Raw genomic sequence first — 56,848 nt, 5'->3', positions numbered from 1 at the left:
GGACCCGAGTTAGCTGACCGTTGCGTGCCGGGCACCAGAATTCAATTCTGGTGCCCGGCAGCTATTACTGTCGGCTCAAAACGGTAAGGTTTTGTAAAACGATCTCGCTGAAGAATCCTGGTCGGCCGTGACCGGTGTGATGATTCGGCCGTTTGGGGTGGTGTGACTACCCGGCCGTGGGCCGTGGACGATGACCCGCTCTACGTCGCCCACGGCACTCCGCGGAGCGTGGGACATGGCGGACCTTGCGTCCTACGCCCGCGCACTGAGTCCTCGCGAGGCCGCCCGCCTGCTCATCTACCGCCCCCGTTGCAGCACGGAAACGGTGTTCACCGGCATCCAGCGCTTCACCGAGCGGGCCACCGCCATCTTCGGCGGACATCTGCACGCGCACTACCCCGAGCCCGCGACTGCTTCGCGCGGTGTCCTGGGGCGGCACGGGCAAGCGCGTCGCTGCGGCGGTCAGCGATTCCTGTGGTGATGCGCCTACCGCCGAGCAAGCCGTTGCCGCCGCCTGGCCGCACCGGAGGACGGCCGGTGGTGGCTGATTCTCCGGTCGGCTCCCCGACCGTGGTCGTCAGGACCCGGCCGGTGGCGCGAACCCGACCTGAGACACCCGCCCCAGGGCCCCGTTGCGGCAGGACGTACCCTCGCCGATGCGGACAGAGGGCAAGGTGTCGGCCAGGGGAAGGGCGTGGGGGATGTCTTCAGAGCTGCGAGTGACCGCTGCGCCTGCGGGCCGAACCAGGCGTGTGGCAGCCGGTGCCGGGACATGTGTAGTGGGATATCTGGCGTGCTTTGTGGCGGGGTGGGTGTTCATCGCGCTGACGATCCCCCGCGAGGAGCTTCAGTTCTCCCCGCCCGAGCAGTCGTCGTTCTGGGAGACGGCGGGGGAGTGCTTGAGCTTCGGCGGGTTGGCCTTCCTCTTCACGGGCATCCCGTCCTTGGCCGTCGTGCTGCTGGCCGGCATCCTGCGGAGGAAGACGGAGAGCGCCACTTTCCGTGGCGCGATCGCCTTCACGCTGATCTTCCTGATGCTCCCGCTCACCTTGGTGTCCACCGCCTACATGCTGTTCGTCCAGCTGGCGGTCCAGGTGCTCTTCGCCGTTTTCGTCATGCCGGTGCCCCTGGTGAGGGGGAGTCCCGTTGGCCGGTGAGCCGACCGCCCATTCCGTCGCTTGCGTCCGATGCGCTGATGACCCGGTCGCCCGGTCCGTCATCGCCGGCGCCCACACCGAGTCGGCTGCTGTCGCCTCCGCTTCGCCTGCGGTTAGCTGCTGCGCACCGGAGGTAATCGCGCTGACGGTCAGGTGGCCAGCCGCATGCCGAGGGACGCGGCGAGCCACCCGGCCGCTTGTCGGTCCGAGACGGTCGCGTAACCGTCGTGGAGGAGGTGCAGGAGCCGTACCGCCTTCAGGGCTTCGGGCCGGGTGATCAGTGGCTTGCGCGGGTCCTCGGGCACATCGCCGTACACCGGCGCGAAGAGATCGTCCACGACGGTGGAACCGTCCGCGGCGGCGCCAGGCTACGCCCCGGCAGACGAGGCCACCGCTCCTCCTCCCGCTCGGATGGATTCGTCGATCAGGCAGCCGTGAGGCAGGCGCGGGGCCTGCTGGAGGGCGGCGGGACGTTCGTCGGTTCGGTGCTGCCGCGCGTGCCGGGACCTGGACCGTGGCGGCGGCGGACATGCTGACTGCGTCGGGCCCCGGAGCGCGTCCGGTGTGTGCGGGGGCGGGTGCGGCCAGCGGCCCGTCCCGGAGTATTCTGAACGCGTTCAAAGCCGTGGTCGGGGCGGGTAGTTCGACGGGCGGGGCATGGTGCGTAAGACGACCGCAAGACTCAGGTGGGCCCGGCTGGCAGGGCTGTGTGCGGCCGTCGTGGTGACGGCCGACGGCTGCGGGCTGATTCCGCTGCCCAGCGTGGACGACGCATCCCCTGAGGAGCTTTTCGGTACCTGGGCGGGTGGCGGCGGCTCGGTGGTGGCCCTCGAAGCCGACGGCGACGCCGAGGCGCGGCAGTTGCGCGGTGAAGAATGGTCCTACGACGAGGGATGGGCCATGACGGGCACGGGGACCTGGCGCCTCATCGAGGGCGGCGACGGGCAGACCCTCGCGGGGGCACCCGCGGTGGAGGTCTCCGTCTCGAAAGTGACCCGCATGAAGGACTGGCCGGCCGCCGATGCGCTCGGACATGCCCGGTCACCGCTGCGCGGGTACACGTGGCGGTTCGGCATGGACCGTACCGACGAGGGCCTCAAGCCGTACTACCTGGCGGGCGATCCCGACACCGCCTTCCTCTACTACCTGCACCGGATGCAGCCCGGCTAGGCCGATCACACCCTGGTCGACGGCTTCAGCCACCGGTGCCCGTGAAACCACCACACCAGGACCTTGATACCGGCCCTGGCGCGGTACACGGTGCGCGGTGGCATCAGGCAGAACGAGAGAAGGAAGCAATGGCAGTGGTACGCGTCGCAGTCGTGATACTGGTCGTCTGGGGCGGGCTGTTCGCGCTGGCGCCCGCGAAGGCGATGGTGGTGGCACGCGTCGCCGCCGTGGCGCTGGCCGTCTGGGGGATGCTGGTCGTGCTGGTGCTCGCGCCGTCGCTGCTGCCGAAGGCGTGGCAGTACTACCTCTATTCACCGGCCAGCACGGGCCTATGGGTGCTCGCGATGTTCGTCTCGCCCTTCGTAGCCTGCTTCATCAAATGGCAGTGGATCAAAGAGGGCAGCGGACGGGAGTGACCGTGGTGTCCCGCACCGCAACCGCAGGCCACCAGCACTGGAGAACGGCAGCCTCGCTGAAGGACACGAGTGGCGAGCCCCTGCACCAGGGGCGGTTGGACGGGGGCCGTGAAGGAGGCGAGCGGCTCCATCAGGTGTGGGCGCGGGACAGCCAGTGGCCGCCCGCCACCTGGACGCCGCGCCCGTCGCCGAGAGCCACACGCCGTCCGACAGGTACGCAGGACCTGGGGATTCGGTCAGTCGTGGTGGTGCCGCTGACACAGCTGGCGGCGAGTGTCGGCGCGGCTGCGCCGGGTTCTTCCGGTCTCGGCGAGCAAGGTGAGGACGGCAGGTGAGGAACTTGCGTTCCGCGCTGATGTCGGCCATCGCGCGGGCCCAGGCGGTGAACCCCTCGTCGGTCAGAAGTCGTGCCGCATGCCGGTCGAGGTGGCGGACGATGGCCGACTGCGCCATCGTCGTGTCCGGGTCGCGCAGGATTCTGGTCACGAGACCGGCTTCGTCTTCGGCTCGGACGACGGCCAACTCGTGCAGATAGCGGGCGAATCGCTGGTGCCCGTCCTCGGCGAAACAATCGTCTGCGCCGTTGAGGTCCTTCACACGGCGGCTTCCTCAGGGCGCTCGACCAGGCGACCGCGTTCGGCCGTGGCGGGCACTCCGGGGGTTTCTCTGTGTGAAGACCGCCGTGTGCACGGCGGAAACCCCACTTGCCGAACACCAACCGGACCGACGCTTCCGGTGTAGTAGCGGGGCGGCACAGCCAGATGCCGAAGCCTTCGGGGCCGCCGCGGCGCTGTCTCAGAGGTCATCGGGAGCCATGGGAGGCGAATCGAGGAGTTCACCGAACAGGCGCTGGTCGAAGACCCAGGGCCAGGCGTCCGAGTCGTCCTCGATCATGTTGCCGTTGAGATAGACGGTCGGGGTTCCCGGTCCCAGGGGTGCGGGTCCGTCGTCGGCGTCGTACGCCTTCTGGGAGGCGGTGACGAACGACTGGTACTTCATGGTCCTCACGGCCGAGTCGAATGCCGCTCCGCGCAGGCCCGGCACATCGTCCGCCAGCTTCAGCAACGCGGTGGTGGTGAAGCCGCCCGCTGCCTCGATCCGCGTCTGGCGGGCGAACAGCAGGGCGTGGTACTCCGCGAAGTGCCCGGCCTCCAGCGCCGCCCGCAGCGCGTTGACCGCCCGCTTGGATCCGTCGCCGCCCAGGCGCTGGTCCTTGAAGGACGCGAACGTGTAGCGCACGGCGGTCGCACGGTTCAAGGTCCGCGTCCGCAGCGCGGTCGCCCCGGTGGCCTCGAACTCCTCGACGACCGGGCACCGAGGGTCCTCCAGGACCCGCACCGTTGTCTCCGCGGCAGGATCACCGGCCACGATCGTCGTGCCGTCCCCCTCCAGCCGCGCGGGAACCTCGGCCAGACCTGTATAGGCGGCTGACCCCCGTGCCCCGGCGGCGGATTCCTCTTCCGCAGGGGGCTGCTCCGGGGCCGAGCAGCCCGAGACCACCAGTGCGGCAAGCAGTGCGGCAACGGCGGAGTGTCTTCGTGCGTGTGTCATTCTGCGGGTCCCTCCCCAGGGGCCTGTACGGCGAACCCGTCGACCGTAGACGTGTGGTGAGGCCGCGCGCACTGGGTTTTGCGGCGGCCGGGCCAGCCGGTCCGCGCCAGGGAAGGTGGTGCCGGACAGCACAGCGGTGGGTGACTCACCCGCCTGGGCGGCGGGTTACGGCCCGGCTTGGTGCGCACGCTGGAGCTGCCGGGGCTTGCGCGGGGATCCGGGACTGAATCTGCTGCCTGTAAGAATGTCCGGAGGAACCTGGCGGTGCTGAGGTAAACCGTCTCCTCCTGCACCAGCCGCACCGCCGCCCCATGCCGCCGCCTCATTCCGGCATGCGCGTGGCCGTGCCCCGTTCCGTTGGCCGGTTGCGCTGACGCGCTGAGACGTCCCAGTCTGCCTCGCCGTGTTCGACGGCGGCCCCGGGAGGTGTCTCCTTCTACTGCTCGCAGGTATGACGGAACGGCACGTCCGGTACGAAGCGTGACCAGACCTGCGGGATGAGTTCGCCGGAGAGGGCGCACGCGAGGCCGACGGGGTCGGTAACGGCGTCACGCAGGCCGCTGATGTCGAGGACGGTCGTCGTCGTCCAGTCGTAGCCCGCGATGAGGGCGGCTCCGTCCGGGGAGAAGACGACCCGGGTGGGGTAGGTGTCGCCGTCGCGCTGGAGGAAGACCCGTCGCGGACGTTTGATGTCGGTGACGTCCCAGATCACTAGCGTCCGGTCGTAGCTGCCCGAGGCCAGGAGCCGTCCGTCGGGACTGAAGGCGACCGACCGGATCTCGCTCGACTGACCGGTGAGCCGCTGGGCGACGGTCGGCCGTCCGGGGGCGGTGACGTCCCACAGGACGACGTCTCCGGTGCTCTCGCCGCTCGCGACGAGCCCGCCGCCGGGGCCGTATGCCACGGTGGTGAACCGCGGCGGGCCGACGGTCGACGGCGGCGCCGAGGGCTCCGCGTCCAGAGCGGCGCGCCGGATCGGCCTGGCTGGATCGCTGACGTCGTAGAGCGCCGCGGCCTCGAAAAGGCCGCCCACCGCGAGGAGCCGTCCATCGGGGCTGAACTCCGCCGACCGGAAGCGGCGGTCGCCGCGAGCGTCGTCGATGGAACCCAGGAGCGCGGGACGCCGGCGGTCGGACGTGTCCCACAGGTCCACGCGCCCGCCGAGGCCCTCGTTGGTCGAGACGACGACGGCGAGCAGTTTCCCGTCGGGCCGGAACGTGAGGTGCTGGGTGGAGCCCCGGGCGGCCTTCGGGTCTGCGGCGGCGCCGACGCGGCGCGGCCGTACGGGCTCGCCGACGTCCCACAGGGTCAGCGGCGCGTTCCCGGGGACCGTGGCGACCGTACGTCCGTCCCGGCTGAACGCGATGGCGGACGTGCCGCCCGGATCGAGTGTGGCCAGCCTCCTGGGGCCTGCCGGGTCGCTCAGGTCGTAGAGCGCGCTCGGTCTGCCCGCGGCCGCCAGGACGCCGCCGCCGCGCGGGAGGGCGACCGTGCCGGTGTTCAAGGTGGACACGACCGTGGCCTCGGCGGCCGTGCGCACCCGCCATACCGTGGTCACTCCGGAGGTCGCCGCGGTGGCGACGTGGGCGCCGTCCGGGCTGAACGCGACGGCGCGCAGCGGCACGCCTGCGGTCAGGGTGGCCCGCTTGCGCGGGCGGCCGGGGTCGCTCATGTCCCACAGCACGGCCGAGCCGTCGTCACCCGCGGTCGCCAGCAGGGTGCCGTCGGGCGAGAAGTCCATGCCGTCGACGGTGGTGTTGTGTCCCGCCCACCGCGCGGCGACCTTGGGCCGGCGAGGATCGCGCAGGTCCCAGGCGATGAGGTCACCGCCGTACTGTGCCGCCACCACGAGCCGCCCCTTGGGGTGGATCGCCAGACCGTCCAGGTACAGCGGCTTGCGGATCGCGGCCAGGCGCACGGGGTGCCGTGGACGTGTCGGGTCCCAGAGGGTCACGCCGTCCCGGGCGCTCGCGAGGATCCTGCCGTCGGCGCTGTAGGCGAGTTGGTACACGATGTCGAGGTGGCCGGAGGAGACGGACAGGCGCACCGGGCGTGCCGGGTCGCGGACGTCCCACAGGGCCACCGCCTTGCCCTCGCCCACGGCGAGCGTCCTGCCGTCCGGACTGAAGGCGAGGTCCTGGGCGTAGGTCCCGAAGCGGTGCAATAGGCGCGGACGTGCCGGGTCGCGGACGTCCCAGAGACAGGTCGCCTTCAGGTGGGTGAGCTGAGCGACGGTACGTCCGTCCGGGCTGAAGGCGACCGCGTCGACGTACTTCCCGTCCGCGCAACCGGCTGCCGCGGCCAGTCGGCGGGCGGCGCGCGGCCGCGCCACGTCCCACAGGCTGAGCGAGCCGTCCGAGGCACCGGTGGCCAGCAACCGTCCGTTGGGGGCGTACGCGACCGCCGACACCTGCGCGGGGTTCCCGGGCAGGGCGGCCTCGTAGTGGGTGGTGGTGAGGGTGGAGACGAGTCCGGCCCGTGCGGCGGAGTCCGGTCGCAGCCGGAGCCCGGCGATGCCCAGGCGCAGGGCCAGCAGGGGGTTCTCGGCCTGTTGCGCCTGGGCCACGAGGTTGCTGCCGGCCGCCGCCACGGCGTTCTGTTCGGCCCTGCGGTCGCTCTGCCGGACCAGGTGGGCGGCGATGGCCGCGAGGACCACGACCCCGGCGAGGACCGCGGCGGCCGACGCACGCAACGTGGCGGCGCGACGGCGCCGGGACTGGACGATGAACTCCCGCTCGTGGGGGCGTACGGTCTCGCGGTACTGCCGCAGCCACCGCGAGGCGCGCCGCAGCTCGGTGCCCCCCAGCAGGGCGTGTCGGCGGTCGCGCCCGGACTCGGCGGCCCGCCACCGGTAGAGGGCGACGCGCACGGCCTCCTGTCGCACCCGGAAGTCGCGTGTGGCCGCGACCCACTCGCGCAGCCGGGGCCACATCTCGATGAGGACCTGGTGGGCGAGTTCCGCGGTTCCGGGGCCCGAGGGTGTGCCGCCGTTCGAGGTGACGACCAGGCGTGCGGTGGCCAAGTCCTGTGCCGCTTGCCACTGTTCGTCGCTCAGGTCCTCGCGCAGCGCCACCCGGCGGACGTCCTGGGGCGGCCGCCCGCGGGCGTCGCCGTCTGCGGTGTCGTCGGGCCTGACCAACTGGACCAGTACGTCGCCCGGGGCGTACGCCTCCGATTCCAGCCGTCGTACGACGTCGTCGGCCCGTCGCTTCAGGGCTCCCGTGACACCGCCGATCTCCTGGTAGGCCGCGCTGGTGAGCCGCCCCGACCGCTGGTGCTCGTACAGCGCCGAGAGCGTCTCCTGTACGAGAGGCAGCGCCGAGGCGCCGACGCGGGCGTCGTCGACGATCTGTCCGACGAGCTCCGGGTCGATGAGGCAGCGCACCGTCCGCAGCGGTGCGGTGATCATCTCCCGTAGCTCGGTGGGGGTGGGCGGGTTGACCGCCCAGCCGTACGCGTCCCAGGCCGCGCAGATGGTCGGCGTCGCCTCGTGGGCGGCGAGCCGGAAGGTGTCGCGTACGGTGACCAGGACGCGGACCGGCGAAGGGGCGCCGTCGGGTGTGCGGGTCAGCCGGGCGACGTGGGCGTCGAGAGCGCCCGCGGCGGCGGGGTCGGCCGCGAGCACCTCGTCGAGCTGGTCCAGGACCACTGCCAGCCGGTCGGCTCCGAGGGGCCGGAGCAGGGCCGGCAGGGTACCGGTGTCGGGCCCGGCGAGCGCACGGGCGAGTTCCTCGCGCACCTGGGCAGGGGCTGGTTCTCCTGCGATGCGCAGCGCGTCGGCGATCTCGGCGGCGAGCGCGATCCGAGGGTGGAGGCGGACCGCGGCGGTTGCGGCACCGCGCGCGGAGAGCCGGGGCAGCACACCGGCGCGGACGAGGGAGGTCTTGCCGACGCCCGACGGACCGTGCACCACCGTCACCGGGTGCTCGTCGGCGAGTTCCGCCAGCTCCCCGGCCAGGGTGTCACGGCCCGCGAAGACGCGTGCGTCTTCCTGTTCGAACGCTCGCAGGCCACGGTACGGGGACGGTGGCAGGGCCATGTCCCGCAGGGGTGGATGCGCGGCCAGGAGGCTCCGTACCGGAACGGCGTAGGCCCGTCCGGAGCTGTGCCGGGCCACCACCATCCCGACGACGCCGCTGAGGTGGTCCGCCCACACCGGGGCTCCGCTGAATCCCGGCGCGATCTCGTCGGTGACGGCTTCCAGCCAGCTCGCGCCCACCAGTCCGCGCAGCAGTCCGTGGGCCGATGCGCCGTCCTCGAAGTCCGCCGGGTAGCCGAAGGTGCGGAACGTCCGTCCCTGGAGGTCGTCCAGGGGGTGCAGCACGAGTCTGCCGAGCGTCGGCGGTTCGTCGTCGAGGAGCTCAAGGACGCAGATGTCCCCGTGGAGACCGTCGACGGGCTGTACCGCCACGGCGCGCGCCGACAGTCTCTGAAGGTCGCGCCCCGCGTCGTGCTGCGGGAAGTCGACCTCGACCTCCCAGCCCGGCCGGGGCACGAGGGGCCGGCGCGGCCCGCGCCAGGAGCGGCCGCCGCGCGCGTGGGCCAGCACGTGCGCGCAGGTCAGTAGTGTGCGCGGGCCCACCAGAAAGGCGGAACCCACGGGCTCCGAGCCGGAGCCCCAGACGCGCGCGACGGCCTCGGAGAAGTCAGGCGCCGGCATCGCCGCCCGCCTGCTGGTTCTCCCACTCCATCTCGATGACGAAGTGGGCCTCGCCGCCGGTGCGGGTCAGGATGACGTTGGCGTCCGCGGTCAGTTTGACTCCGAACTCCACTCGGATGCGGTCCGGTGTGCGCGGCAGGCCGGACAGCCGGTCGAAGACGTGTCCGGCGATCTCCTGCACGCGTCCGAGGCTGCGCTGCAGACTCTCGCCCGCGGTGTCGACCTGGTCCTGGCCGCGGCCCACGCGATCGGTGCGGCGGTCCACTTCCAGCAGGATCGGCTCTCCGCCATCGACGGGCATCCGCACGATCTCGGGCATGGCGCTTCCTCACGGCTCGGACGGACCGACAGTCAGAAGCTACCACCCGGAGTCGGGTTTTCACATTGAGTCACCGGATCAACGTCCTTGCCCCTACGCTGAGTTGCTCTGTGCGCACCTTCTTCCCGGAGGTCTCGATGCCCGCACCGCACAGCCCGATGCGCCTCGGCCTCACCCTCGTCGCCCTCCTCACCCTCCTCGCGCTGCCCCTGACCCCGCTCTCTCTCCGGGGCACGCCCGCCCGTGCGGGGGAGGGCGAGATCTGCCGCCTTGCCGTCACGGTCACCACCGGCCACGACGGGATACGGGACGATTCGAGCGAGTTCATCCAACTCGCCGGGCAGCAGCTGCTCTTCGAGGACCACGACGGCGACGGCGCCACGGACGCGGAGCCGCTGCTGCCCTTCCATCGGGGCGGCACCGGCGACGAGCGGTACGCCTCCTACACCTGGAACGTCGTGGCCCGCCCCTGCGTCCCCCAGGAGCGCGCGGTGGACGGCTTCACCTTCATCCACGACAACCAGGCCGACGACTGGAGGGCCGACAACTGGAACCTCGCGGGACTGCGCATCGAGGAACGCGACACCCGCGCCGTCCTCTACGACCACTCCGTGCCCGATCCCGACGGCAACGGAGGCATGCACCGCTTCTTGAAGAACGCGCAGCAGACCTGGAACACCCTCGACGGCGACGTGGACGACGACGGCATCCCCGACCGGGTGGAGCGCTCCGGTATCCCGCACGCCGACGGCGTCGACCGCTGGCTGCCGGCCAACGGCGCCGACCCCTGCCGCAAGACCGTCGCCGTCGAGGTGGACTGGCTGCGCGACGCCGCCTTCTCGCACGAACCCGACGCCGCGGCGGTGGCGGAGGCCCGCGCCATGTTCGCCGGGGCGCCGGTTCCGTCGGTGCCCGTGTGCCCGTACACGACCGCACGCGCGCCCTCGGGCGTCCAGCTGCTCGTCCACGTGGACGAGGGCATCCCCACCGGCACCCGCACGGAACCGCTCAACATCCGCGGGGCCGACGGCACGACGCCCTTCGACCGGTACCGCGCGGACCACTTCGCACCCGAGCGGAGCGGTGTCTTCCACTACAACCTCTGGGGCGACCGGCAGAACAAGGGCTTCAGCGGAGGGGTGTGCTGCGTCGGGCCGCGCCACGAGGACTTCATCGTCTCGCTCGGATCCGAGACCCGCCGGGTCCGCCTGCAGAGCTCCTCGTTCGTCCACGAACTGGGGCACGCTCTGGGCCTGCACCACGGAGGAACCGACCGCGTCAACTACAAGCCCCACTACCTGTCGGTGATGAACTACCGCTACACGGACGTGGGCATCCCCGACTTCGGTGAGTGGCGGGCCCGCGCGGAACAGTTCGGTCCGGCCACCACACCCTGGAAGCTGTCGCAGGCGCTGGACGAGGTGAGCAGGCTCGACTATTCGAAGCTCCGGCTTCCCGCCCTGGTCCGCGACGCCCTCAGCGAGGGCGACGGGGCGGGTTCCCCGACGGACGACATGGTGTCCTGGTGGGACAACAAGGGTGTCCTGCGCGTCGGTGACGCCTCGGGGCCGCTCGACTGGAACGTCAACCGGGCCATCGACAGTGACCGGGTCGGCGTCGACGTCAACGGCGAAGAGCACCTGTGCGTCGTGGGCCGCGACTCGCGCCCCGACGTGACGGATTCCCGGCGTCTGCTGGAGACGCCCGTCGCCACCGACGACGTCCGGCACGGAGAAGCGATCTACGCCGGTCTGGACGCCGAGTGCGACTCCCGTGCGGTGGCGACCGACACGGCGAGCGTTCCGCACGGCACGGACTTCGGGGCGCTCGGCCACTACGCGGACGGTCTGGCGGGGGCCGACGACTGGAGCGCGGTGAAGATCCACATCTCGGGCACGGACGGAGGACCGGGCCCCGCCGTCCCGGGCGAAGAGATCTCCGAACCCTCGCCCGCGGAAGCGGAGGCGGCCAGAGCGGAGCTCCTGGACGCCATGGTCGCGGCCGTCGGCCCGGCCCCGGCCGCGCCGCGCTGGGGGTACGCCTACATGAACCGCGCGACCGAGGCGGAGGCGCCGATCGGCGCGACCAGCGTGCTGGACAACGCCTTCCAGTGGAGCACCGCGGCCGACGCGGGCCGGGCGGGCGCGGTCACCCACCTGGCCACCGGTGAGTACGAGGTGCGCCTGCCCGGCATCGGCGGCACAGGCGGCGTCGCACACGCCACCCCGTACCGCACCGACAACTCCGGCCGCAGCTGTGCGGTGCGCGGCTACCGGCCGGACGGCGCCGACGAGTTGATCAGGGTCGGCTGCGTCAACCGCACCGGCGCTCCCGCCGACTGGTGGTTCACCGTCTTCTACGCCGCGCCCGCCACCGGCGCCGAACCGTACGCGACGCTGCGCTACGACGCGCCGGGCGGCGGCGCGAGCGTACCGGCCGTCGCCAACGACGGCACCTACAACTCGGAGGGCCGCGTCAACCGGGTCGTGCGCGACGGCGTCGGCCGCTACCGCGCCGTGCTCACCGGGACGTCCTTCGCCGCGAACGACGGACACCTGCAGATCAACCAGTTCGGCACGGGTGCTCCGGCACGCTGCAGCCCGTACGCGCGCACCGCGGTCGGTGACACCTTGGAGGTGAGCATCGTCTGCTTCGCGGTGTCCGCCTCGGCGACGGCGCAGCCGGTGGACGCGCCGTGGATCCTGTCGTACGCGGCGCGCGCGGGGCTGCACGGAGCGGGTGCCGTTCCAGCGGCGTACGCACAGGTCACCGGCGATCCGTCGAACCCCGTGGTGGACGGGCCGCATTCCTGGGCGTCCACCGGCCAGACACCGGCGCTCGTCCGCCTCGGCATCGGTAACTACCGGCTGACCTGGGACACCGTCGGCAAGTACGGTGGCAGCGTCCAGCTCGCCGCCACCGGCGCCGAAGGGGCCACCTGCCACCTGGGCAACATCGGCGACTACGCCGCGCCGCCCCGGGTCAGTGTGGATGTCTGGTGCTACGGCCCGACGGGCCTGCGCGCCGACGCGCCGTTCGCCGCGGCGTACGTGCGTCGGCCCTGACTTGACCCCGCCGCGGAAAGCGGCGCCGCGCACCTGGCCGGTAGCGGCCTCGGGGTCACATACTCGTGTGGTGGAGCTAGAGGTACGGCACCTCCGGTGCCTGGAGGCAGTGGTGGCGACCGGGAGCCTGAACAAGGCCGCAGGGCTACTGGAGTTGTCGCAGCCGGCGTTGAGCGCGCAGGTGCGCCGGATCGAGGCCGTGGTCGGAGGCGAGGTCTTCGAGCGGTGTCCTTCCGGTGCGCGCCTCACCCCGCTCGGTGAGGTGCTGCTCCCCTACGCGCGCGAGGTTCTGCGCGGAATGGACACGCTGGCCAGGGCGGTCGAGGGCCACCACACGGCCGTCATCGGCAGGCCGTTGCGGCTGGGGGTGCGGACGACGCCGGTAGCGCTTCTGCTGCACGAGGTCGCCTCGAACCTCGTCGAAGGCGATGTCGCCGAGCTCGTGGTCCTGGACCGATCGGTCGATGCGCTCGCCGCACTGACACGGGGAGACGTCGATCTGGTGCTGCACGCGGACTTCCCCGGTCGGCAGATCACCCCGGGCGCCGGGGTACGGATGTCTCCCGTCGGAACGGAGCCCGTCTTCGCCTGCCTGCCCGATGACCACCCGCTCGCCGCACGCACCACGATCGACTTGGCTGACCTGAGTGGGGAAACCTGGCTGCTGGCCGTCAACGGGGACGACGAGTTCGACCGGCATCTGATCGAGCAATGCCGTCTCGCCGGCCACACCACGTTGGCCGTCCGCGCGGTCGAGCCGCTGTTGCTCACGCAGTTGATGCGGCGTGGCGGTCGTGTGGTCACCGCCATGAACGCCCTGGGCAGTGGCCTGGCAATTCCCGGAGTGGTACACGACCTGCGGGGCAGCCCTGTCCGGACGCGGCACGTACTGCTGTGGTGCGAAAACGGCGGCCTGGTCGACAAGGAACTCATCGAGCGGCTGCGCACCGCACTGGTGGACGCATATCGGGCGGCCCTGCCGCACATCGGGCGGATACCGCGGTGGTGGGACCGCAACCACGGCTGGCTGGGCTCGGCACCGGGGCGAGCAGCACGCTGATCGGGACGGTCCGGACCGTGGACGGGCGGTCGGACAAGGCTCCGGGCCCGCTGCCTCCGCCCGATCACACACGCGGCCGGTGAACTGCTGCCGGAGTCGGCGGAGTGGTCCGCCACTGGGGGTGTGCCGCCAGCCAGGCCCGATAGGTGGGGGCCTCCTCGACGATCTCGCGCTGGGCGCGTACCAACCGCTCCCACAGACCGTGTATCCACGCCTCGGGCAGAGGCCCGTCCGACCGCCAGTACAGCATCGTGGTCATGGCAAGGGGTTCACCGAGCAACGGCCGCACCACGACGCCCGGAACCTCACGGATCCCCGGCATCACGGGCAGCACGGCGCGCTGCTCCCGGACGAGCGAGAGAGCCGAAGCCCCGTCGGCGACGTTGAGTGCGAGAGGGCGCCCGGCGGCCCGGCCCGCGGCGATGAGGTGCGCGCCCAGGTCGTCAGGACCGGGTGGTACGCACCACGGCTCTTCAGCGAGATCGGCCAGCAGTACCTCTTGGCGCGAGGCCAGCGGATGGCCCCATGACAGTGCGGCGAACAGCGGTTCGACGGCGACGACCACCCCGCGCAGGACTCCCCGCAACCCCGCGCCCGCCCCCTCGTCGGGCGCGGCCGGACCGGGACCGGCGTCGGGCGGATGGAAATGGGTGAGGAGCGCGGCCTCCGCCCTCCCTTCGGCCAGAGCCCGCAGATGACCGGAAGTTCCCGCAGCGATCGCGATCTGCACGTCGGCCCCGCCGACCTGCGGCACCGCCACGGATAGTTGCGCCACCAACAGACCGGGCGCACACCCGATCCGTACCACCGAGGGCCACGCGTCCTTCCGGAACCTGTCCCCGGCCGCGGCCATCCGGTACACGGTGTCCAGTACGGCACGCCCGTGCTCGATGACCACACTGCCCAGCGCCGTCGGCTCCGCGCCCCGCGCACCGCGCTGGAACAGCAGACCACCCACGCAGCGCTCGGCCTGAGCGAGCGACTGGGTGACCGAAGGCTGAGTCATGCCGAGTTCCCGCGCCGCCCCCGACAGGCTCCCTCGGTCGGCGATCGCCCTGATCACGCGGAGATGCCTCAACTCCAGTCCCATAGGCGGAGCTTAGAACGGGCTGGGATTACCCGGGAAGACGCGAACCATCCATGGTGGATTCACCCGACGGCCCCGGTGCTCGACCCCGAGGCCGCCCCCACCCACCTTCTTCGGAGGATTCCCCGTGTCTCCCACATCCGTCATGCGGGGCGTGCTCAGCACGCTGCTGCTCGCCACCGCGGCGATCGGCCTCCCGGCAACTGCCCAGGCCGCTCCCGTCCCTGTTCCCGCGCCCGTCCCCGCGCCCGTACAGAACACACCGCAGCCCATCGTCGGCGGTGGCCAGGCCAGTGAGAACTACTCCTTCATGGCCTCACTCCAGCAACAGGGCCGCCACAGCTGCGGTGCCACGTTGATCGCCTCACAGTGGGCCGTCACCGCCGCCCACTGCGTGAGCGATCGGAGCGGCGGAGTGATACCGGCCCAGCGGTTCCAGCTGCGCATCGGCTCCGCCGACCACACCCAGGGCACGGCCTCGGCCGTCCAGCGGGTCGTGCGGCACCCCCGCTACAGCGGCAACGTCAACGGCGGCAACGACATCGCCCTGCTGCAACTGCGCGCCCCGGTGGACAACCAGCCGGCCTCCATCGCTACCAGCTCGCCCTCCGAGGGCACCACGACCCGATTGCTGGGCTGGGGACAGACCTGTCCCCAGGGCGGCTGTTCGCAGCAGCCGCCCCGCTACCTCAAGCAGCTCGACACCCGGATCAACTCCGACAGGGCGTGTTCGAGCGGCTTCAACCCGGCCAGCGAACTCTGTGTCCACGGCACCACACAGGCCACTGCCTGCTACGGGGACTCCGGCGGCCCGGCCCTGATCGGCACGTCAGGGCGATGGCAGCTGGTCGGCGCCACGAGCCGCGCCGGGCACAACAGCAACACCTGCGGCGAGGGCAGCACCATCTACACCGACGTCACCGCCCACCGCCAGTGGATCAGCCAGAACTCCGGCGGAGCGACGATCGGCTCCTGACCGGCCCGCGGCTGCGTCCCCCGCCGACCAGAGGCGGGCGACGCAGCCGCGAACACCTGCTGGGCGGGAAGACCAGTTCCCGCCCAGTCCCGCACCACTGAGCTTCGGCAGAGTCCGAAAGGGCGTCGACAGCGCCCCGGGCAGCCGGAGCCCCAGTGGTGTGGAGGCGGCGGGAGAAGCCACCTGAAGATGCGTTCTTCCATGGGGGCGGAGCACATCGGCCGACTCCCGCCGCCACCGCGAGGTTCGGCAAACACAACGGCCGCTGAAGACGGCCGTAAAAAGTGGATCTGATCAACTTGTCGGGATCGCCGAGAGCGACGGCGACGGGGTAACGCAGATCAGTCGGTGCGTCTGCCGACGCCGAGACTCTCGGCGCCGTTCCACAGGACGGGCACGGCGCCGACAGATGCGAACCCGATCTGGCGGCTAGCGCTGTGGACCAGGCACATCACCCGCCGTCCGGACAGTGCGGCCCGCCGAGCGTTGTCAGCGATGATGCCCAGGGTGATCTGGGCGGTTTCCGGATGGGCCGCGGCGAACCTGCCGATGTCGGTGAAGGCCAGGACCAGGCCGGTGACCTCTGGAGCGACGCAGGAGGGGGCGAAAACGCCGAAGCGGTCGTTGAAGCCGTCGAGGCTACGGCCGTAATGGTCAGGAAAGTTCAGCGCCGCAGTGTCGAGTAGTCACTGACTTCGGCGGGTCAGGGTGATGTTCGTGGAACTCCCTGCTGGGTGCGGGGTGTTGGTGGTGTCCCGTGGTGGGTGAGATATGCGGATGGGGGCGGGGTGACACCTGCCGCGCGCCGTCGTCGGGAGACAGTGCGGATGCAGGCCGCAGGACTGTTCGCTCAGAAGGTCGAGCTGCCGGAGGTCGCGCGACGGCTGTGGGTCAGCCGGAAATCGGCCTACCGGTGGCACCGGATGTGGCGGGAGGGCGGCGAGAAGGCCCTGGCCTCGCGCGGCCCGAGCGGATCGCGGTGCCGCCCCGCAACACCCGAGGACTCCCGCAACGCAACCGCCCCGCCAGCTGGCACCGCCAACGGACCTCAACAGTGTTTAGCAAGTAGCAACAGCTGGGAGGTGTTGCAGGACCAAACCCACAACATCTTTGGCACCCCGATCAACGGCGTGTCACCCATACTTGCAACGTGCAGGTCTCTCCCATGGGGAACCTGGCAGTGGGCGTCCCCTGGTCCGGACACCGCAGTGACGGGGGCGGCCGACTGCTGCAACGGCGGGCCGCCCCTGTCACCACGTCAAACCCCCACCTCTAGGAGAGCTCTCCCGACGCGTTGTGGCGCGCGGTCGCCCTCTTCGAGATGGGTTGACCTGCTGCGCCCGCTGCCGACCCGTAACGAGCACTTCGGCTACGGCTCCGCCATTGGGACCGCCGCCCCCGGCCCGGCGCGTCCCGTACTCGTCGGGCCGGGGCTCAGGCCCCCAGGAGCTCTGGAACGCGGCACAGGCCCGCTCGTCCGTTTCAGCCACCAGCGTAGAGACGTGCGCCCCTGCGCCCTGCTGCGCGCCCCCTACGGCAGAGTGGCGCAGCTGCTGAAGAACCTGGGTATGAACCGTCCCGGTTCTTCCTGAGTCCGAAACCTTTGGGCTGATAGAAGCCGCAGTGATGACTGCGTGGTAATCCTCCGCCGGGTCTGACTCTCAACGAAGCAGTGACCCACTCCAGTCATGCCCGCTCAAGGAACCGCTCGACCGGCGGGTCCTCGGCCGAAGGTTTCTCGAAGTACATGTCCCATTCGGCGACCGCACTGCCCGGCTCCATGAACGGCAGATCACCGGACCTTGTTCATTCCGGCTCGTGAAGCGTGAAGGAGTTTGTCAGCGGCCTTCAGGCGCTGGTCCCACTGCTGAATAGCTGCTGAGACCGAGGGAAGGTCAGGAGTGGGCCCCGCTGTGCAAGGACACTGTTGGCAAATGGCTGGGCTCCGGCCGTGACGTCGGTCTCTGCCACCTGGTTGTGGGTGGTGAAGACCGACGTTGCGTTTGGGGAGGGTGTCGGTGTCGCTGCGGGAGAGCGGGCTGGGTATGATCCCGGCGGAGACGGCGCGGGTGGCTCGGGCGGTGTGTCTGGATGACACGGCGGTGCGGCTGCGTGACGAGTTCGCGGACGTGTTCTCGGGCGGGTCGTTTATTGCTCTGTTTCCTCGACGGGGTCGGCCGACGGTGGCACCGGGCGTGCTGGTGCTGCAGTTCGCCGAAGGGCTGTCGGATCGGCAGGCCGCCGAAGCGGCCCGGGGTGAGGATCGACTGGAAGTACGCGTTGGTCCTGGAACTGACGGTCACCGGCTTCGACTTCTCGGTGCTCAGCGAGTTCCGTGCCCGCCTGGTGCAAGGACAGACGGAGGACGAGGTCTTCGAGCAAGTACTTCGAGCCGCCAGGCAACGTGGGCACTTGAGGACGGGGGGGCGGGCGCGGACCGACTCCTCCCGCGTGCTTGCGTCAGTGGGCGACATAGCCACCCATGGTTCAACGCTGCTGCTCTACGCCTGCCATTTCTGTAGCTTCCGTATGCAGCAAAGCCATTGGTTTGCTACCGGTCGCCGAGTCTGGCCGCTCTAGCTTCTCCAGCTACCGCCCCATACCGGACATCGTGCTCAATGTCATCAACTGCGACGGTGGGTATCCTACCAGAAATGGCGTACACCTGCTTGTTGAGTGCTCCCCTTAACAACTCTGATCGAAGAGCGTGCGGTTCAACATCCGCTGGCGCTTGTTTCATAGGTCTGCGTGTTGATCTCTTTGAATCCTTTACTGCACGGATTGAGTACACCGGCGATGTACGCCTTGGAGTACAGGGCGTACAGTCGAGGGCTGTCGATCTCCAACCTGCCGGATAGCTTGAACGGCTTGCCGTTGTCCTTTACGGTCTGCGTGACTGTCTTATCGCCAACGGTCATCTTGAAGCCTAGCGTGTACTCGCAGTAGTACTCCTTAGCGGAAACATCTACGAGGATTTTTGCTCGCTCACCCTTCTTCAGTGAGATGGTGTGTCTCGCGAAGTAGTTGGACGATGTGCTGCCGTCTGCCTCGACACCCTTGGCGGTCGGAATCTGCTCGTCCAGGTCGAATGCAAGACGGATTGTGTTGTTCTGGCCAGCGTTAGGATTGTCGAACAGCGTTCCGGATAGCGGCTCACGGCACTCTTTGGCTACGTGAAGGCCGTTAATCTCAACCGGCTCGGCAGTATTGCCCTCAAGTGTGATGAGGTCCAGGCGTTTCCCGACAGGCGCTGCGCCCTTCTTCGTGAACCATGAGGAGTATTGGCCGTAGTCGCTGATAGTGCTGACTGGTCCCAATTCGGACGAGGTGAAAGTGCGCTCGTCCTCGAACACCCAGCTGTAGTCCCCAGTGTCTTGGTGATCCACTGATACAACCTTGACGGGGGCGTTCGTGCTGGCCTTGTTCTCCTCGCTTTGACCTCCGCTGATTACCCGGTCTGCCCCAGATGATTTCTTTTCTTCTTTACTGTTCCACCACGCCAGCCCGCCGCCGATGGCGGCCAGAACCACCACGCTGGCGATTAGGGCATAGCCAGTCCTGGGATTCCGTTGCTTTACCTTCAGTGTTGATTCTTTAGGCTTCTCGACCGCCTTGGATTCCGTATTCGGCCTCGCCATCGGCTTTTGTATCTGAACTTCCGCGACAGGGATTTGCTTCGACGCCGGGTCGATGTCGTCGAGGTACTCGTAGAGCGCGTGTCGAAACTCCTGTAGGTATTCCTTCGTGTTTTTGCGGACAGCGCGCGGCTTGATATTAGGTAATATCCAACTGCCAGCGATTACTTGGCGGTCCAGCATGAGGGCAGACGCCCTGGGCATTTCGCTTGGCGGGGTCGGTCTTTGGTTCGGCCCTTTAGTCACGAAACCCATAAGAGCGCCGACAGCGAGCATCGTTCGCGGGTATACGTCGTCCCACCTACTCTGGTGCTGCTCATATGCAGAATCGAAAAACTGCGAGAGCAGTCTACGGAAAGCTTGCGCTCGCTCGAACGGAGTATCCATTGGAAGTGCCTCAGTGAAACTTGAGGGTAATTTGCTAAGGAGTGCTGGACACTCTTCCAGTGCTTTACCTGTCGCTTGCTTGTCAGTCAGGTGCTTCAGTGCGGCCAGCACCTCAGCGTCGAAGTCGTCCTCATGCATGCGGCATCCCCCTTGTACGCCCCCACACGATGAGGACCGAGACTAGCGCACTATCTGCCCTGTGTGGGCTGGAACGCCACACCAGGTCCTACCCCCTTCGACCTGCGTGCCAGCCGCGTGCCAGCCGCGTGCCAGCCGCGTGCCAGTTGCGGGCCAACCTGCAGGTCAGAGAACGCGTGCCAATTACGTGCCGTCCATTCCACTTGATGGCTCGCAGAGTTGAGACACAAGCCGCCCCGACGGAGCGGAAGTGGCCCGGCAATCCGGCCGGGTCTTGTCAACTCGACAGTGGAAAGGAGGTCTCGCCTATGGGCGAGATCATTTGGCGACGCGATGCGTCACTTGTCTCCAGGCGTATGCAATCGGCTATTGCAGAGGTGGCCGATGACATGCGCATAGAGGAGGCAGGCATGCGAGCTAAATCGGCCCTTGCCGAATATGCCATGAGTAAAGTGACCTACCTCAAGCACATCCAAGGCGAGCTCGAAAAAGCCGTCCCGGACGCCACCGAGGCACTGGCCGTGATTGCCAACGCCACAGCAATGTCGATTGCCGAAGTGCTCACCGCTTCGGCCAGGAGATGAGCGGATGACGGTCATCGTCATGTTGGCGCTCGGCATCGTGGCCGGCTGGTTTCTCCCGTCGGCTTTCGCCGTCATCTGGGCTGTACGGCTCGAACGACGTAAAGACGCTTTCGATCTGGCTCACACGCAGACCATGAGCGACATTCGTGCTCGCACTCTTCGAGTTGAGGAACAGATGCGAAGCTTTACGCACAAAGGACGCACGTGAACGGACTCGAACTGCTGGTGTGGCTCGTGATTGCGTACCTAATTGGGCGCATTCACCAGTGGCACCGCAGCCGCAAGGCCAACGAAGTTGGCCACCATCTGGGTAGGGCATTCGACGCCATGCAGAAGCGGAAGGACAACAACAAGTGATTGAGAAGGAAGGCACCCCGGACGTCTGGGGCATGCAAATTATGGAAGCGCTGCGGGAACTCACGGAGGCCAAGAGGCTTCGGCTCACAAAGAAGCTGTGCGACCTCGATGCGTTCGCCAACTCCACGGAACGCGAGGAGTACCGGCCGTCGTGAACGGTGGATCGATAAGGGAAACACGAGCGCTGCGTACGCTCGTGTTTCTCCTAATAGGACTCCGTTAGGTCTTTCGGTCGGGTCGGCTCGGGAGCATGTTGGGTGTGTGGATGCGCTCGAAGCGATGTATGCCCGGGTGAAGTTGGCTTCGTTCGTCGCGGATGTGTTCGCGTCGTAGCCGCGGTAGGACCAGCGTGCGAAAGGCGACTGCTGCCTGCGGGGGCTGATGCTGGACGGGCGTAAGAACTCCTAACGAAATGATCTTCGTGGTGGTTGGATCACTCCGGGACTGGTGATCCGGGGGTGTGGGGTGGCTCGGCCGAAGCCGTGGGAAGTCGACGACGAGTTGTGGGCCGCGGTCGAGCCGCTGCTGCCGAAGGTGGAGCGTCGCACCCGGTATCCCGGCCGCAAGCGGCATCCGGACCGGCTGGTGTTCCAGGGCATCCTGTTCGTCCTGCACACCGGGATCGGCTGGGAACACCTGCCGCAGGAACTCGGCTTCGGCTCGGGCATGACGTGCTGGCGCCGCCTGGCCGAGTGGGCCGAGGCCAGCGTGTGGGCCCCGCTCCACGAGGTCCTCCTGGCCAAGCTCCGCAGCGCGAACGCTCTGGACTTTTCCCGGACGGCCATGGACGGCTCCCACATCCGGGCGTTAAAGGGGGATCCAAGACGGGGCGAAGCCCTGTCGACCGGGGCAGGCCGGGCAGCAAGCATCACCTGATCACCGACGCCATCGGCATTCCGCTCGCTGCCACCTTGACTGGTGGCAACCGCAATGACGTCACGCAGCCGATCCCGCTCCTTCAGGCGGTGCCGCCGGTGCGGGGCAAGCGGGGCCGGCCCCGGCGGCGCCCCGACGTGGTGCTGGCCGACCGCGGTTACTACCACGACAAGTACCGCCGCCTGGTCCGGGGCCTCCGTGTGAAACCGCTCATCGCCCGCCGGGGCACCGAGCACGGCTCCGGACTCGGCACTCAGCACTGGATCGCGGAACGCGCCTTCGCCCACCTGCACTGGTTCCGCCGCCTGCGCATCCGCTGGGACGTCCGTGACGACATCCACGAAGCCTTCCTGAGCCTGGGGTGTGCGCTCATCTGCTGGCGCCGCCTTTCACGGCTGGCCCGGGACACTCCTGCCCAGTAGCCATTCCCGGACGCTCGGGGAGTTGTCCAGGAGTCTGCTGACCTCCACGCCCTCGTCCCGTGAGGTCACTCTCGGCAGAGGGGCGAAGTCATCAGGCACGACGTCCAACAGGCTCATCACACGCTCTCCCGCATGAAGCGCGATGAGCAGTTCGCACCGCAACTGGCGTGGGATGCCAGGACGATGGGGCACGCTGTTCCACAGAACCGGCCACAGGTAGTGGGTCCCATCGGGCGCCGCATTCGTCTGCACCCATGCCGGATCCAATCGCTGGTTGAGGCTGAGCTCGCATGCCCGCTCCTCCAGTTTGACCAGCGAGGCCGTATCGAGGGCCTTCAATTCCCGAGGCACCGGCTCATCCGAGTTCATCTCCCCATGCTGCCCGACAACGCCCCACCACCCGTAACCGACCCATCGAAGATCATTTCGTGAGGAGTTCCACCTATTGCTCTCGTTGGCCCTTGGGCGTTGCAGTTAGCCTGCGCCTACCTGCGACTGAGCTCGGTAGGCGGCCCTTGAGTATTTCGGTTTGCCCCTGTGCATGATGGTTGGCCTCGTACGAGCCGCTGGATCACCGCCGAGAGGCTTCCGGTTGGCCGTCGGGCCAGCCATGATCAAGTTTCAGGGATTCGACGGTTGGGGTGTGACGTGAAGGACTGGCGGACCGATCCGACGTTCGCGATGTGCCGGAAAGTGGCGGACGGGGCGGACCTGGCTTCGTTCTCGGGGGGGTCCGTTCGACGTGCGGACGGCGGTGGCTAGCATCCTGCCCGAGTCCCTACAGGGCTTGGACTTCGATGCCGCCCCATGGGGTAACTTCCCCCACGGCTACGACGTCCGGGAGGCGGTTTCCCTCCTACATGCTGGCGGCGAACCGGCCGTGGACGCGACGGGTGTGCTGTGGGGCCTGTGCGCCGACGACAGCCGGGCCGCCGCCGCACTCGCCGTGCCGTTCCTCATTCCCCTCGCCATCAACGCCCACCACCCACACCGCACCGTCGCCCTCGCTGTCCTCTCCGGCCCCGCCCGTGCCAGGCACCACAGCGTCGCCTCCCGCAAGGAATTCCTCCTCCACCGCAACGACCCCCGGCGCCACGCCCCTGATACCCATGACGACTACGGCTACGAGGTGACCGGCTACCCGGCTGGCTGGTCAGTGGCCGCCGCCCGAGCCGCGATCACCACCGCCACCTCCGCGCTCCTGCCCCTTCTTCGAGACTGCGACCCCACCGTCCGCATCGACGCCGCCTACGTCCTGGCGACCGCCGCCGACCCCACCCACACCATCCGGACTGCCTTGGCCAACGGATTCGCCAACGAAGGCGACGCCGTGATCCGCGCCGCGCTGCTCCTGGCCACAGCCGAGATCACTCGGGCCCACCCGCACCCGCCGACTGTCAGGTGGCTGCGCGAACGGTGGCACGACCAGGCGGAGGCCCCCGAAGCCCGTCTGTCAGCGGCAGTCGGCTGGCTCTGCCTCACCGACAAATCCGCACCGGAGGAGCTCCGCCGGACCGTCGACATCCTCGCCGACAACGAGCGCGCGCACGCCATGGAGGCCCTGCCGTGGATGAGCGCCGCCTCGGGCACCAACGAACCAGGACTCCTGCGCTGCAGACGCTGCATGCCCCACCCAGAAGAACCTGACCCGGAAGAGGTCTTCTGGAACTCCTTGTTCTGAGCAACCGGTCTGTGGTTGTGCATCGGAGTTGTCCCATGGGGCCAACTGAGGTGCTCGGCCATATTTCCCAACTCGGGCCCACACCGCCCCAGCTCTTGAGGTTCCTGAGCTGGGCGTTACTGACTTCGGCTTGTCAGGGTGATGTGGAGGTGTCGAGGGTGAGGCCGGTGCAGGCGATGAAGCCGTTGAGGACGTCGGGCCGGTACTGGAGGCGCTTGAGGCGGTTGAGGACGAGGGTTTCGAGTCGGTCGAGGGCGACGACGGCGAGGTTGGCCAGGCTCCGTTTGACGTGCGCCCACACGCCCTCGACGGGGTTGAGGTCGGGCGAGTATGCGGGCAGCAGGAACACTGTGAGCCATTCGCACTGGTCGATGAGTTGCCGCATCCGGCGGGAGACGTGGGTGTTGAGCCGGTCCCACACCAGGACGAGAGGTGCCTTGACGAGCTGGTGGGCGCCGTCCAGGAGCGCGATGTAGTCGCGCTCGCTCATACTGCGGCGTGTGCCTTTGCCAGCGGGGTGGGTCAGGAGGCGGTGGCACAGGCGGGTGCGGGAACCGGGCCGTACCGCGAGCAGGCTGGCCACGGACAGGCGTCCGGAACGCCGTCCGCTGACCGTGACCACCGGGGTCACCCCTCGTCTGCCACAGGTGCGGCCGCGGGGCGGCCTGCGGGTGAAGCCGGCCTCGTCGTCGAAGCAGATCCAGCCGTCGCAGGTAGCCTGGGCTCTTCTACCTCCGTCCAGGTCGCCTCCTTCCATATGGTGACGGCCCGCTCGTCGCGCTCCGCGACCCTGCGGCAGGGCATCGGCGGGGTGAAGCCGAGCCGGCGCATCAACCAGGTCGCCCCGGAGACGCTGTAGGAGACGTGGAACTTCCGGCCGATCAACGTGGCGACCCGGGCGCCCGTCCTTGCCTGTCCCAGCCGTGTGCGGCGGCCCCTGGTCCAGGTAGAAGGCGAGTTTCCGCAGGCAGTACGGCGGTAGGCGGCACCGCGATCCGCTCGCGCGCGAGGCCAGGGCCTTCTCGCCGCCCTCCCGCCACATCCGGTGCCACCGGTAGGCCGATTTCCGGCTGACCCACAGCCGTCGCGCGACCTCCGGCAGCTCGACCTTCTGAGCGAACAGTCCTGCGGCCTGCATCCGCACTGTCTCCCGACGACGGAGCGCGGCAGGTGTCACCCCGCCCCCATCCGCATATCTCACCCACCACGGGACACCACCAACACCCCGCACCCAGCAGGGAGTTCCACGAACATCACCCTGACCCGCCGAAGTCAGTAACGCCCACCATCAGACCGCCGACGCGGTCGGCGGCACGCACGGCGGCCCGCCCGCGTCGAAGGGCTTCAGCCTCACCGGTGAACAGGCCGGGGCGTGCGCCCGGTGTTGTTCGCGGCGGCACTCCGTCCCAGCCCGGCCAGGAGTGCCGTGGAGTTGTCAGAGGTCCTCGGGCGGCAGGGGAGGGGAGTCCAGGAGTTCACCGAACAGTGCCCGGTCGAAGACCCAGGTCCAGGCGTCCGAGTCGTCCTGGACCTGGTTGTCGTTGATGTAGACCGTCGGGGTCCCTGGGCCCTGGGGCGCGGGGCCTTTGTCCGCGTCGTACGCCTTTCTGCGAGACGGTCACGAACGACCGGTACTTCATCGTCTTCACGGCCGAGTCGGACGAGGTGCCGCGCAGGCCCGGTACCTCGTCCGCAAGCTTCAGCAGCGCGACGGTGGTGAAGCCGCCGGACGCCTCGACCCGGGCCTGCCGGGCGAACAACAGCGCGTGGTACTTCGGGAAATGCCCGGCAGCCAGAGCCGCCCGCAGTGCGTTGACGGCCCGTTGGGAACCGTCGCCGCCCAGACGCTCGGCCTTGAACGACGTCAACGTCTACCGCACCACGGCTTTACGCTGCCTGGTCCGCTCGTGCAGTGCGGTTGCCCCGGTGGCCTCGAACTCCTTCACGACCGGGCACCGCGGGTCCTTCAGAAGCGGCACCCTGGTGGCCGCGGCCGGATCACCGACCACGATCGGACGCTGCTGAACACCGCCCTGCCCTTCCACGTGCATCCCAGGCCGCCGGTTACATGGTGGTTGCGGTGCGGTCAGGTCAGGCGGTGTTGTTCTTCGGACGGCTACGGGCACTGATGGCATGGGCTGCCCGCCGCCGGCCGATCGCTTCGAGTTGGCGCAGGTCCACTTTGGAAGATCGCTTCCGTACTGCGCCAGATTGCCGGCATGCCCGGAGTCTCCGCGGGGACGCCGTGGTGTGGCTTCGCTGGTCAGGGTGCGAGTGCGATGGCCACGAGGGACAGGTGTTCGGGCGCCAGTGCGAAGCCGTTGGCAGGGTTACGGAAGGAGTACTCGCCGTCGTTGACGGAGAATCCGTGGCGGGCTGTCGTCCACCGCGCGGGGCCGGGGGCTCCTTGGTCTTCCAGGAGGAAGGAGGCCAGGGACTGCGGGTCTTCCACACGGGTCATGGCGCGCAGTGCGCCGACCAGGCGGTCAGCGGCGTCGTCGGGGACGTCATTGTCGCCGAACGCGGGCAGCAGGAGGAGCAGGCGGGCGTCGGGATTGGTGGTGCTGCCTCCGGGCAGCGCGTTGTCCGCGGCTGCCACCAGCTCGGGCCAGGACAGGCCCGGCCCCATGAAGTGCCCGTCATCCTGGGCGAGGAGCGTGGCCTGCTCCCAGTCAGGGTGATGGAGGAGGTAGTCGACCCCGGTGTCGTCCGTGAGGGTCCGGTAGACGATGTGGAGACGGTGATCGCCGACGAGTGGAACGGTGAACGTCGGCCACGCTGGCTGCTCCCAGATCTGCCGCTGGAAGTCGCCGGCCGCTTCGTAGTCGGCGCCGAACAGCAGTTCCTCGGCCTCTTCGCTCTGGATGCAGGAGTAGAGGTGTCCCGTCCAGAACACGGGCTCGTTCAGAAGGTCGGCCCGGTGCGTGAAGGGGCCGCCTTCGTAGCCAGGTATGCGTACGGGATGCAGGTTTGCGCTGTTCGTCACGGACGACATCATGCCTCCCAGGTTTGCCGTCGTCGTCCTCGTCGAGTTCGGGCGCGTCAGGGTCGCGCAGCGGGCGCAGGGCGCTGGCGGCCGGAGTGGTGGCGGTGAAGCTGTAGCGGCCGAGGAGGTCGGGGAGAGTGACGGATCAGCGGGATCCAACCGTTCGACACCAGGGGCGGCAAGGCTGCTCCTGACGGACGGAGTTGCTCTGCCGCGGCCGGCGCTGCGCCGGAGCCGAGGCCGGAGTCAGAACAACTCGGTGTACTGGTTGAAGCCGGTGCCGACCCGGCCCGCCGCCTTCAGGGGGCCGGAGAGCTTGCCCGTGCCCTTGTACAGCCACAGGCCGCCCTTGGCGTCGCGGGCGAGCAGGTCGCTGCGGCGATCGCCGTCGACATCGCCGGTGGCCACCAGCTTGTTGAACCGGTTCCAGCCACTGCCGATCCGCACCCGCTTGGCGAACGGCGCGTCCGCCTTGCCGGTCCCCCGGTACATCCACAGGACGCCCTGCTTGTCGCGGGCCACGAGGTCAGGAACGCTGTCGCCGTTCAGGTCGCCGAGACCGGCTATCTGCGTGAACTGGCCCCATCCTGCGCCGATCCGCACCCGGGGTGCCATCGTGCCGTCGGCCTTCATCTGGTGGCGCCACAGCACGCCCTGCTTGTCCCGCGCCAGTACGTCGGGGTGCTTGGCGCGCGTGAGGGTACCGGGCGAGAAGACCCGGTCGTACTTGGTCCAGCCCGAGGAGATCCGCTTGAGCTTGCCCCCGCGCCACAGGTTCAGCACGCCGTTGTCCATGACGTGGTACGCGCCGTCCTGCCAGCCGGTCAGGTCGGGGTCGATGGAAACGCCGTACTTGAGGTGCGGCCACCGGTAGGCTCCCGAACGCTCCCCGAAGCCGCCCCGGCCGTCCGCCATGTACACATACATCTGCTTCGACGGCAGGACGCCGCTCAGGAAGAAGAAGGGCGCGGTGGGGGTGGGACGGGCCCCGGCCGTGCGGGCGCCCTCGGCGCCGCGCTGCGTCAAGGCCCGGGGTGCGGCGGCGTCCCCTGCGCTCCTCGCGTAGGCGGCAGCCACCGGGCTTTTACCGGCCGGGGGCACGGGCGCGTCGGCGGCTGCGGTGCCGACCGAGGTGGTCAGGACAACAACCGAGGCTGTGATGGCGGCCTTGGTAAGGCGCTTTAGGGCGCGGCGGCGCGGGGACGAGTGCATGCGAGAACCTCCGGGAACCGTGACGACCGGGAGACGCGCCGCACGCGTCGACACCGCGCAACTCCCCGATCTCGGGTTCCGGCAGGGTGGCGGTTCCGACGCGGGACTGCACACCCCCGTGTTGTGCCTTTACTCTAAATGCACCGTTTGCCTCAGCCGCACCGGCCCCACTCCTCAGGGTTTTCCGGGCGCTCGACACAGCCGAGTCCGCCCGAGGCGGTCGATCTTGTGAACAGGCAGCACTACCGACAGCGCCCGTGCCCGTTGACGCGTACGTTCATAACCCGTCCGGCGCGGCGGGGGCTCTGCCCGGGGTATCAGGGAGCCCGCTGAGCTGGTACCCCACCGACCTCACCCGGGCCAGCACCGTCTTCGCCGCAGTTCTCACCCTCGCCGCGGTCCTTACCGGCGCCCTGACCCAATGCCCCACCGCCAGTGCCCCCGTGCTCCGGGCGCGTGACCGGTTCAGTCCCCGGGGCCCTGCACTCGCCGGGCGATTTCTTCGAGGGTGACGAGGTCCTTGGGGGTGAGCCGGTCGATGAAGTGGTGGCGTACCGAGGCGACGTGAGCCGGGGCGGCGTCCGCGAGCGTGTCGAAGCCGAGCTCGGTGAGGACGAGGAGACAGCCCCTTCCGTCGGCCGGGTCCGGTTCGCGCCGCAGCAGGCCGCGGTCTTCCATGCGGGTGGCGTGCCGGGAGAGGCGGCTGCGTGACCAGTTCATCTTCGCGGCCTGCTCGTGAAGGGAGCTGGTGTGCCTGGGGCGCTCCGACAGGGTGCTCAGTACCTCGTAGTCGGGCTCGGACAGTCCGACTGTGGCAAGGTCCCGCGCCGTGCCCGCCTGAACGGCGACCACCATGCGGCGGAAGGCTCGCCACGCACGCTCCTCGTCAGGGCTCAGCCAGTGGGCGGTTCGGCTCGACGGATTCGTTGACATGTAACCAATCTACCGGCTAATTTCGTTTCTATGTCAACGAAAAGCTTGCGCGTCCTCGTGCTCGTGTGCAGCAGTCGCCCCGGTGCCCTCGGGCCTGCGGTCGGCGAGTGGCTGGCAGGAACCCTCACTCCCCGTGCGGCGGAACTCGGTGCCGAGCTTGTGCCCGTATCCCTCGGTGACCTCGACCTGCCGTTCCTCGATGAGGAGGAACATCCGATGGCAGGTGAGTACCAGCGCGAGCACACGCGACGATGGAGCGCGATCGTGGACGCCGCGGACGGATTCATCGTGGTGACCCCGGAGTACAACTACGGGATGCCGGCAACGTTGAAGAACGCGCTGGACTACCTCCACCGGGAATGGGCCTGGAAGCCGATCGGCTTCGTCAGCTACGGCAACACCTCGGCCGGCACCCGGGCCGTCCAGCACGCCAAGCAGGTCGTGACCACGCTGCGCCTGGTTCCGCTGGGCGCCACGGTCGCGCTACGCCTCCGCGACGCGGTGGAGAACGGACGGGTCCGCCCCGCCCCGGCTCTTGCCGGCTCGGCCCGCGCGGTCCTGGACGAATTGGTGCGGGTGGCCCACGCCCTTCGCCCGCTGCGGGAGCGCGAGCAACCCGGGACGCCGCCCGGCCCGCTGGCGGGGTCGTACGTGAGGCGGCTGACCCCCGACGACGCGCCCGAGGTCACGGTGCTGCAGCGGTGTTGCTGGGTGGACGAGGCCCTGGCGAACGACACCTTGGCCATCTCGGCCCTGCACGAGTCACCGCAGCAGGTCCGCGACTGGCTCGCGACCTGGCACACCATGGGGCTCTGGCGGGACGGCCGCCTCCTGGGCATGGCGCGGGCTCGACGTAACGGCGCCGACTGGCAGGTGGGCCGCCTTTGCGTCGCCCCTGACCTGCGCGGCCAGGGCCTGGGTCGCTGGCTGCTCCGCACCATCGAGTCCGCCGCCGAGCCGGGTTGCTCCCAGGCCGTGCTGTTCACCGGTGCCCAGAGCATGCGGAACATCGCACTCTACGAGAGTGAAGGGTACGAAGCGGCGCCACACTCCAGTGCCGACGAGGCCGCCTGCCTCGTCAAGAACCTGATGCTGTAGGCCTGTTGCAGCAGACCTCGGAGACACTCGTCCTACGCGTACTGCGGACCTGGGACGACCCGGCGGTGCCATGCCTGCGGGCCATCGCGGTGTCCTCGGACGCGCCATCCTGGAGGCGGGCACCCGCCACGGACAGTTGGGCCTGGCCGCCCCCACCACGGGTGGCAGCGTTCTCGCCTGGTTCGACGACGTCCCCGCTGCGGCCGCGCCCGAACTCGCCGGGCATCTCACCGACACCTCGTTCGACGCAGACATCGGCCGCCTGGACGTCGTCCCCGATTCTCCCGCGTCCGCCACCGATGAGTACCTGATGGGCCTTGGGGCAGCGGTAGTTCATCGATCGCTCAGCGGCCATGTGTGCGTGGGTGGGCGCCAGGGCTCCGTGGACGATCAGCCCGGGGCCCTTGCGGAACCGCTTGTTTGGAGCGCGAGCAGCGGCCCGAGGTGGTCCTACGGCCGGGCCCGCGCGCTGCTCGACCAGCACAGCGCGCTGGCCGGGCCGGGCGCGGGCTGGGATTTGCACGAGTACCGGCACTCCTCCCTGACCCACCTCGGCGAGCATGGTGCGTCCGAGCTGATGCTGATGGCCAAGTCCCGGCACAAGAAGGTGGAAAACGTCCGCCGCTACTTCAAGTCATCCGCCGAGGCCATCGCGGACGTCACGAGCCTGCTTGCTCCGGGCGGCGCCCGCCGCTGAAACCGGTGCTGCCCCGTTTCCGGCCGCGTCCTTCCGGGCCGTGTCCGTTTCGACCGGCGTGCTCTGATGCCCGAGCCACCGCCCGAGTGGGGGCTCGGGCACAATCGAGCTGTGCCCAACTCTCCTGATCCCTCCGCTCTGTAGCCAAATGTCGTAGCCTTCGGCAGCCTCGCTGCCGCGCTTCGGGCCGAGGCGGAGGGCTGCCTCGGCGCCGCCCTCGTCTCATCCTCGGATTCCGATCCGCTGCGCCACGCGGCCGTCGCTAGCACCCTGCCTAGCGGGTGTCTGACAAGTGCCTCATGGATGGTCGGCCTGTCTGCGGAGTAGGAGCATGATGGTGGCGAGGTAGACCGCGTTTCCTGGCTGGCGGCGAGATACTCGTAGTCCTTGGGCGGCGGCCTCCGGCACGGCTTGTTCAGCCGTGGTACGCGGTGCGCATGAGCTCCTGCATGTCGTCGAGCATCGGCATGCGCGGGTTGGCCGGCGCGCACTGGTCCTCGTAGGCGTTGAGGGCCTGCTGGGGCAGGGCGTCGAAGAAGGCGCGCTCGTCGACGCCGAGGGCCTGGAACGTCGGCTCTATGCCGACGGCGTCGCGCAGCCGCTCGACGTCCGCGGCGAGTGATTCCACGCCCTCGGCGGGAGTGGCCGCGGGCAGCCCGAGGGTGCGGGCGATGTGCTGGAAGCGTTCGGGTGCACGGTAGTTCTCGTACTTGGGCCAGCCGGTCAGCTTCGTCGGGACGGTGCCGTTGTAGCGGATGACATGCGGCAGCAGGACCGCGTTGGTGCGTCCGTGCGCGATGTGGAACGTGGCACCGAGGGTGTGCGACATGGCATGGACGATGCCGAGAAAGGCGTTGCCGAAGGCCATGCCCGCGATGGTGCCGGCGTTGTGCATCTTCTCCCGGGCCTCCGCAGCGTCCGCACGGTTGTTCACGGCCGCGTCGAGATGGTCGAAGACCAGACGGATGGCGTGCAGGGCGAGGCCGTCGGTGAAGTCGTTGGCGTAGACAGACACGTACGCCTCGATGGCGTGCGTGAGGGCGTCGAAGCCGCTGTCGGCGGCGAGCGCCGGGGGCAGCGCGGTCGTGAGGAGGGGGTCGATGATCGCGACGCTGGGGGTGAGGGCGTAGTCGGCGAGCGGGTACTTCTTGCCCGTTGAGGGGTCGGAGATGACGGCGAACGGGGTGACCTCTGCGCCGGTGCCAGAGGTGGTGGGCACGCAGACCAGGCGGGCCTGCTTGCCTGGGGTGGGGAAGCGGAAGGCACGCTTGCGGATGTCGGAGAACTTCTGCCGCATGTCCGCGAAGTCGATGCCGGGCTGCTCGTACAGCAGCCACATGACCTTCGCGGCGTCCATGGGGGATCCACCGCCGAGCGCGATGATCGTGTCGGGGCGGAAGTCCCGCATGAGGTCGGCGCCGTGCTGGACGGAGTCGATGCTGGGTTCGGGCTGGACGTTGTCGATGATCTGGAGGGTGACCGGTTCCCGACGCCGTTGCAGGACGCGGCTGATCCGGTCGACGAATCCGAGGCGGGTCATCGTGGCGTCGGTGACGATGGTGACGCGGTGGACGTCCGGCATGGAGGCCAGGTAGCGGATGGCCTGCGGTTCGAAGTAGATCTTCGGCGGGACCTTGAACCACTGGAGGTTGTTGCGGCGGGTGGAGACCCGCTTGACGTTGAGGAGCTGGGCGGCGGAGACGTTGTTGGACACCGAGGTACTGCCCCAGGAGCCGCACCCCAGCGTGAGCGAGGGCAGCAGACCGTTGTAGATACCGCCGATCGCGCCCTGGGAGGACGGCGAGTTGACGATGATCCGTACGGTCTTCATCCGCATGCCGTACGCCTCCGCCACGGCAGGCTCCTCGGTGTGGATGACGGCGCTGTGCCCCTGACCGTGGAAGGCGACCATGTCGGCTGCGAGGCCGAACCCGCGGTGCTCGTCCTCGGCGCGCAGTACGGCGAGGACCGGGCAGAGCTTCTCACGGGTCAACGGCTCGTCCGGGCCGACCAGTGCGGCCTCGATCAGGATGACCGAGGTGTCCGCCGGCACCGAGAATCCGGCCCGCTCGGCGATCCACGCCGGGCTCTGTCCGACGGCGGCCGCGTTGACCTTGGGTTCACAGCCGGAGCCCGAGCCGCCGGTGGCGGGAAACAGGAAGGTCTCCAGCTTCGCCTTCTCCTCCGGGGTGGCCAGGTGGGCGTGCAGGGAGCGGAACTCGGTGATCGCGGCGTCGTAGATTTGCGTGTCCAGGATGACGGCTTGCTCGGAGGCACAGATCATGCCGTTGTCGAACGACTTGGACAGCACCAGGTCGTTGACGGCCCGGCGCAGCTTGGCGCTGCGGTGGACGTAGGCCGGGACGTTGCCGGCACCGACGCCGAGGGCCGGCTTGCCGGCCGAGTAGGCGGCCTTGACCATGGAGTTGCCGCCGGTAGCGAGGATCAGCGAGACACCCGGGTGATGCATGAGCGTGCGGGTGGCCTCGACGGACGGGGACTCGATCCACTGCACGCAGTGTTCCGGTGCTCCGGCGGCGACGGCCGCGTCCCGCACCACGCGGGCCGCTTCGGAGCTGCACCGCTGCGCGGACGGGTGGAACGCGAAGACCACCGGGTTGCGGGTCTTCAGCGCCATCAGCGCCTTGAAGACGGTGGTCGAGGTCGGATTGGTGACGGGGGTGACCGCGGCCACCACACCCACCGGTTCGGCGATCTCCACCATGCCCTCGACGTCGTCCCGGCCGATGACCCCGACGGTTTTGGTGTGGCCCATGCTGTGCGTGACGTGCTCGCACGCAAACATGTTCTTGGCGGCCTTGTCCTCGAAGACCCCGCGCCCCGTCTCCTCGACCGCCAGGCGGGCCAGAGCGGTGTGCTGGTCCAGGGCGGCGACCGACGCCTTCTTGACGATGTGGTCGACCTGTTCCTGCGTAAAGGTCTCGTAGTCGGCGAGAGCCTTGAGGCCGGCAGTGACCAGACGGTCCACTTCGACCGCGGTGTCGGACGGGGCGTCGATCCCGGCGCGGTCCTTGGTCCGCACGTCCTGTCGGGTCATGGTGGTGTGCCTCCGTTGTCAGGGGCCGCCGTGCTCATGCGGCGCTTCGGGACGGGAGGGACGCGGTGGGGACCGGCGCCCCTCCCTGACTCCACTCTCCGATGGGTCCCTGGTGCCGTGGCAGGCGCCGAAGGGCCCCTCTCGCATCCGTCCGACCCGGCCCGGCAGGGACCGTCGGTCCGGCAGTGCCGAGCCGCCGCACGGCAGCGCCGGCCGCTGGGGTCACGGGCTCCCGGCCCGGTGGGGCAGGACGGGTGTCTCTCGGTCGTCGATGCGAAAGCCCAAGCCGTTCATCACGCCTACCACGCCGTCGAGCCGCCAGACAGCGTGCACGAGCTCCGGCATCTGGCTACGCGCTTCCACCCGGCCGCCGAGGGTGACCACGCCATCGTGGACAGCGACGCGGACCGCGTCGGACGGCAGCCTCATCGCGGTCACGACGATCTCCTCGGTCACCTGGCGGCGGATGTCGTCGTCCGCGCGCAGGAAAACCCGCAGCAGGTCGCGGCGGGTGGCGATGCCGATGAGGCGGTCGGCCTCGTCGACCACGGGCAGTCGCTCGACGCCGCGGCGCTCCATGAGCCGGGCGGCGTCCGGCACGGTCTGCTCGGGGTGCACGGTGATGGCGGGGCTGGACATCACGTCGCCCGCCGTCAAGGAGGGTGACGGAGCGGTACCGGCCCGGTGCGTTTGGCCGTGTACGAGGTCGCTGCCGGACAGGACGCCGAGGACCTTGTCGTCGGAGTCGACCACGGGCAGTCCGCTGATCCGGTGGTGGTCGAGCAGCCGGACGACCTCTTTGAACGGTGTCATCCGGCGGGCGCGGACGACGTCCCTGGTCATTACCTCGCCGACGATGGGAGCGGTCACGGCGGATCTCCTTTCACGAGCGCGGGCGGGGGGACGGCCGGAGCCCGGGTCGGCTCCGGCTCGCCGCCAGGTCGGGCGGGCGCCGTGTGGCGCCTACTTCTGCCGGCCGCCGCGCCACGGGGGCGGCGCGGCCGTCCGGCTGTTGGTGTTGCCTCGGCGGGTGACGCGTCCGGTGGCGGAGCGCAGCCGGTCGTGGAGCCGGTCGGCGAGTTCGCGGGTGCTCGCCTCGCGTGCGTGGACGACGAGGAGGCCGCTGCCGACCCGGATGGCGGTGCGGCCGGGCCAGAGCAGTTCGAGGTGGTGGGGCGATGGCCGCCGTACGCGCACCTCGCCGTTCACGTGCGGCAGGCCGGGCTGGTCCAGAGCTGAGGCGACCTTCTCGTGGAGGTGGGCGAGAGCTTCCTCGTCCGCCTCGCCGTCGGCGCGGACCAGCACGGCGGCGGTGGTCTCACAAACACCGATGTTCTTGACGGTCATGGGCTCCACTCCCTGTGATCGCTCAGCGTCGTTTTGAGCCTGCCGCGCCGACCGCTCGCGTCCCAGGGGCGACCGGCCCCGGAGGGAGGAGCGACCGGTGCCTGGCATGAGGGCCGAGTGGCTCCGCCCCGCGGTTCACCTGCTGTCGCTCCCTTCGGTCTCCTCCAGCGCGGCCCGCCCCGCCTCCAGCCGCGCCACCGGCACCCGGAACGGCGAGCAGGAGACGTAGTCCAGTCCGGCGGTGTGGAAGAAGTGCACCGAGTCGGGGTCGCCGCCGTGCTCACCGCACACCCCGATCTTGAGGTCCGGGCGGGTGGCGCGGCCCTCGGTGACCGCGATATCCACCAGTCGGCCGACCCCCTCGCGGTCGAGCGCCTCAAAGGGGGACGTGGAGAAGACGCCCTTGTCCAGATAGGCGGAGAAGAACTCCGCCTCGACGTCGTCTCGGGAGAAGCCCCAGGTCGTCTGGGTCAGGTCATTGGTGCCGAAGGAGAAGAACTCGGCTTCCTCGGCGATCCGGCCCGCCGTCAGGGCGGCCCTGGGCAACTCGATCATGGTGCCGACCGGGCAGTCGAGGACGACTCCGGCCGCCCGTGAGATCTCGGCCAGCACTCGCTGGACCTCCGCGCGCACGAGGCGTAGTTCACGGACGTCACCGACGAGCGGGACCATGATCTCAGCTTGGGGTGCGCCACCGGCCAACAGGCGTTCGGTCACGGCCTCCCCGATCGCCCGGACTTGCATGGTGACCAGGCCGGGCACGACCAGCCCCAGGCGTACGCCGCGCAGCCCGAGCATCGGGTTCTCCTCATGCATGTGGTTCACCGCGCTGAGCAGTTCGACGTCGTGCGCGTCCGGCTCCTCGCCACGGGCCTGAGCGGTGGCGATCCGCACCGCCAGTTCGGTGTGGTCGGGCAGAAATTCGTGCAGTGGCGGGTCCAGCAGCCGGATGGTGACCGGCAGACCGTCCATGGCCTCCAGGATGCCGACGAAATCCCGCCGCTGCAGCGGCAGGAGGTCCGCCAGTGCCCGGTCGCGCTCGGCGTCAGTGCCGGCCAGGATCATCTGCTCGACCAGTTTGCGGCGTTCACCGAGGAACATGTGCTCGGTGCGGCACAGGCCGATGCCCTGCGCTCCGAACCGGCGGGCCCGGACGGCGTCCTGCGGTGTGTCGGCGTTGGCCCGCACCTCCAGCCGCCGTACGGTGTCGGCGCGGGCCAGCGCCTGGGCCACCCCGTCGACCACGTCCATGCCCTGCGGGTCGCCGCCCCGGCCGTCTTCCAGGTACCGGATGACCTCCGAGTCCACCAGCGGCACCGAACCTGCGTACACCGCTCCGGTGGAGCCGTCCACCGAGACGACGGTGCTCTCCTCGACCACGGTGCCGTCCGCGGCGGTGAAGCGCCGGGTCTCGGTGTCCACGATGAGCTCCTCGGCGCCGCACACGCAGACTTTGCCCATGCCGCGGGCGACGACGGCCGCGTGGCTGGTCTTGCCGCCCCGGCTGGTGAGGACTGCCTGGGCGGCGATCATGCCGGGCAGGTCGTCCGGGGTGGTCTCCTGGCGGACCAGGATCACTTTCTCGCCTGCCGCGGCGCGGCGCACCGCCTGGGCGGAGTCGAAGACCACGGTCCCGACCGCCGCGCCGGGAGAGGCGGGGATGCCGTGGGCGAGTGCGGTACCGGTGGCGGAGGCGTCGAAGCGCGGGAACATGAGCCGTGCCAGGCCCTCGCCGCTCACCCGGGCCAGTGCCTCGTCCGGGGTGATGAGTCCTTCGTCGGCCAGCGCGGCGGCGAGAACGAAGGCTGCCTCGGCGGTGCGCTTGCCGACGCGGGTCTGGAGCATCCACAGGGTGCCGCGTTCGATGGTGAACTCGATATCGCACAGATCCCGGTAGTGGCGTTCCAGCGTGCGCATGTGTGTGCACAGCTCGTCGTAGGACGTCGCGTCCAGGCGCTTCAGCTCGGCCAGCGGCACGGTGTTGCGGATGCCGGCGACGACGTCCTCGCCCTGAGCGTCGGGCAGATAGTCGCCGTACAGGCCGGAGAGGCCGGTGGCCGGGTCGCGGGTGAAGGCGACTCCGCTGCCGGAGTCGGCCCCGAGGTTGCCGAAGACCATGCGCTGCACGTTGACGGCTGTGCCCAAGCCATCGGCGATGTGCTCGCGGCGCCGGTACAGGCGGGCGCGTTCGCCGTTCCAGGAATCGAAGACAGCCAAGACCGCCCGGCGCAGTTGCTCGGTGGGGGACTGGGGGAAGTGGTCGCCTGTCTCCAGGTGGATCAGGTTCTTGTACGTCTCGACCAGCTCGGCCAGGTCGGATGCCGTCAGGTGCACGTCGTCCTGGACGTCGCGCTGGTCTTTGAGGAGGGCGAGGGACCGTTCGAAGCGGGAGGAGTCGACGCCCATGACCGTGCTGCCGAACATCTGGACGAGGCGGCGGTAGGAGTCCCAGGCGAAGCGCTCACTGCCGGAGACCATGGCCAGCCCCAGGACGGAGTCGTCGTTGAGGCCGATGTCGAGGATCGTCTCCATCATGCCGGGCATGGAGAACTTCGCGCCGGAGCGGACGGACAGCAGCAGCGGGTCGTCCGGCTGCCCCAACGAACGGCCGGCGGAGGCTTCGAGGACCGATAGGTGTGCGGAGACCTCCTCCCACAGGCCCGCAGGTTCGCTGCCGGTCTCCAGGAAGGCGCGGCACGCCTCGGTGGTGAGGGTGAATCCCGGCGGTACGGGGAGCCCGAGCCGGGTCATCTCCGCCAGGTTCGATCCCTTGCCGCCGAGGAGATCGGCCATGTTACGGCCGCCCTCGGTGAAGTCGTACACGTAACGGACCATGACGCTGCGCTCCTCAAGCATTGGGACGTGATGTTTCCAGCGTCGGACGGGGACGGGCCCGACGTGAGGTGCCGGTTGTCCCGCGTGGGGGACCGGTCGGCCCCCGATGAGCCCTTGTCGTTTCGGAGGGACCATCGACGCCTTGGCGGGGCTGTACGGCCTGTGGACCACCGGCGCGGCCGGGCCGAGGCTCGAAGCCATCGGAATTCGACGGCCAGGGAGGGGACACGTCATGCCGCACGACATCGTGGTGGGGATCGACGGATCGACCGAAGGACTCGCCGCCGCGCACTGGGCGGCCCAGGAAGCTCAGCGGCGCGGAACGGGACTCCGCGTGGTCCACGTCTGGCACCCCCACCCCGCGCTGTACGTCCCCCTGGACAGCGCTGAGCGCGACTGGGCCGAGCAGCTCCTGGGCGAGGTGGTCCGCAGTGTCCGGGCTGCCCACCCGGGGCTACGGGTCACCGACGGACTTGTGTGCGACGCCACGGTGGCCGGCCTGCTCAAGGCCGCGGCCGACGCCGACCTGCTGGTCCTCGGTTCCTGTGGCCTCGGACCTCTGGGCGGCTTCCTCACGGGCTCCGTGTCCCAGCGAGTCGTCGGCCGGTCCACTCGCCCGGTCGTCCTGGTCCGCGCGGGACGGTCCGCCGCCGACGAGCACCTGCCGGCCACGGACGGCGTCGCCCCGGAAGAGATACCGAAGACGCCCTACCGCCACGTGGTCCTGGGGCTGCAGACTGACCGTCCTTGCGACGAACTGATCGAGTTCGCCTTCGACGCCGCCCGCCGTCGTGGCACCGGGCTGTCAGTGGTCCATGCCTTTCGGACCGCTTTCCGGCCAGCCACCGGTCCGTCCGTTCCCCTGGTGTCCGTAGCCCCGGAAGGCTCGACTCCCGTTCCCCGGCCGCAGGCTCAGGCGCTGGCGGACCAGGAGAGCACCGTGGCGGGGGTGCTGCTTCCCTGGCGGGAGAAGTACCCGACCGTCCGCGTGACCGAGACGGTCGCCGAGGGGCGCGCCGCGGAGGTTCTGGTGCGGGCCGCTCAGGACGCGGGCCTCCTGGTGATGGGCCGCCGCAGGGTCGATCACCAGGTCGGTGTTTTCACGGGGCCGGTCACGCATGCTGTCCTGCACCACGCCGGATGTCCCGTCGCTGTGGTTCCGCACGACTGACACCACTGCGGCTGGTCGGGGCAGGAGTCCTGGCCGGTGTCTTGTCCGGCACTCCTCGCCGCGGATCCGTACGGCGACAGCGGCAGTGACAAGACCGTACGAGGAGAGGACCCGTGACGGCCACGACGGTGACAGTCGGCGCCCGGACCGCCGATGCCTGGCGGCAGTTCGCCGGGAGCGGGTGGCGTGAGCCGATCGACGTGCGCGACTTCATCCAGGCCAACTGCACGCCCTACGAGGGCGACGCCCCCTTTCTGGCCGGCCCCACGGACCGCACCCGCGCTGTCTGGGAGAAGGCCGGCGCACTGTTCCCGGAGGAGCGGCGCAGGGGGGTGCTCGACGTGGACGCCGCCACCCCCTCCACCTTCACCTCGCACGTTTCCGGCTACATCGACCGCGACCGCGAGCTGATCGTCGGCCTGCAGACCGACGCCCCGCCGCGGTGGACGACCATGCCCAAGGGCGGCCTGCGCATGGTGGAGAACGGACTGAAGGCGTACGGCTACGAGCCCGACCGGCTGGGCAAGTGCGTGTGGGTCAGGTACGTCCTGATACTCGACTGGACCGACGACGAGGACGCCGTCGACGGGCCCGCCGGATTCCTCTGCGGCCTCGCCTGTCTGGAGCGGGTCGGCATCCTGCCGTTCCACAAGCTCGGCGCCGCGCGAAGTACGAAGCCCTGGCGTCCCCTTCCCTCTGCGGGACGCCCCCGTTTCAGACGGGGAGCTGGCGGACCGGGTACGGGGCCAGTTCCCCGAGCGCAGCCTCACGGCCCATTGACACAGGCGAAATCGGGGCCGACCGGCCCTGGACCCCGGCCATCTCGGGAAGAAAGGATTCCGACTCAGGCTGAGGTATCGCGAGGAGCATTCGATGGCGTACAGCGAGCAGGGCGACAGTACGGGAAGCCCGATCAGGGTCTTCCTCCTGGACGACCACGAAGTGGTACGACGCGGGGTGCACGACCTGCTGGACGACGAACCGGACATCACCGTGGTCGGAGAAGCCGCGACGGTGGAACAGGCGCTGGTCCGGGTCCCCGCCCTGCGCCCCGACGTGGCCGTTCTAGATGTGCGTCTGCCCGACGGGGACGGGGTGACCGTCTGCCGTGAGCTGCGGTCGCAGATGCCGGACCTGGCCTGCCTGATGCTGACCTCCTTCGACGACGAGGAGGCGCTGGTGGACTCGATCATGGCGGGGGCGGCCGGATACGTCCTCAAGCAGATAGTGGGCTCGGACCTGGTCTCGGCCGTGCGCACGGTGGCCCGCGGCCAGTCGCTGCTGGACGCCAGCGCCACGACCAAGCTGATGGCACGGCTGCGGGACGGCGGGCAGCAGTCGGCCGAGGAGCAGGAGATGCTGCCGGGTCTCACCGACCGGGAACGCGAGATCCTCGAACTGATCGGCGAAGGGCTCACCAACCGGCAGATCGGCCAGCGGCTCTATCTGGCCGAGAAGACGGTCAAGAACCACATCTCGCGGCTGCTCGCCAAGCTGGGCGTGGAACGCCGTATCCAGGCTGCCGTCATCGCCACCCAGGCACGGGACCGGATGCGCGCCGAAGACAAGTAGCCGAAGACAAGTAGCGGGACGGACCTGCCGGTTGGCCGCGCGCCCTGTCCGCTCTCGGGGCCGAAGGTCCCCGCCATCCACGCCCGCCCGGCCCATACCCGCACGGACTCCCGGGCGGCAGGCTGAGAGCGGTCCCGGAATACCGCCGGGCATCGCCGCGCCAAGGGGAGGACGGAAGATATGACCGTGCGAGTGGGTATCAACGGCTTCGGCCGAATCGGCCGGAACTACCTGCGTTGCGTTCTGGAGCGCACCGGTGCCTCGGCAGCGCCGCTGGAGGTGGTGGCGGTCAATGACGTCACCTCCCCGGCGGCGCTAGCGCACCTGCTGACGTACGACTCGACGTACGGCCGACTGACCCTCCCCGTCGATCACAACGAGACCTCACTGACCGTGGATGGACGCCGCATCGCGGTGACCGCCGAGCGTGACCCGGCCGCGCTGGACTGGGGCGGCCTCGGCGTGGACGTGGTGATCGAGTCCACCGGCCGCTTCCGCACCCGCGACCAGGCCGGCCTGCACCTTGCTGCTGGCGCACGCAAAGTACTCCTGTCCGTTCCTGGCAAGGACGTAGACACCACGATCGTCATGGGGGTCAACGAAGGCACGTACGATCCGGAGAATCACCACGTGATCTCCAACGCCTCGTGCACCACCAACTGCGTGGCCCCCATGGTCAAGGTCCTCAACGACCACTTCGGCGTCGCCAAGGGCCTGATGACCACGATCCACGGCTACACCAACGACCAGGTGGTCCTGGACGGACCTCACAAGGACCTGCGCCGGGCCCGCTCGGCGGCGGTCAACATCATCCCCACCACCACCGGTGCCGCCCGCGCCGTCGGCCTGGTCCTGCCCGAGCTCGCGGGCACGCTGGACGGCAGTGCCGTACGCGTTCCGGTCGAGGACGGCTCGCTGACCGACCTGACCGTGGTCCTCAAGCGGGCGGTGAGCGCCGAGGAGATCAACGCCGCTTACCGCGAGGCCGCCGAGGGACCGCTGAAGGACGTCCTGAGGGTGTCCGACGCTCCGATCGTCTCCCGAGACGTGGTCGGCGACCCCGCCTCCTGCGTCCTGGACGCCCCTCTCACCCAGACCCACGGCGATCTGGTCAAGGTCTTCGGCTGGTACGACAACGAGTGGGGCTACACGAACCGACTTCTCGACCTCACCTCGTACGTCGCGGCCCGCCTGTCACGGGGCTGACGGTTCCGGCCAGTCGGCCACGCGTCCGCGCTGATGCCATATTGTCTCCCTGTTCGAGCCGCTACCGTGGCAAGTGCACGGTAAGGCTGCCCAAAGGCGGTGAGGCGTTGGGGGAGCAGCAGTGGAGAACGCCGAGGAGGCCCGCGAGGCACGGGTACGGCTGCCGCAACTGCGGCTGGACGAGCTGCTGGAGGAGCTGCAGGCCCGGCTGGACGCGGCGCGCGGCACCCGGGACCGGGTTCACAGCCTGCTGGAGGCTGTGCTCTCTGTCGGCCGCGAGCTGGACCTGGAACAGGTGCTGCGCAGCATCCTGGAGGCCGCGGCGGCGCTGGTCGACGCGGAATACGCGGCACTGGGGGTAATCGGCCCGGACGGCAAGCGGCTTTCGGCCTTCCACACCGTGGGTGTTGACGCCGAGCAGATCGACCGCATCGGCCCCTACCCGGAGGGCCATGGCATCTTGGGCGAGCTGATCCGCCACCCCAAGTCACTGCGCCTGACCAAGCTCTCCGACCATCCTTCTTCCTACGGGTTCCCGGCCCACCACCCGCCGATGAACACCTTCCTCGGTGTGCCGATCCGTGTCCGCGACCGCGTCTTCGGCAACCTGTACCTGACGGAGAAGCGCGGTGGGCAGCAGTTCGACGAGGACGACGAGTCGGTGCTGGCGACGCTGGCCGTGGCGGCGGGCGTCGCGATCGACAACGCCCGTCTCTACGAGGAGTCCCGGCTGCGCGAACGCTGGCTCCAGGTGAACGCCGAGATCACCCACACGCTGATGTCCGGCGCGGACCAGGGCGGGGTGCTGCCGCTGATCGCCGAACGTGCCAGGGAGATCACTGCTTCCGCCCTGAGCGTGGTGGCCATGCCGGTGAGCGGAACCGACACCCTCGCCGTCGAACTCGCCATCGGCCAGGCGGCCGACGCGTGGCGCGGGATCGTACTGCCCACGGAGGGAACGCTCATGGGGCAGGCGTTCGTCCGGCGGGCACCGGTCAGCAGCCCGGACGTCTCGTGCGACTCCCGGGTCTCGGCCGGTCCGCCACGGTTCGAAGGGCTCGGACCGGCCGTCGCCGTGCCGATCGGCACGGGCGACGAGGCCCGCGGTGTGGTGCTGCTGGTCCGGCAGTCCGGCGGCCGGGAGTTCTCCGAGAAGGAGAGCGAGCCGCTCCAGGTCTTCGCCGCCCAGGCCGCCGTCGCGATGGAGCTGGCGGAACGACGCGCGGACGCCGAACAGATCGTCCTGCTGGAGGACCGCGACCGAATCGCCCGTGACCTGCACGACCTGGCGATCCAACGGCTTTTCGCCACCGGAATGACCCTGCAGAGCGCCGGTCGACGGGTCCAGGACTCCATGGCCTCCGAGCGGATCCTGCGGGCGGTGGACGACCTCGACGAGACCATCAAGATCATCAGGTCGACGATCTTCGGTCTGCGCTCCCGCGACGGCGACGCGGCCCCGGGACTGCGCTCCCGCGCGGTGCGGGCGATCAGCGAGGCCGCTCTGCTGTTGGGCTTCGCTCCCAGCATCCGTATGGAGGGCCTGCTCGACACGCATGTGCCCACCCAGATCGCCGACCACGTCATGGCCGTCCTCAACGAATCCCTGACCAATGTCGCCCGGCACGCCGGTGCCGACCGCACCGACGTCGTGCTGGAGACGGACGGCAAGCAGGTCCGCCTGACGGTCACGGACAACGGCGTGGGCATCCCCGTCGGAGGCCGCCGCAGCGGTCTGACCAACATGGTCGCGCGAGCGCAGAAGCTCGGTGGCGACCTGGAGCTGGAAAGTCCAGGTGGCAAGGGGACGCGGCTGATGTGGCACGCGCCGCTGGCGCAGGCCCCGGACACGGCGGAGAGCTGAATGAGCCCATGGGCGCGATAGTGCGGGTCGAAGCCGTCATCGTCTGCGGAACGGACCTGCACAGCCTGAAAGGCGAAGCGCCCGAGGTCGGGGCGGGGACGGTCCTCGGCCACGAGTGGGTCGGGGACGTCGTAGAGACGGGCCGGGACGTCCGTTCGGTGTGACCCGGGGATCAGGTACTGATCTCCTGCGCCAGCGACTGTGGGCGGTGCCGGCACTGCGGGGAGGCACGTGAGGGAAGTGCCGGCCGGACCGAAGGGCTCGCTTCGGGCGCCGTTTTCGATGCGATGGGTGTTCCCGAGACGTTTGAGATGTGCACCCGCATGGTGCGGCCCGGAGGACGCGTTCCCAACGTCGGCGTACTCGGCAAGCCCGTGAGCCTGCACCTGAAAACCTCTGAATCAAGAACGTCACCATCAGCACGGGTTTGGTGGACACCCGCTCCACGCCCATGCCGGTGCAGATGGCGGCCTTCGGCTGCCTCCCCGCCGTCGGGCTGGTGACCCGCACCTTCCCACTCGACCGCATGGAGGAGGCGCTCAACGTCGTCGTCGCCGACGCCGCCGACACCGGCGGACATGTCGCAGGGCGGGCACAACGGGAGGAGGGCCGTCCTGCGGCAGATCAGGGACTGATGGCCCTCGCCGCTGGCCGTTCACTCAGTGAAGGATTGGGGGTCCGCGCATCGGACGACACACGGAAAGACAACCGGCTGATGTACCGCAACGACGGATTTCGCGAACTGAACCGGCAGGAGAGCATGAGTCGGCTGGCCACGGCGGTGGTGGGCCGCATCGTGCACACACGCGAAGCCCTGCCCGCCGTCCTGCCGGTCAATTTCCTCCTGGAGGAGGACGGTGCCGTGCTGTTGCGCACGTCGGCCTCTTCGGAACTGGTCCGTGCCATCGACGGCGCCGTGGTCGCCTTCGAAGCCGACGAGGTCGACGCTGTCGCGCACAGCGGCTGGAGCGTCGTCGTCACCGGCCCGGCCTTGGTGGTGACCGACCCTGACGAACACGCGGAGCTGGTCCGCGTAGGCCCCCGGTCGTGGGTGCCCTGGCCCGTGGAAGTCTTCGTGCGCATCGAGCCGGAGCTGGTCACCGGCCGGGAGCTGGTCGGCGGGCGCAGCCTTTACGGTATGGACCTGCCGCCGTCGGCTTCGGCACGGACGTCGGAACCACCGTCGACGAAGGAATGCTGACGCTGCGGGCCGAGCCCTCTCTGCGGGCGTGCCAGTCCGCCTGACCCACTGCATGGCCGGTCTGCGGATCGAACTCGACATCTGCGACTTGGCGGTAGGTCCGGTTGCCGGCGAGGCGAGAGGGCGGCGACGGCGTGCCAAGGAGATGTTCCCGGCAGGCAAGGGGACCCTGAGGCAGAGGAAGCGTTTGGAGGCGGTCCGCTTCCGGAGGACGTCAGCCCGGACAGGGATGGTCCTGCTTCCGGTGTTCCGGACGATCAGCGGCGTGCGATCGACGTCCCCGACGCCGTGACCGGAAAGGCGTTGGCGCGCGCGTGACCGTCCCGGGCCCTTATTCCGTGGGGCCGGCGTACGGCCCCCACCCCACCACCGCCAGCAAGTCCCTGCCACCCGGTTCGGGCAGGATCCTCGTGACGGGCCGGAAGCCCAGGTGACGCATAGCGATGCGCATGGTGCAGACGGCCGCGCCGCAGCTGATCGGCATCTGCGGCCCGTCCGGGTCGGTGATCGCCAACTGCCGTGTCGTATCGGCGTAGAGCCCCACTTCCTCGCCCCGGCTCACGAAACGCCAAGGCTGGGTGTTGTGGACCGACGGTGCACTGGCGGCCGCGCGGACCAGATAAGAGGCCGTACGGCCGACCGGTGTCTCTTTACCTGCCCGACACATTGTTCTTCAGCCCCTGTTCCCCTTCCGTACGGCGATGCGGACCTGATCGGTACAGCACCGTTCAGGCGAGCGCCCGCCGCCTCACTGCCGAACCTCACCCTCCGGCCGTCGTTCGGACAGGGGCCGCCCGGCCTCGGCGAGGGCCGATCGGCCCCTCCACGGCGCGGGCCCGTAGCTCCACCGTGGAGGTAACGGAAGGAGGTGCCATGAACTGGCCCACCGCTGTGGTGATCATTGCCGCGCTCTTCGCGCTCGCGGCCGTCATCAGTTCCTTCATCGCCGCCCGCACGAAGAAGTAGCAGCCCGAACCGTGCTGCCGAGATGGCCACTTGGTCGTTTCGCCGCGACGAATCGAATCGGAGGCGCCTCCCATGCCCCTTCCTGTCTGCGCGGGGGTGGACGGCAGCGCGGCCAGCATCGCCGCTGCTGCCTGGGCCGCCCGGGAAGCCGAACTGCGCGAGGCGACACTGGACCTGGTCGCCGCCTGGCACTGGCCCGCGGGGGTCCTCTCTCCCGACATCCCCGACGCGGAGACGCGGGAGCACTGGGCCCGCCGCTCCCTCCAACTGGCCGTCGACCGGCTACACCGCCATCATCCCCACTTGGAGATACGCACGCTCCTGCTGCCCGAACCGCCGCGCGAGGCACTGCTGAGAACCGCGCGACGCTCTCAGCTGCTGGCTCTGGGATCCCGGGGAATCGGTAGTTCCGGCCCGATCGCGGTGGCCTCCACCGGCATGCAAGCAGCCGTGCGCACCCGGATACCGGTAGTGGTGACGCCGCCTCCGAGCGGCATGACGCCCCGTGCCGGTGAGCCCGTCCTCCTCGCCGTGGACACCGCGGAGGAACCGGACGAGGTGATTGCTTTCGCCTTCGAGGAGGCAGCGGCACGCCAGGTGCCGCTGAGGGTGCTTTGCGCCTGGCCGCCCCCGCCCGAGCAGTCCTATCCGGCTCTGTCCCATCCCCGCGCCCAGGCCGCGCGGCAGGAGCGTGCGCACGCGAGTTTGGCGGAGGTCCTGGTGCCCTGGCGGCTGAAGTGGGCCGGTGTCCGCGTGGAGCAGATGTGCCCGTGCGACAGCCCGGTGAGCGCCGTCGCGCGTGCGGCCACCGGAGTGTGTCTGGCGGTGCTGGGGCGGCCGATGCCCACGGGGCCCCGGGCCACCCGTCTGGGGCCGGTGGCCCTCCGTACGCTCCACACGGCGCCCTGCCCCGTAGCCCTGGTCCCGTACGCCTGCTCGGCGGGACCCGCACGACGGGAAGCCTCACGGCCGAGCGGGGGGCGCTGCTCCGGCACCGTGTGACGACGGGACCCGTGCGGGGCTACGGAAAGGGGGCGCAGATGGTTCGAGTGATGCGAATTCCGTTGGAAGACGGGCAGTTCCTGGTCGCCGAGGTGGATCAGGACGACGTTCCCGAGGAGCCGGTGGTTCTCGCGTCGCCCAGGCCGGAGCGTTCGATGGCGCAGGCATCGCGGACCCTGGAATCGGGGCTGTACGGCCTCCGGCCCGCTCTGGTCGGCCTCGCGGAAGCGCTTCGCGTGCTCGCGCCGCAGACGGTGTCCATCGAGTTCGGCCTCAAACTCGGGGGTGAGACCGGGGTGATTCTCGCCAAGGGGACGGCGGAGGTGCACTTCACCGTGCATGCCCAATGGGCTCCCGCTCCGTGCGCCGAAGAACCGTCCGAGGCGTGATGGACGGCTCGGGTGCCACTGCCGTCGTCCGGTTCCGCGCACCGGACGGCGGCGTCGTCGGGCACGGCGTCCTGGTGGACGAGGTGCACGTCGTCACCTGCGCGCACGTCGTGAACGCGGCCCTGGGCCGCTCACTGCACACCGCCGAGAGTGCCATCGGAGAAGTGCTGCGGCTGGAGTTTCCGCTGCTCGCCAAGTTCATGGCGCTGCCTCCCGAGCGGCGGGCCAGAGTCGACGCGTGGCAGGGCCCCGGCACCGTGTTCGACGGCCTAGACGTGGCCGGGCTCACCCTGGTGGGAGAGCCGAGGCCGGTCGGGGCGGTCTCCGTCCCCCTTGCCGACCAGGAGCGTTCGGAAGGTGACGTGCTCTTGTTCGGACCGGTCGAAGGCCGTCCCGGAGGCTGGGCCACCGCCTGGTTGCGTCCTCTCGTCACGCGGTACCGGCAGCAGATCGACCAGCGCGGCCGGGGAGCACACGTCGCCCAGCCCCGCTACAGCGGCACACCGGTCCTCGACCCGAAGGCCGAGCGGCTCCTGGGCATCCTGGTGGCCGTCGCGACCGCGCGCGACGACCCGACGGTCTACTCGATCCCGGTCAGCGGCCTGGTGGCGGCGTGGCCCGCCGCCCTCGCTCCGCTGCCGGCCTCGCCGTACAAGGGGCTTCGGGCGTTCGGCAGCGATGACGCGCACCTCTTTTTTGGGCGGGACACCGTGACCGACGGCCTGACTGCCGCCGTGGAGGCCGGAGGGCTGGTGCCGGTCGTCGGCGTCTCGGGGGCGGGGAAGTCATCTCTGGTCCACGCCGGTCTCGTCCCCCGGCTGATGGCGGGACGGACCGACTGGCGTTGCGTGTCGATACGGCCCCGCCCCACCTTGCGGACCGCACTGGCCGCGGGGTTCGCCCGCGCGGCGGGGGCCTGCGTACCCGTGCCCCTGCCCGAGCTGGACGCCTGGCTCTCGCACCTGGACTTGACCGGTCTCACCTCGGCGGGCGAGCGGGTGCTGGCCGCCACCGGCGCCGAACGGCTTCTTCTCGTCATCGACCAGTTCGAGGAGGCCGTCGACGACGCGCTGGCCACGCACGAGGTGCTGCGGCAGCTCACCGAACTGGCAAGCCGCACAGGGACGTCGACCGTCGTGGTGCTGACACTCAGGGAGGACGCGTTCGGACGGCTCTTCGCGCGCAGCGGCCCGTTCGGGGAAGCCCTGCGGCGCACGGCCCAGGCCCTGCGCGGCATGTCGGCCGACGAGCTCGCCGAGGTGATCGTGCGGCCTGCCGGGCTGCACGGGATCCGCGTGCACGAGCGGCTGGTAAGCCGACTGGCATCGCTCGTCGATGGCCGCCCCGGCGCGCTGCCCCTGCTGGAGTTCGCCCTGGACCGCATGTGGGCGACCCTGCGGCGCGGGCAGGACGTCCTGTCCTTCGAGGCGTACGCGGAGATCGGTGAACACCACGGCGCGCTGGCCGCTTACGCCGACGGCGTCCTCGCGGCGCTGTCTTCCGAGGAACGCTCTGTCGCACGGCAGTTGTTCCTCAACCGCTTGATCGCGCCGGACCGGCCGAACGCCAAACGCGTAGCCGTCCGTTCCGAGATGCTGCCCTCGGAGTGGGCCCTCGCCGTCCGATTGGCCAACGAAAGGCTGTTGACCACGGGTCGCGTCCAGAGCGAGGAGACGGTCGAGGTGGTGCACGAGGCGCTGCTGGGCGCCTGGGGCACGCTCGCCTCCTGGCTCAAGGAGGAGGAACCGTTCCGCAACTGGCGCCGGCTGCTCGCGTACACCATGCGCCGCCACCGAACGGAGAGCGAGCCGACGGCCCTGATATCGGGCCCGCTGCTGACCGATTCCGAACGCTGGCTGGAGGAACGCCCCTCCGACGTCACCGTCGCCGAGCGCCGCTTCATCTCCGTCAGCCGTGAGCGGCAGGACCGGGAGGAACGCAGGTACCGGACCTTGTTCGAAGCCTCGTTGGCCCGCTCCCTCACCACGGCGGCCCAGCGGGTCGAGGATCCCCTCATCTCCCTGCTGCTCGCGGTGGAGGCCCTGGAGCGGTCGGCGGAGCCGGCCGTTGACCGGCTGGTCCGCTCGTGCCTGCGGCGCACGGGGGCGAGTGAACTCGTGCAGGTGCCGGTCCCGGGCTACGAGGACGCTCTGCGCAGAGCGGGCAACCGTGTCCGGCTGCGCGAATGGGCGGCTGGACACCCGGGAGCCGGACGCGACTGGAGGCTGGGCGGCGAGGGCGCGGGAGTGCTCGTCGGAGAAAGCGGATCGGTCCGTGTCGTGTGGCCGAGGGAGGACGGGGAGAGGGACGTTCCGCTTGCCGCGCCGGCGGTGATCGCGGCCTGTACGGACGACGCGTCAGCGTTGTGCCTGGGCACGGAGGCGGGTGAGCTGCACTTCTACCAGATCACCGACTCCGTACGGGAGATGTGGCAGGTGGCCCTGCCGTGTCCCGCGACCTGTGTGGCCGTCGACGGCCGGGGCGGCAGGATCGCCGTGGGCTGCGACGACCGGGTCACGCGGGTGCTGTCCGCGCAACCGGACGGGCGGCAGACCATGGCGCTGCCGTCCCCGGGTTGCGCCGAGGACGTGGACTTCTCTCCCGACGGCCTGGCACTGGCGGTGCGGACCGGACGGGGCCGTGTCGTCGTGTGGGAGATCGCCTCGGGCGAGCAGCGCTGTGACGTCGACGTCCGCATGGGGGACATCGCTTTCAGCGCCGACAGCTCGCATCTGGTGACCCGCGGGCCGCGTACCGACGGTACGGACACGGTGCTGCGGCTGCCCCTGCACGCTTCCCGGCTGGCCGCGCTGGCCCGCGAGGTGGCGGGCCGTCGGCTCACCGACGGCGAGTGGCGTCAGTACGTGGGCATCCCCTTGCCCGTTGCTTAGGACGCCGCAGCACGAGCAGGCTGCGGTCGACGAGCCGCAGCCGCTCTCCCGCCCGAGCTGTCGTGCCCGGGGACCCTGGGTTCGGACGGGCTGTGTCGACCACCACGCTCCACGGCTCGTCCCGGCCGACGGGCACGACGAAGTCCACCGGCTCGGCGGAGGCGTTGAGCAGGAGCAGGAACGAGTCGTCGACGACTCGCTGTCCGCGCGTGTCCGGTTCGGTGATCGCGTGGCCGTTGAGGAAGACGGCCAGCGCCAGGACCGGCGCGGGGCCGGTCCTCGTGGTCGCGGTGCCCTCGGGCGTGAACCACGCGATGTCCGGCAGACGGTCCTGGACGCCCTCCACGGGGCGCCCGTGGAAGAATCGGCGACGACGGAAGACGGGGTGCTCCCTGCGCAGCCGCACCAGCGCGCGCACGAAGTCCAGCGTCTCCGCGCGCCGATCGTCGCGTCCTGCGGGCCAGTGCACCCACGACTGTTCGTTGTCCTGGCAGTAGGTGTTGTCGTTGCCGAGCTGAGTACGCTCGAACTCGTCTCCGTGGCTGAGCATCGGCACGCCCTGGGACAGCATCAGTGTGGCGATGAAGTTCCTCATCTGCCGCCTGCGGAGCTCCAGGACCACGGGATCGTCGGTTTCCCCCTCGACCCCGCAGTTCCACGACCGGTTGTGGTTCTCGCCGTCCTGGCCTCCCTGCCCGTTGGCCTCGTCGTGCGGGCCGTCGTACGCGACCAGGTCGTGCAGCGTGAAACCGTCGTGGCACGTCACGTAGTTGACCGACGCCAGGGGGCGGCGTCCGTCGTCCTGGTAGATCTGTGCCGACCCCGTCAGGCGGTCACTCAGAAGGGCCGGGTTCACCCCCTTTCCCCGCCACAGGTCCCGGACCGTGTCCCGGTACTCCGCGTTCCACTCCGTCCACAGCGGCGGGAAGTTGCCCACCTGGTAGCCGCCCTCGCCGACGTCCCAGGGCTCGGCGATCAGCTTCACCCGGCTCACCACCGGGTCCTGCTGCACCAGGTCGAAGAACGCCGACAGCCGGTCCACCTCGTGGAACTGCCGCGCCAGTGTAGCCGCGCGGACGAAGCGGAAGCCGTCCACGTGCATCTCGGCGACCCAGTACCGCAGGGAGTCCATGATCAACTGCAACACCTGCGGGGACCTCATCAGCAGGGCGTTCCCCCATCCGGTGGTGTCGGCGTAGTATCGCGGGTCCTCCGTCAGCCGGTAGTACGTCGCGTTGTCCAGCCCGCGGAAGGACAGGGTCGGGCCGAGGTGGTCGCTCTCGCCCGTGTGGGTGAAGGCGACGTCCAGGACGACCTCGATGCCGGCGCGGTGCAGGGCGCGCACCGCCGACTTGAACTCCTTCACCTGCTGGCCCCGGTCGCCCCAGGAGGCGTACGCGTTGTGCGGGGCGAAGAAGCCGATGGTGTTGTAGCCCCAGTAGTCTTTCAGGCCCGCCTCGACCAGTCGGCGCTCGTGCACGAACTGGTGTACAGGCATCAACTGCAGCGCGGTGACGCCGAGTTCCGAAAGATGCCGAGTGACCGCGGGATGCGCGAGGGCCGCGTAGGTGCCGCGCACCTCCTGCGGCAGGTCCGGGTGGAGCGCGGTCAGACCCTTCACGTGGGCCTCGTAGAGCACGGTGTGGTGGTAGGCGGTGCGCGGCGGTCGGTCGTCGCCCCAGTCGAAGTGCGGATCGACCACAACCGAAGTCATCGCGTACGGCGCGGAGTCCAGGTCGTTGCGGCGGTACCGGGAGAACCCCGTCCGATGGCCGAACAGCGCCTCGTTCCACTCCAACGATCCGGAGACGGCCTTGGCGTAGGGGTCCAGCAGCAGCTTGGCCGGGTTGCAGTACGTCCCCGCGAACGGGTCCCACGGCCCGAACGCCCGGAAACCGTACCGCTGGCCGGGCCGGATGCCCGGCAGGTAGCAATGCCGCACGAACGCGTCGCTCTCGCGCAGTTCCACCGCAGTTTCCGAGCCGTCGTCGTGCAGCAGGCACAGTTCGACCCGGTCGGCGGCCTCCGAGAAGACCGCGAAATTCGTCCCCGTGCCGTCGTACGTGGCACCCAGTGGATGCGCCTGCCCTGGCCAGACCTGCACGTGTCCCCCTCTCGTACCGGTGATCAGGTGCGGGACAGCGTGTCCGCGATGTCCGCCGCCCAGGTGTCGATGGCCGGCCAGTCGCGGAGGTCGCCGTAGCGGCACCCCATCAGCCGGAACAGCACGCGGCCCCGCAGCGGGAGGTGCTGCGGGGCGATCACGCCCGACAGCAGCCGGTGTTCCCGGTAGGACAGGGGGCCCGGCAGATCTCTGACGATGACGGGTTCCTCCGTGCCCGCCACGCGTTTCCACGGGCCCCGCAGGGCGCCGGGCATGCCCACGCTGAAGATCCACACGGGGCGGGCCGCGAGGAGGTCGTGGTGGGTCCGCAGGAACTCCTTCGCCGGGGCCAGCCACGCCTGTCCGTGCACGGCACTGCCCAGGACGAACGCCCGGTAAGCGTCCGCGTCGTCGACGGTCTCCAGGGACCGCGCCTCGGCGTTCAGCCCAGCGGCGCGGAGGCGGGAGCAGAGGCGCTGCGCGATCTCACGCGTCGATCCGTGGGCGGTGGCGTACCCCACGAGGACGTTCATGACGGAACCTCCCTCGTTCCAGAGCGTCGTGCGGAGCGGTGTGCTGCGTACGCGGTGTCGTCAGGCGTGCGGGACGAGCACAACCGGGCACTGCGCGTGGTGCACCAGGGCGTGGGCGACCGGTCCCAGGCGCGGGTACGGCGTTCCTGTGGTGCGGCGCGCGCCGACGACGACCAGGTCCGCGCTGCGGGAGGCGTCCACGAGCGCCCGGCGCGGGTCTCCTTCGGCGATCTCGCGGGCGAGCGCGACGTCGGGATGGGCGAACGCCGCGTCGCGGATCGCTTCGCCCAGCAGCCCGTACGCCCGGTGTCTGTGCCCTTCGCCCGTGGTGCGGGGCTGCACGGCGTACTTCTGGGCGGGGCAGCTCCAGGCGTGCACAACGGTCAGGACGCTGCCGCGCAGCTGCGCTTCCTGGAACGCGAGGGTCACGGGAGCGGTCCGCCCGGGACGATCGATGCCCAGCACCACGTTGTGGAAGGTCCCGGCCCGGTTCTTCTCCGGGCCGCGCACCACGGCCACCGGGGCCTGTGCGTGGGTGGCGACGGACAGGCTCACCGAGCCGAGCAGCCGTCCGGCAACCGCGCCGCGCCCCCGGCAACCGACCACGACGGCCACCGCCGTGCCGCTGCGGCGGCACAGCGCCGTCGCCGCCTGCTCGGCGGTCACCTCGCTGGTGACCCGCACCGAGCCGGTCCGGCGCAGGGCCCGCTCCATCGCTGTGGCGGCGGTGTTCTCGACGTGCGTCCGCCCGCCGGTCCGCACGGTCCGGAAGGACGCTCCGTACGGTGCGGACCGTCCCCAAGGAGTGGCACAGACGATCCGCAACGCCGTTCGGTGCAGTGCTGCCGAGTCCACGGCCCAGTCCAGCGCCTCCAGGCTCGACTCCGATCCGTCGACCCCCACGACCAGGGGGAACTCCACCGTGTCCACCCCGTCCACCCCCTATGTCGGCCGTCCGTACCGATCTCCCCCCACAGATGACGCTGCCACCGGACCATGTGCCCGGCCAGTGGCGGAACGGCCCTGGAACAAGGGCCGCTCGGCCCCGCCGTCCCCGGCCGGCGTACCGTCGGCTCCGGACCGGGACGGCCATCGGGTTCAGCTGTGCGGGACGATCGCGACGGGGCTGTGGGAGTGGTGGAGGACGGCATGGGCCACCGGTCCGATGCGGGGGCCGAGCGGGCCACGGCGCGGGCGGCGGCCCACGACGAGCAGGCCGGCCGAGCGGGACGCGTCGACCAGGTACTGGCTCGGGGAGCCGTACCGGGGCTCCTTGACGACGTCGACGTGCGGGAACTTCTCTCGCCAGGGGCGCAGGACCTCGGTGAGGGCGGCTGACTTGCTCCGGGCGAAGGAGCTGTCCGCCTCCAGGGCGGAGGACATTCCGTAGGCGTAGTACGCGGGAGGGCTCCAGGAGTGGACGGCCCGCACGCACGCGCCGTGACGGGCCGCCGCGGCGAACGCGAAGCCGATCAGCTCGTCGCTGTCGTGGTCGGTGTCGAGCCCGAGGACCACGGGACGCGGTGCTGCCGCCGTCTTGCCCTTGTCCGCGTGTTTGTCCGCAGCCTGCTCCACCGCCCGGACCAGCACCACGGGGCGCTCCACGTGCGCCACGACGGAGAGGCCGACCGAACCGGTCATGAACCCGCCGATCCCGCTGAGCCCGCGCGACCCGATGACCAGCAGCTCGGCCTCCCCTGCCTCGGCCAGCAGCGTCTCGGCGACCCTGACGGACTGCGGCTGCTCGATGCTCACATCCAGGCCGGGATGGCGCAGCCGCAGTCCGTCGGCCGCCTCCCGAGGGATCCTCTCCTTCCAGTGCTGGTGGGTTTCGGCACCGAGGAGCGGTGCCTGCGCCAGGGGACCAGGCGGGGGTTCCCAGACGTGGATCAGCTTCAGGGGCCTGCCGAGCAGCATCGCCTCCCGGGCCGCCCACTCGGCTGCCGCGCGGCTCTCGCGCGAACCATCGAAGCCGACCGTGACCGTACGCGTCATGTCCTGCACCTCCTGCAGTCCGACGCCCAACGTTCCGCGTGCCGCGCAGGACGGGTCCACCCGGCCGTCTCGGGGGTGGCGCTGGGCGCTCCTCTGCGTCAGCATCTCCTGTCGTGCTCGGCAGCGGGGAGGGTCGGTCGGCCTCGGAACCGGGGCCGTTCGGGCCCGCTTCGGAGCGGTTCGGCAGGTGATTTCCGGCTGACAGCGGAGGTGTGATGGAACCAAGAGGTCGCCGTCCCGAAGACCAGGATGGCGTTGCCCCTCACAGCGCCGGTCTGAGGAACGGGTGGCTTCTCGGCAGTGCCGGAACTGCCGAGGCCGCGGGCCGCCGCCGCGGGAGCACTGCGGCCCGTGCGCTCGAAACTCGCTGAAGCGGACGAGGGGGTGCTCGATCATGAGCGGGGCCGGGGCCGACAGCTCGGACAGGGACCGTCCTGCTCCCGGTCTGCCGGACTACCAACGGCGTGCCATCGACGCGATCGTCCACGCCGTGGCTGCCGGAGAGCACTGGCGTGTGGCCGTGTTGCTGGAACGCTTCGTCGTGGACGCCGACATGACAGCGCTGTACGCGCTGCGGGAGGCGCTGTCTCAAGCGGTGACCCGCCGCGACCGCCGTCGGGACTGACGTCTGCCGGTGCAGTAACCGGAAAGGCAGCGGTTCGCGCGTGAGCGTCTCGGCACGGGTTCCACTCTCTTTTCCCGGCTTCACGGCGAACCGGCCTTGTCGGCGCTCAGCTCGTACGGCCTGTTCGGCCATGCTCTGCGGTCCGCTCCGGCGCCGGGCCCCGTCCGGGGCGATGCCCATGTCGTCACCTACGACCACCAGCGTCAGTTTTCCTTCAGCCCCTGCAACCGGCCGCGTGTCCCGCGGATCGCCGCCGTCCGCGCCTGCAACTCCTCCAACGGCTCATCGAGCCGGAAGCCGGGCGCGGGGTCCGGTCTTCCCGCGTCCCCTGCTCGCCGTTCACCCTGGGCCATGGCCTTCCTCCGGCACGACGACCGCCGACACCTTCTTCCCGCCCGCCCACGTTGGTGAGCCACGCCGCCGGACGAAATGCGGGTTGCCGCCAATCTCCGCGCGTCCTGGGCGCCTTGAGGCCGGGGTAGCGGACCGAACGGCCCTCCTCGGGCCGCCCGAGGAGGGCCGTTCGGCACTGGTCCGGGCACTCGGCGCGGAGCATCGTGGAAGCACCACGGGGCGCACCGTCCGGGAGGCGGGCGCCCGGCAGGGACATCGTCAACAGGAGAACGTCATGGGCAATCTGCTGGAATGGCGTCCGTCGATGCTGCCCGACCTCATCGACTGGATGGAGTCCGGATTCGGCGTGCACCCTGCCGTGCGGAGCCCCTCGGGCCCCCACGGCGTGAGGATCGAGGAACACCTGGACGACAGTGCCTACACACTGCGCGCCGAACTCCCCGGGCTCGATCCCGAGAAGGACATCGAGCTCACCTGCACCGGTGACCTGCTCACCCTGCGCGCCGAGCGTCGGGAGCAGACCGAAAGCCGGCACCGCACCGAATTCCGGTACGGCGTCCTGGCCCGCACCGTCCGCCTGCCCGCCGGAACCCGCTGGGACGAGGCTACCGCGACGTACCAGGACGGGGTCCTCGCCGTCACGGTCCCCGTCACCCGGAACGAGGAGACCACCCGCACCATCCCGGTCACTCGCCCTGCTTGACACCCGCACCGCCCTGCCACCGGTCCCGCCTTCTGCGGGCCCGGTGTCAGTCGTGCACGACCACTGCGACCGGGCAGACCGCACGGTGGATCAGCGAGTGGGCCGTGGGGCCTAGCCGGTGACGGCCGCCGGTGCTGCGGCCGATCGCCAGTAAACCCGCTGGGTCGACTTCCGTAACAGGTGGTGCGCCGCGCGGCTGTGGATCAGCTGCGCGGTGACCTTCGTGTCCGGGTACTTGTGGCGCCAGGGGTACAGGGCCGCGTCGAGCTGCCGTTCCTTGGCGGCTTCCAGGGCGCCGTACGCTCCGCTCAGCGTAGGCAGCAGCCAGGTGTGCACCACGTGCAGCGGGGCGTTCCTGGCGGTGGCCGCCTCGCAGGCGTGGCCGATGAGCCTGTGGCAGGGGTGCTCCGGGTCATGTGCGTCTCATTCTCGCTGCCGGAGTTCTTTCAGGTGTGGGGGACGACCGCGATCGGGCAGGGGGAGTGGTGCAGCACCGCGTGGTTGACCGGTCCGAGTTGCATGCCCAGGTGGCCCTTGCGGCGGCGGGCACCGACGACCAGCAGGT

50 protein-coding genes and 7 pseudogenes (1 of these 57 cut by a window edge) are annotated in these 56,848 nt (G+C 69.8%); 31 read left to right on the top strand and 26 right to left on the bottom strand.

The features are described 5' to 3' along the window. The 3 genes from ACIBNE_RS39975 to ACIBNE_RS39965 all read left to right on the top strand — a co-directional run. Window positions 1-17, top strand: the end of a protein-coding gene (locus tag ACIBNE_RS39975) for a ricin-type beta-trefoil lectin domain protein (protein ID WP_399280799.1). It extends 463 nt beyond the left edge of the window; 17 of the gene's 480 nt are visible here — the last part of the coding sequence; the start codon falls outside the window, past its left edge; the stop codon is at window positions 15-17. Window positions 18-235: 218 nt separating this feature from the next. Next, window positions 236-481, top strand: coding sequence for a hypothetical protein (locus ACIBNE_RS39970; RefSeq protein WP_399280797.1), 246 nt, complete (start codon window positions 236-238; stop codon window positions 479-481). 331 nt (window positions 482-812) lie between these two features. Then, window positions 813-1,157: a hypothetical protein gene (locus ACIBNE_RS39965; RefSeq protein ID WP_399280795.1), complete on the top strand. Its 345-nt coding sequence runs from the start codon at window positions 813-815 to the stop codon at window positions 1,155-1,157. Window positions 1,158-1,306: 149 nt separating this feature from the next. On the opposite strand, the gene ACIBNE_RS39960 is transcribed toward ACIBNE_RS39965, so the two are convergent. Next, window positions 1,307-1,495: a hypothetical protein gene (locus ACIBNE_RS39960; RefSeq protein ID WP_399280793.1), complete on the bottom strand. Its 189-nt coding sequence runs from the start codon at window positions 1,493-1,495 to the stop codon at window positions 1,307-1,309. A gap of 319 nt (window positions 1,496-1,814) precedes the next feature. On the opposite strand from ACIBNE_RS39960, the gene ACIBNE_RS39955 reads away from it, so the two are divergent. Next, window positions 1,815-2,327, top strand: a complete 513-nt coding sequence (locus tag ACIBNE_RS39955; protein ID WP_399280791.1) for a hypothetical protein — start codon at window positions 1,815-1,817, stop codon at window positions 2,325-2,327. Window positions 2,328-2,455: 128 nt separating this feature from the next. After that, entirely contained in the window at window positions 2,456-2,743 is a 288-nt protein-coding gene (locus ACIBNE_RS39950) for a hypothetical protein (protein ID WP_399280789.1), read from the top strand. A 795-nt stretch (window positions 2,744-3,538) separates the two neighbouring features. On the opposite strand, the gene ACIBNE_RS39945 is transcribed toward ACIBNE_RS39950, so the two are convergent. The 3 genes from ACIBNE_RS39945 to ACIBNE_RS39935 form a co-directional block, all read right to left on the bottom strand. Beyond that, window positions 3,539-4,294, bottom strand: a complete 756-nt coding sequence (locus ACIBNE_RS39945; protein ID WP_399280787.1) for a DsbA family protein — start codon at window positions 4,292-4,294, stop codon at window positions 3,539-3,541. Between the two features lie 436 nt (window positions 4,295-4,730). After that, on the bottom strand, window positions 4,731-8,954 hold the full coding sequence (locus tag ACIBNE_RS39940; RefSeq protein WP_399280786.1) for a trypsin-like peptidase domain-containing protein: 4,224 nt from the start codon (window positions 8,952-8,954) through the stop codon (window positions 4,731-4,733). Further along, window positions 8,941-9,273: a CU044_2847 family protein gene (locus ACIBNE_RS39935; protein ID WP_399280784.1), complete on the bottom strand. Its 333-nt coding sequence runs from the start codon at window positions 9,271-9,273 to the stop codon at window positions 8,941-8,943. The genes ACIBNE_RS39940 and ACIBNE_RS39935 overlap by 14 nt, the downstream gene beginning before the upstream one ends. 110 nt (window positions 9,274-9,383) lie before the next feature. On the opposite strand from ACIBNE_RS39935, the gene ACIBNE_RS39930 reads away from it, so the two are divergent. Together ACIBNE_RS39930 and ACIBNE_RS39925 are read left to right on the top strand one after the other, a co-directional pair. Continuing rightward, complete coding sequence (locus ACIBNE_RS39930) at window positions 9,384-12,338, top strand: hypothetical protein (protein WP_399280782.1); 2,955 nt, start codon at window positions 9,384-9,386, stop codon at window positions 12,336-12,338. Then, entirely contained in the window at window positions 12,265-13,398 is a 1,134-nt protein-coding gene (locus ACIBNE_RS39925; RefSeq protein WP_399280780.1) for a LysR family transcriptional regulator, read from the top strand. The genes ACIBNE_RS39930 and ACIBNE_RS39925 overlap by 74 nt, the downstream gene beginning before the upstream one ends. A 64-nt stretch (window positions 13,399-13,462) precedes the next feature. Here the strand turns inward: ACIBNE_RS39925 and ACIBNE_RS39920 are convergent, their stop codons facing one another. Further along, window positions 13,463-14,488 carry a LysR family transcriptional regulator gene (locus ACIBNE_RS39920; protein ID WP_399280778.1) on the bottom strand — a complete coding sequence of 342 codons (1,026 nt, stop codon included), beginning with the start codon at window positions 14,486-14,488 and terminating at the stop codon, window positions 13,463-13,465. A gap of 124 nt (window positions 14,489-14,612) precedes the next feature. Here ACIBNE_RS39920 and ACIBNE_RS39915 point away from each other — a divergent pair, with 124 nt between their 5' ends. Beyond that, on the top strand, window positions 14,613-15,461 hold the full coding sequence (locus tag ACIBNE_RS39915; RefSeq protein ID WP_399280776.1) for a S1 family peptidase: 849 nt from the start codon (window positions 14,613-14,615) through the stop codon (window positions 15,459-15,461). Between the two features lie 341 nt (window positions 15,462-15,802). On the opposite strand, the gene ACIBNE_RS39910 is transcribed toward ACIBNE_RS39915, so the two are convergent. Beyond that, window positions 15,803-16,129, bottom strand: a complete 327-nt coding sequence (locus tag ACIBNE_RS39910) for a barstar family protein (protein ID WP_399280840.1) — start codon at window positions 16,127-16,129, stop codon at window positions 15,803-15,805. A gap of 66 nt (window positions 16,130-16,195) precedes the next feature. On the opposite strand from ACIBNE_RS39910, the gene ACIBNE_RS39905 reads away from it, so the two are divergent. Beyond that, window positions 16,196-17,053: a helix-turn-helix domain-containing protein gene (locus tag ACIBNE_RS39905; RefSeq protein ID WP_399280774.1), complete on the top strand. Its 858-nt coding sequence runs from the start codon at window positions 16,196-16,198 to the stop codon at window positions 17,051-17,053. 603 nt (window positions 17,054-17,656) lie between these two features. Beyond that, window positions 17,657-17,808 (top strand): annotated as a pseudogene (locus tag ACIBNE_RS39900) (transposase); the annotation flags it as partial. Between the two features lie 367 nt (window positions 17,809-18,175). Here the strand turns inward: ACIBNE_RS39900 and ACIBNE_RS39895 are convergent. Next, complete coding sequence (locus tag ACIBNE_RS39895; RefSeq protein WP_399280772.1) at window positions 18,176-19,621, bottom strand: hypothetical protein; 1,446 nt, start codon at window positions 19,619-19,621, stop codon at window positions 18,176-18,178. Window positions 19,622-19,929: 308 nt separating this feature from the next. Here ACIBNE_RS39895 and ACIBNE_RS39890 point away from each other — a divergent pair, with 308 nt between their 5' ends. From ACIBNE_RS39890 to ACIBNE_RS39865, 6 genes and pseudogenes are all read left to right on the top strand, one after another. Further along, window positions 19,930-20,205 carry a hypothetical protein gene (locus ACIBNE_RS39890; RefSeq protein ID WP_399280771.1) on the top strand — a complete coding sequence of 92 codons (276 nt, stop codon included), beginning with the start codon at window positions 19,930-19,932 and terminating at the stop codon, window positions 20,203-20,205. 4 nt (window positions 20,206-20,209) lie between these two features. Beyond that, the gene (locus ACIBNE_RS39885; protein WP_399280769.1) at window positions 20,210-20,413 is read left to right on the top strand and encodes a hypothetical protein; all 204 of its coding nucleotides are present in this window, start codon (window positions 20,210-20,212) and stop codon (window positions 20,411-20,413) included. Then, the gene (locus ACIBNE_RS39880) at window positions 20,410-20,562 is read left to right on the top strand and encodes a hypothetical protein (RefSeq protein ID WP_399280768.1); all 153 of its coding nucleotides are present in this window, start codon (window positions 20,410-20,412) and stop codon (window positions 20,560-20,562) included. Before ACIBNE_RS39885 ends, ACIBNE_RS39880 begins: the two co-directional genes overlap by 4 nt. Beyond that, the gene (locus ACIBNE_RS39875) at window positions 20,559-20,717 is read left to right on the top strand and encodes a hypothetical protein (protein ID WP_399280766.1); all 159 of its coding nucleotides are present in this window, start codon (window positions 20,559-20,561) and stop codon (window positions 20,715-20,717) included. The genes ACIBNE_RS39880 and ACIBNE_RS39875 overlap by 4 nt, the downstream gene beginning before the upstream one ends. A 106-nt stretch (window positions 20,718-20,823) precedes the next feature. Further along, window positions 20,824-20,967 (top strand): annotated as a pseudogene (locus ACIBNE_RS39870) (IS701 family transposase); the annotation flags it as partial. 60 nt (window positions 20,968-21,027) lie between these two features. Continuing rightward, a protein-coding gene (locus ACIBNE_RS39865; RefSeq protein ID WP_399280764.1) for an IS5 family transposase occupies window positions 21,028-21,860 on the top strand; the annotation gives its coding sequence in 2 pieces (ribosomal slippage) (window positions 21,028-21,370 and window positions 21,370-21,860; 834 coding nt in all). Here the strand turns inward: ACIBNE_RS39865 and ACIBNE_RS39860 are convergent. Continuing rightward, window positions 21,828-22,229: a hypothetical protein gene (locus ACIBNE_RS39860; RefSeq protein WP_399280762.1), complete on the bottom strand. Its 402-nt coding sequence runs from the start codon at window positions 22,227-22,229 to the stop codon at window positions 21,828-21,830. The two genes, ACIBNE_RS39865 and ACIBNE_RS39860, sit on opposite strands and share 33 nt — an antisense overlap. Window positions 22,230-22,740: 511 nt before the next feature. Here ACIBNE_RS39860 and ACIBNE_RS39855 point away from each other — a divergent pair. Next, window positions 22,741-23,541, top strand: a complete 801-nt coding sequence (locus ACIBNE_RS39855) for a hypothetical protein (RefSeq protein ID WP_399280760.1) — start codon at window positions 22,741-22,743, stop codon at window positions 23,539-23,541. Between the two features lie 133 nt (window positions 23,542-23,674). Here ACIBNE_RS39855 and ACIBNE_RS39850 read toward each other — a convergent pair whose 3' ends face one another. From ACIBNE_RS39850 to ACIBNE_RS39820, 7 genes and pseudogenes are all read right to left on the bottom strand, one after another. Further along, entirely contained in the window at window positions 23,675-24,241 is a 567-nt protein-coding gene (locus ACIBNE_RS39850; RefSeq protein ID WP_399280839.1) for a transposase, read from the bottom strand. Further along, the gene (locus ACIBNE_RS39845) at window positions 24,169-24,426 is read right to left on the bottom strand and encodes a winged helix-turn-helix domain-containing protein (RefSeq protein ID WP_399280837.1); all 258 of its coding nucleotides are present in this window, start codon (window positions 24,424-24,426) and stop codon (window positions 24,169-24,171) included. The genes ACIBNE_RS39850 and ACIBNE_RS39845 overlap by 73 nt, the downstream gene beginning before the upstream one ends. A 187-nt stretch (window positions 24,427-24,613) precedes the next feature. Further along, window positions 24,614-24,679 (bottom strand): annotated as a pseudogene (locus ACIBNE_RS39840) (hypothetical protein); the annotation flags it as partial. Window positions 24,680-25,016: 337 nt separating this feature from the next. Next, window positions 25,017-25,409 carry a DsbA family protein gene (locus ACIBNE_RS39835; RefSeq protein ID WP_399280758.1) on the bottom strand — a complete coding sequence of 131 codons (393 nt, stop codon included), beginning with the start codon at window positions 25,407-25,409 and terminating at the stop codon, window positions 25,017-25,019. Window positions 25,410-25,804: 395 nt separating this feature from the next. Beyond that, a complete protein-coding gene (locus tag ACIBNE_RS39830; protein WP_399280756.1) occupies window positions 25,805-26,527 on the bottom strand; it encodes a hypothetical protein in 723 nt (240 codons plus the stop codon). A 246-nt stretch (window positions 26,528-26,773) separates the two neighbouring features. Next, the gene (locus tag ACIBNE_RS39825; RefSeq protein WP_399280754.1) at window positions 26,774-27,553 is read right to left on the bottom strand and encodes an FG-GAP repeat domain-containing protein; all 780 of its coding nucleotides are present in this window, start codon (window positions 27,551-27,553) and stop codon (window positions 26,774-26,776) included. 651 nt (window positions 27,554-28,204) lie between these two features. Continuing rightward, entirely contained in the window at window positions 28,205-28,672 is a 468-nt protein-coding gene (locus ACIBNE_RS39820; RefSeq protein ID WP_399280752.1) for a MarR family winged helix-turn-helix transcriptional regulator, read from the bottom strand. 30 nt (window positions 28,673-28,702) lie between these two features. On the opposite strand from ACIBNE_RS39820, the gene ACIBNE_RS39815 reads away from it, so the two are divergent. Further along, on the top strand, window positions 28,703-29,770 hold the full coding sequence (locus ACIBNE_RS39815) for a GNAT family N-acetyltransferase (protein ID WP_399280750.1): 1,068 nt from the start codon (window positions 28,703-28,705) through the stop codon (window positions 29,768-29,770). A 298-nt stretch (window positions 29,771-30,068) separates the two neighbouring features. Here ACIBNE_RS39815 and ACIBNE_RS39810 read toward each other — a convergent pair. Further along, window positions 30,069-30,220: pseudogene (locus tag ACIBNE_RS39810) on the bottom strand (IS5/IS1182 family transposase); the annotation flags it as partial. On the opposite strand from ACIBNE_RS39810, the pseudogene ACIBNE_RS39805 reads away from it, so the two are divergent. After that, a pseudogene (locus ACIBNE_RS39805) lies at window positions 30,210-30,467 on the top strand (site-specific integrase); the annotation flags it as partial. The pseudogenes ACIBNE_RS39810 and ACIBNE_RS39805 sit on opposite strands and share 11 nt — an antisense overlap. 415 nt (window positions 30,468-30,882) lie before the next feature. Here ACIBNE_RS39805 and adhE read toward each other — a convergent pair. The 4 genes from adhE to ppdK all read right to left on the bottom strand — a co-directional run bounded on the left by adhE (window position 30,883) and on the right by ppdK (window position 37,707). Next, window positions 30,883-33,525 carry a bifunctional acetaldehyde-CoA/alcohol dehydrogenase gene (gene adhE / locus ACIBNE_RS39800; protein WP_399280748.1) on the bottom strand — a complete coding sequence of 881 codons (2,643 nt, stop codon included), beginning with the start codon at window positions 33,523-33,525 and terminating at the stop codon, window positions 30,883-30,885. Window positions 33,526-33,747: 222 nt separating this feature from the next. Next, the gene (locus ACIBNE_RS39795) at window positions 33,748-34,368 is read right to left on the bottom strand and encodes a CBS domain-containing protein (protein WP_399280835.1); all 621 of its coding nucleotides are present in this window, start codon (window positions 34,366-34,368) and stop codon (window positions 33,748-33,750) included. Window positions 34,369-34,488: 120 nt separating this feature from the next. Next, a complete protein-coding gene (locus tag ACIBNE_RS39790) occupies window positions 34,489-34,872 on the bottom strand; it encodes a hypothetical protein (RefSeq protein WP_399280746.1) in 384 nt (127 codons plus the stop codon). Between the two features lie 135 nt (window positions 34,873-35,007). Next, window positions 35,008-37,707 (bottom strand): pyruvate, phosphate dikinase, encoded by a 2,700-nt coding sequence (ppdK, locus tag ACIBNE_RS39785; RefSeq protein ID WP_399280744.1) that lies wholly within the window; start codon window positions 37,705-37,707, stop codon window positions 35,008-35,010. A 232-nt stretch (window positions 37,708-37,939) separates the two neighbouring features. Between ppdK and ACIBNE_RS39780 the strand changes: the two genes are divergently transcribed. The 10 genes and pseudogenes from ACIBNE_RS39780 (at window position 37,940) to ACIBNE_RS39735 (ending at window position 49,969) form a co-directional block, all read left to right on the top strand. Then, window positions 37,940-38,878, top strand: a complete 939-nt coding sequence (locus ACIBNE_RS39780; protein WP_399280742.1) for a universal stress protein — start codon at window positions 37,940-37,942, stop codon at window positions 38,876-38,878. 113 nt (window positions 38,879-38,991) lie between these two features. Continuing rightward, window positions 38,992-39,393 (top strand): annotated as a pseudogene (locus tag ACIBNE_RS39775) (pyruvate formate lyase family protein); the annotation flags it as partial. 358 nt (window positions 39,394-39,751) lie between these two features. Further along, on the top strand, window positions 39,752-40,450 hold the full coding sequence (locus ACIBNE_RS39770; protein ID WP_399280740.1) for a response regulator: 699 nt from the start codon (window positions 39,752-39,754) through the stop codon (window positions 40,448-40,450). A gap of 180 nt (window positions 40,451-40,630) precedes the next feature. Then, on the top strand, window positions 40,631-41,656 hold the full coding sequence (gene gap / locus ACIBNE_RS39765; RefSeq protein WP_399280738.1) for a type I glyceraldehyde-3-phosphate dehydrogenase: 1,026 nt from the start codon (window positions 40,631-40,633) through the stop codon (window positions 41,654-41,656). 121 nt (window positions 41,657-41,777) lie between these two features. Then, window positions 41,778-43,520: a GAF domain-containing protein gene (locus ACIBNE_RS39760; protein WP_399280736.1), complete on the top strand. Its 1,743-nt coding sequence runs from the start codon at window positions 41,778-41,780 to the stop codon at window positions 43,518-43,520. 8 nt (window positions 43,521-43,528) lie between these two features. Then, window positions 43,529-44,094: pseudogene (locus ACIBNE_RS39755) on the top strand (alcohol dehydrogenase catalytic domain-containing protein); the annotation flags it as partial. A 141-nt stretch (window positions 44,095-44,235) separates the two neighbouring features. Then, window positions 44,236-44,721 carry a pyridoxamine 5'-phosphate oxidase family protein gene (locus ACIBNE_RS39750; RefSeq protein WP_399280834.1) on the top strand — a complete coding sequence of 162 codons (486 nt, stop codon included), beginning with the start codon at window positions 44,236-44,238 and terminating at the stop codon, window positions 44,719-44,721. Between the two features lie 1,038 nt (window positions 44,722-45,759). After that, on the top strand, window positions 45,760-46,689 hold the full coding sequence (locus ACIBNE_RS39745) for a universal stress protein (RefSeq protein WP_399280734.1): 930 nt from the start codon (window positions 45,760-45,762) through the stop codon (window positions 46,687-46,689). Between the two features lie 38 nt (window positions 46,690-46,727). Beyond that, window positions 46,728-47,078, top strand: a complete 351-nt coding sequence (locus ACIBNE_RS39740; RefSeq protein WP_399280732.1) for a CU044_2847 family protein — start codon at window positions 46,728-46,730, stop codon at window positions 47,076-47,078. Then, entirely contained in the window at window positions 47,078-49,969 is a 2,892-nt protein-coding gene (locus ACIBNE_RS39735) for a hypothetical protein (RefSeq protein ID WP_399280832.1), read from the top strand. The genes ACIBNE_RS39740 and ACIBNE_RS39735 overlap by 1 nt, the downstream gene beginning before the upstream one ends. Here the strand turns inward: ACIBNE_RS39735 and glgX are convergent. The 4 genes from glgX to ACIBNE_RS39715 all read right to left on the bottom strand — a co-directional run bounded on the left by glgX (window position 49,917) and on the right by ACIBNE_RS39715 (window position 54,601). Next, window positions 49,917-52,073 carry a glycogen debranching protein GlgX gene (glgX, locus tag ACIBNE_RS39730; RefSeq protein WP_399280730.1) on the bottom strand — a complete coding sequence of 719 codons (2,157 nt, stop codon included), beginning with the start codon at window positions 52,071-52,073 and terminating at the stop codon, window positions 49,917-49,919. The two genes, ACIBNE_RS39735 and glgX, sit on opposite strands and share 53 nt — an antisense overlap. A 23-nt stretch (window positions 52,074-52,096) precedes the next feature. Next, complete coding sequence (locus tag ACIBNE_RS39725; RefSeq protein ID WP_399280728.1) at window positions 52,097-52,606, bottom strand: flavodoxin domain-containing protein; 510 nt, start codon at window positions 52,604-52,606, stop codon at window positions 52,097-52,099. A 60-nt stretch (window positions 52,607-52,666) separates the two neighbouring features. Next, window positions 52,667-53,536, bottom strand: a complete 870-nt coding sequence (locus ACIBNE_RS39720) for a universal stress protein (protein WP_399280726.1) — start codon at window positions 53,534-53,536, stop codon at window positions 52,667-52,669. A gap of 168 nt (window positions 53,537-53,704) precedes the next feature. Further along, window positions 53,705-54,601, bottom strand: coding sequence for a universal stress protein (locus tag ACIBNE_RS39715; protein ID WP_399280724.1), 897 nt, complete (start codon window positions 54,599-54,601; stop codon window positions 53,705-53,707). 394 nt (window positions 54,602-54,995) lie between these two features. Here ACIBNE_RS39715 and ACIBNE_RS39710 point away from each other — a divergent pair, with 394 nt between their 5' ends. Further along, complete coding sequence (locus ACIBNE_RS39710) at window positions 54,996-55,226, top strand: hypothetical protein (RefSeq protein WP_399280722.1); 231 nt, start codon at window positions 54,996-54,998, stop codon at window positions 55,224-55,226. A 628-nt stretch (window positions 55,227-55,854) separates the two neighbouring features. Beyond that, complete coding sequence (locus ACIBNE_RS39705) at window positions 55,855-56,283, top strand: Hsp20/alpha crystallin family protein (RefSeq protein WP_399280720.1); 429 nt, start codon at window positions 55,855-55,857, stop codon at window positions 56,281-56,283. A 111-nt stretch (window positions 56,284-56,394) separates the two neighbouring features. Here the strand turns inward: ACIBNE_RS39705 and ACIBNE_RS39700 are convergent, their stop codons facing one another. Both ACIBNE_RS39700 and ACIBNE_RS39695 read right to left on the bottom strand, forming a co-directional pair. After that, window positions 56,395-56,622, bottom strand: coding sequence for a hypothetical protein (locus tag ACIBNE_RS39700; protein ID WP_399280719.1), 228 nt, complete (start codon window positions 56,620-56,622; stop codon window positions 56,395-56,397). Window positions 56,623-56,729: 107 nt separating this feature from the next. Beyond that, window positions 56,730-56,848 (bottom strand): universal stress protein (locus ACIBNE_RS39695; RefSeq protein ID WP_399280830.1); only part of this gene is annotated, 119 nt, incomplete at its 5' end.

The organism is Streptomyces sp. NPDC050504 (assembly GCF_044458065.1).
In the GTDB taxonomy this organism is placed as follows: Bacteria; Actinomycetota; Actinomycetes; order Streptomycetales; family Streptomycetaceae; genus Streptomyces.
Note: the sequence above shows the minus strand (reverse complement) of the source record. Positions and strands in the feature narration are given on the sequence as shown.

Coding starts and splice junctions, on each gene's coding strand:
- ACIBNE_RS39970 (WP_399280797.1), top strand. CDS start 236: ATGGCGGACCTTGCGTCCTACGCCCGCGCACTGAGTCCTCGCGAGGCC.
- ACIBNE_RS39955 (WP_399280791.1), top strand. CDS start 1,815: ATGGTGCGTAAGACGACCGCAAGACTCAGGTGGGCCCGGCTGGCAGGG.
- ACIBNE_RS39950 (WP_399280789.1), top strand. CDS start 2,456: ATGGCAGTGGTACGCGTCGCAGTCGTGATACTGGTCGTCTGGGGCGGG.
- ACIBNE_RS39945 (WP_399280787.1), bottom strand. CDS start 4,294: ATGACACACGCACGAAGACACTCCGCCGTTGCCGCACTGCTTGCCGCA.
- ACIBNE_RS39940 (WP_399280786.1), bottom strand. CDS start 8,954: ATGCCGGCGCCTGACTTCTCCGAGGCCGTCGCGCGCGTCTGGGGCTCC.
- ACIBNE_RS39935 (WP_399280784.1), bottom strand. CDS start 9,273: ATGCCCGAGATCGTGCGGATGCCCGTCGATGGCGGAGAGCCGATCCTG.
- ACIBNE_RS39925 (WP_399280780.1), top strand. CDS start 12,265: ATGTCTGGTGCTACGGCCCGACGGGCCTGCGCGCCGACGCGCCGTTCG.
- ACIBNE_RS39920 (WP_399280778.1), bottom strand. CDS start 14,488: ATGGGACTGGAGTTGAGGCATCTCCGCGTGATCAGGGCGATCGCCGAC.
- ACIBNE_RS39895 (WP_399280772.1), bottom strand. CDS start 19,621: ATGCATGAGGACGACTTCGACGCTGAGGTGCTGGCCGCACTGAAGCAC.
- ACIBNE_RS39890 (WP_399280771.1), top strand. CDS start 19,930: ATGGGCGAGATCATTTGGCGACGCGATGCGTCACTTGTCTCCAGGCGT.
- ACIBNE_RS39885 (WP_399280769.1), top strand. CDS start 20,210: ATGACGGTCATCGTCATGTTGGCGCTCGGCATCGTGGCCGGCTGGTTT.
- ACIBNE_RS39860 (WP_399280762.1), bottom strand. CDS start 22,229: ATGAACTCGGATGAGCCGGTGCCTCGGGAATTGAAGGCCCTCGATACG.
- ACIBNE_RS39820 (WP_399280752.1), bottom strand. CDS start 28,672: ATGTCAACGAATCCGTCGAGCCGAACCGCCCACTGGCTGAGCCCTGAC.
- ACIBNE_RS39815 (WP_399280750.1), top strand. CDS start 28,703: ATGTCAACGAAAAGCTTGCGCGTCCTCGTGCTCGTGTGCAGCAGTCGC.
- adhE (WP_399280748.1), bottom strand. CDS start 33,525: ATGACCCGACAGGACGTGCGGACCAAGGACCGCGCCGGGATCGACGCC.
- ACIBNE_RS39795 (WP_399280835.1), bottom strand. CDS start 34,368: ATGACCAGGGACGTCGTCCGCGCCCGCCGGATGACACCGTTCAAAGAG.
- ACIBNE_RS39790 (WP_399280746.1), bottom strand. CDS start 34,872: ATGACCGTCAAGAACATCGGTGTTTGTGAGACCACCGCCGCCGTGCTG.
- ppdK (WP_399280744.1), bottom strand. CDS start 37,707: ATGGTCCGTTACGTGTACGACTTCACCGAGGGCGGCCGTAACATGGCC.
- ACIBNE_RS39780 (WP_399280742.1), top strand. CDS start 37,940: ATGCCGCACGACATCGTGGTGGGGATCGACGGATCGACCGAAGGACTC.
- ACIBNE_RS39770 (WP_399280740.1), top strand. CDS start 39,752: ATGGCGTACAGCGAGCAGGGCGACAGTACGGGAAGCCCGATCAGGGTC.
- gap (WP_399280738.1), top strand. CDS start 40,631: ATGACCGTGCGAGTGGGTATCAACGGCTTCGGCCGAATCGGCCGGAAC.
- ACIBNE_RS39750 (WP_399280834.1), top strand. CDS start 44,236: ATGTACCGCAACGACGGATTTCGCGAACTGAACCGGCAGGAGAGCATG.
- ACIBNE_RS39745 (WP_399280734.1), top strand. CDS start 45,760: ATGCCCCTTCCTGTCTGCGCGGGGGTGGACGGCAGCGCGGCCAGCATC.
- ACIBNE_RS39740 (WP_399280732.1), top strand. CDS start 46,728: ATGGTTCGAGTGATGCGAATTCCGTTGGAAGACGGGCAGTTCCTGGTC.
- ACIBNE_RS39735 (WP_399280832.1), top strand. CDS start 47,078: ATGGACGGCTCGGGTGCCACTGCCGTCGTCCGGTTCCGCGCACCGGAC.
- ACIBNE_RS39725 (WP_399280728.1), bottom strand. CDS start 52,606: ATGAACGTCCTCGTGGGGTACGCCACCGCCCACGGATCGACGCGTGAG.
- ACIBNE_RS39715 (WP_399280724.1), bottom strand. CDS start 54,601: ATGACGCGTACGGTCACGGTCGGCTTCGATGGTTCGCGCGAGAGCCGC.
- ACIBNE_RS39710 (WP_399280722.1), top strand. CDS start 54,996: ATGAGCGGGGCCGGGGCCGACAGCTCGGACAGGGACCGTCCTGCTCCC.
- ACIBNE_RS39705 (WP_399280720.1), top strand. CDS start 55,855: ATGGGCAATCTGCTGGAATGGCGTCCGTCGATGCTGCCCGACCTCATC.